At 61.8% G+C, this 56,474-nt stretch carries 57 protein-coding genes and 2 pseudogenes (1 of these 59 only partly in view); 40 read left to right on the plus strand and 19 right to left on the minus strand.

The features are described 5' to 3' along the window. Positions 1-1,437 carry the 3' end of a UvrD-helicase domain-containing protein gene (locus AC0QUY_RS27565; RefSeq protein WP_475389340.1) on the plus strand. Its footprint begins 2,025 nt before the window's first position, so only the last 1,437 of its 3,462 coding nucleotides appear in the window; its start codon lies off the left edge, out of view; it ends in the stop codon at positions 1,435-1,437. Positions 1,438-1,573: 136 nt separating this feature from the next. On the opposite strand, the gene dinB is transcribed toward AC0QUY_RS27565, so the two are convergent. From dinB to AC0QUY_RS27585, 4 genes are read right to left on the minus strand one after another with little or no spacing between them, the layout of a single operon-like run. Continuing rightward, the gene (gene dinB, locus AC0QUY_RS27570; RefSeq protein WP_475389424.1) at positions 1,574-2,677 is read right to left on the minus strand and encodes a DNA polymerase IV; all 1,104 of its coding nucleotides are present in this window, start codon (positions 2,675-2,677) and stop codon (positions 1,574-1,576) included. A gap of 2 nt (positions 2,678-2,679) precedes the next feature. Next, positions 2,680-3,405: an SOS response-associated peptidase gene (locus tag AC0QUY_RS27575; RefSeq protein WP_475389341.1), complete on the minus strand. Its 726-nt coding sequence runs from the start codon at positions 3,403-3,405 to the stop codon at positions 2,680-2,682. A gap of 3 nt (positions 3,406-3,408) precedes the next feature. Continuing rightward, complete coding sequence (locus AC0QUY_RS27580; protein ID WP_061020552.1) at positions 3,409-3,858, minus strand: hypothetical protein; 450 nt, start codon at positions 3,856-3,858, stop codon at positions 3,409-3,411. Between the two features lie 46 nt (positions 3,859-3,904). Next, positions 3,905-4,300 (minus strand): hypothetical protein, encoded by a 396-nt coding sequence (locus AC0QUY_RS27585; protein WP_475389342.1) that lies wholly within the window; start codon positions 4,298-4,300, stop codon positions 3,905-3,907. A 146-nt stretch (positions 4,301-4,446) separates the two neighbouring features. On the opposite strand from AC0QUY_RS27585, the gene ku reads away from it, so the two are divergent. Beyond that, positions 4,447-5,382, plus strand: coding sequence for a non-homologous end joining protein Ku (ku, locus tag AC0QUY_RS27590; RefSeq protein ID WP_475389344.1), 936 nt, complete (start codon positions 4,447-4,449; stop codon positions 5,380-5,382). 165 nt (positions 5,383-5,547) lie between these two features. Further along, on the plus strand, positions 5,548-6,159 hold the full coding sequence (locus AC0QUY_RS27595) for a cell envelope biogenesis protein TolA (RefSeq protein WP_475389345.1): 612 nt from the start codon (positions 5,548-5,550) through the stop codon (positions 6,157-6,159). 36 nt (positions 6,160-6,195) lie between these two features. On the opposite strand, the gene AC0QUY_RS27600 is transcribed toward AC0QUY_RS27595, so the two are convergent. Then, entirely contained in the window at positions 6,196-6,459 is a 264-nt protein-coding gene (locus AC0QUY_RS27600) for a hypothetical protein (protein ID WP_475389425.1), read from the minus strand. Between the two features lie 772 nt (positions 6,460-7,231). On the opposite strand from AC0QUY_RS27600, the gene AC0QUY_RS27605 reads away from it, so the two are divergent. The 7 genes from AC0QUY_RS27605 to AC0QUY_RS27635 all read left to right on the plus strand — a co-directional run bounded on the left by AC0QUY_RS27605 (position 7,232) and on the right by AC0QUY_RS27635 (position 18,842). Further along, positions 7,232-8,182: an ArdC family protein gene (locus tag AC0QUY_RS27605; RefSeq protein ID WP_475389346.1), complete on the plus strand. Its 951-nt coding sequence runs from the start codon at positions 7,232-7,234 to the stop codon at positions 8,180-8,182. Positions 8,183-8,310: 128 nt separating this feature from the next. Beyond that, positions 8,311-10,434 (plus strand): ParB/RepB/Spo0J family partition protein, encoded by a 2,124-nt coding sequence (locus AC0QUY_RS27610; protein WP_475389348.1) that lies wholly within the window; start codon positions 8,311-8,313, stop codon positions 10,432-10,434. A 168-nt stretch (positions 10,435-10,602) separates the two neighbouring features. Further along, the gene (locus AC0QUY_RS27615) at positions 10,603-14,952 is read left to right on the plus strand and encodes a strawberry notch-like NTP hydrolase domain-containing protein (RefSeq protein WP_475389350.1); all 4,350 of its coding nucleotides are present in this window, start codon (positions 10,603-10,605) and stop codon (positions 14,950-14,952) included. Position 14,953: 1 nt separating this feature from the next. Next, entirely contained in the window at positions 14,954-15,994 is a 1,041-nt protein-coding gene (locus AC0QUY_RS27620; protein ID WP_475389351.1) for a DUF7146 domain-containing protein, read from the plus strand. Between the two features lie 333 nt (positions 15,995-16,327). Next, complete coding sequence (locus AC0QUY_RS27625) at positions 16,328-17,266, plus strand: DUF2493 domain-containing protein (protein WP_475389352.1); 939 nt, start codon at positions 16,328-16,330, stop codon at positions 17,264-17,266. Positions 17,267-17,453: 187 nt separating this feature from the next. Beyond that, positions 17,454-17,969, plus strand: a complete 516-nt coding sequence (locus AC0QUY_RS27630) for a hypothetical protein (protein WP_475389353.1) — start codon at positions 17,454-17,456, stop codon at positions 17,967-17,969. Positions 17,970-18,518: 549 nt separating this feature from the next. Continuing rightward, positions 18,519-18,842 (plus strand): DUF736 domain-containing protein, encoded by a 324-nt coding sequence (locus AC0QUY_RS27635; protein ID WP_475389355.1) that lies wholly within the window; start codon positions 18,519-18,521, stop codon positions 18,840-18,842. Positions 18,843-19,085: 243 nt separating this feature from the next. Here the strand turns inward: AC0QUY_RS27635 and AC0QUY_RS27640 are convergent, their stop codons facing one another. Beyond that, complete coding sequence (locus AC0QUY_RS27640) at positions 19,086-19,313, minus strand: helix-turn-helix domain-containing protein (RefSeq protein WP_044592761.1); 228 nt, start codon at positions 19,311-19,313, stop codon at positions 19,086-19,088. A gap of 227 nt (positions 19,314-19,540) precedes the next feature. Here AC0QUY_RS27640 and AC0QUY_RS27645 point away from each other — a divergent pair, with 227 nt between their 5' ends. From AC0QUY_RS27645 to AC0QUY_RS27755, 23 genes are all read left to right on the plus strand, one after another. Beyond that, entirely contained in the window at positions 19,541-19,819 is a 279-nt protein-coding gene (locus AC0QUY_RS27645; protein WP_475389427.1) for a DNA -binding domain-containing protein, read from the plus strand. A 146-nt stretch (positions 19,820-19,965) separates the two neighbouring features. After that, complete coding sequence (locus AC0QUY_RS27650; protein WP_475389356.1) at positions 19,966-20,154, plus strand: transcriptional regulator domain-containing protein; 189 nt, start codon at positions 19,966-19,968, stop codon at positions 20,152-20,154. A gap of 178 nt (positions 20,155-20,332) precedes the next feature. Continuing rightward, complete coding sequence (locus tag AC0QUY_RS27655) at positions 20,333-20,734, plus strand: DUF2285 domain-containing protein (protein WP_475389357.1); 402 nt, start codon at positions 20,333-20,335, stop codon at positions 20,732-20,734. 134 nt (positions 20,735-20,868) lie between these two features. Next, complete coding sequence (locus tag AC0QUY_RS27660) at positions 20,869-21,153, plus strand: helix-turn-helix transcriptional regulator (RefSeq protein WP_475389358.1); 285 nt, start codon at positions 20,869-20,871, stop codon at positions 21,151-21,153. A gap of 22 nt (positions 21,154-21,175) precedes the next feature. Next, positions 21,176-22,057, plus strand: a complete 882-nt coding sequence (locus AC0QUY_RS27665; RefSeq protein WP_475389359.1) for a replication initiator protein A — start codon at positions 21,176-21,178, stop codon at positions 22,055-22,057. A gap of 454 nt (positions 22,058-22,511) precedes the next feature. Then, on the plus strand, positions 22,512-22,976 hold the full coding sequence (locus AC0QUY_RS27670; protein ID WP_475389361.1) for a DUF2840 domain-containing protein: 465 nt from the start codon (positions 22,512-22,514) through the stop codon (positions 22,974-22,976). Continuing rightward, positions 22,973-23,488: a S26 family signal peptidase gene (locus AC0QUY_RS27675; protein WP_475389362.1), complete on the plus strand. Its 516-nt coding sequence runs from the start codon at positions 22,973-22,975 to the stop codon at positions 23,486-23,488. Before AC0QUY_RS27670 ends, AC0QUY_RS27675 begins: the two co-directional genes overlap by 4 nt. A 501-nt stretch (positions 23,489-23,989) precedes the next feature. Next, a complete protein-coding gene (locus AC0QUY_RS27680) occupies positions 23,990-25,741 on the plus strand; it encodes a relaxase/mobilization nuclease domain-containing protein (protein ID WP_475389363.1) in 1,752 nt (583 codons plus the stop codon). Between the two features lie 238 nt (positions 25,742-25,979). After that, positions 25,980-26,561 (plus strand): ribbon-helix-helix protein, CopG family, encoded by a 582-nt coding sequence (locus AC0QUY_RS27685; RefSeq protein ID WP_475389364.1) that lies wholly within the window; start codon positions 25,980-25,982, stop codon positions 26,559-26,561. Between the two features lie 76 nt (positions 26,562-26,637). Further along, entirely contained in the window at positions 26,638-27,993 is a 1,356-nt protein-coding gene (locus AC0QUY_RS27690; RefSeq protein ID WP_475389365.1) for an MFS transporter, read from the plus strand. Positions 27,994-28,003: 10 nt separating this feature from the next. Further along, on the plus strand, positions 28,004-30,007 hold the full coding sequence (locus AC0QUY_RS27695) for a conjugal transfer protein TraG (RefSeq protein WP_475389367.1): 2,004 nt from the start codon (positions 28,004-28,006) through the stop codon (positions 30,005-30,007). A gap of 11 nt (positions 30,008-30,018) precedes the next feature. Beyond that, the gene (locus tag AC0QUY_RS27700; RefSeq protein WP_475389369.1) at positions 30,019-30,453 is read left to right on the plus strand and encodes a CopG family transcriptional regulator; all 435 of its coding nucleotides are present in this window, start codon (positions 30,019-30,021) and stop codon (positions 30,451-30,453) included. A 180-nt stretch (positions 30,454-30,633) separates the two neighbouring features. After that, positions 30,634-31,554: a P-type conjugative transfer ATPase TrbB gene (gene trbB, locus AC0QUY_RS27705; RefSeq protein WP_475389428.1), complete on the plus strand. Its 921-nt coding sequence runs from the start codon at positions 30,634-30,636 to the stop codon at positions 31,552-31,554. 47 nt (positions 31,555-31,601) lie between these two features. Then, positions 31,602-31,874, plus strand: coding sequence for a TrbC/VirB2 family type IV secretion system protein (locus AC0QUY_RS27710; protein WP_475389429.1), 273 nt, complete (start codon positions 31,602-31,604; stop codon positions 31,872-31,874). Beyond that, on the plus strand, positions 31,874-32,137 hold the full coding sequence (locus tag AC0QUY_RS27715; protein WP_475389370.1) for a VirB3 family type IV secretion system protein: 264 nt from the start codon (positions 31,874-31,876) through the stop codon (positions 32,135-32,137). The genes AC0QUY_RS27710 and AC0QUY_RS27715 overlap by 1 nt, the downstream gene beginning before the upstream one ends. 7 nt (positions 32,138-32,144) lie before the next feature. Then, entirely contained in the window at positions 32,145-34,586 is a 2,442-nt protein-coding gene (gene trbE / locus AC0QUY_RS27720; RefSeq protein WP_475389371.1) for a conjugal transfer protein TrbE, read from the plus strand. After that, on the plus strand, positions 34,583-35,320 hold the full coding sequence (trbJ, locus tag AC0QUY_RS27725; protein ID WP_475389430.1) for a P-type conjugative transfer protein TrbJ: 738 nt from the start codon (positions 34,583-34,585) through the stop codon (positions 35,318-35,320). Before trbE ends, trbJ begins: the two co-directional genes overlap by 4 nt. A gap of 26 nt (positions 35,321-35,346) precedes the next feature. Further along, entirely contained in the window at positions 35,347-35,703 is a 357-nt protein-coding gene (trbK-alt, locus tag AC0QUY_RS27730) for a putative entry exclusion protein TrbK-alt (protein WP_475389431.1), read from the plus strand. A 4-nt stretch (positions 35,704-35,707) separates the two neighbouring features. Beyond that, positions 35,708-36,958, plus strand: a complete 1,251-nt coding sequence (gene trbL / locus AC0QUY_RS27735) for a P-type conjugative transfer protein TrbL (RefSeq protein ID WP_475389372.1) — start codon at positions 35,708-35,710, stop codon at positions 36,956-36,958. Continuing rightward, positions 36,958-37,641, plus strand: a complete 684-nt coding sequence (gene trbF, locus AC0QUY_RS27740; protein ID WP_475389373.1) for a conjugal transfer protein TrbF — start codon at positions 36,958-36,960, stop codon at positions 37,639-37,641. Before trbL ends, trbF begins: the two co-directional genes overlap by 1 nt. Before the next feature lie 32 nt (positions 37,642-37,673). After that, positions 37,674-38,621 (plus strand): P-type conjugative transfer protein TrbG, encoded by a 948-nt coding sequence (gene trbG, locus AC0QUY_RS27745; RefSeq protein WP_475389432.1) that lies wholly within the window; start codon positions 37,674-37,676, stop codon positions 38,619-38,621. After that, positions 38,618-39,814 (plus strand): TraB/TrbI/VirB10 family type IV secretion system protein, encoded by a 1,197-nt coding sequence (locus AC0QUY_RS27750; RefSeq protein WP_475389374.1) that lies wholly within the window; start codon positions 38,618-38,620, stop codon positions 39,812-39,814. Before trbG ends, AC0QUY_RS27750 begins: the two co-directional genes overlap by 4 nt. A gap of 8 nt (positions 39,815-39,822) precedes the next feature. Next, positions 39,823-40,062, plus strand: a complete 240-nt coding sequence (locus AC0QUY_RS27755; protein WP_475389375.1) for a DUF2274 domain-containing protein — start codon at positions 39,823-39,825, stop codon at positions 40,060-40,062. Here the strand turns inward: AC0QUY_RS27755 and AC0QUY_RS27760 are convergent. Together AC0QUY_RS27760 and AC0QUY_RS27765 are read right to left on the minus strand one after the other, a co-directional pair. Continuing rightward, positions 40,038-40,994 (minus strand): LysR family transcriptional regulator, encoded by a 957-nt coding sequence (locus AC0QUY_RS27760; protein WP_475389376.1) that lies wholly within the window; start codon positions 40,992-40,994, stop codon positions 40,038-40,040. The genes AC0QUY_RS27755 and AC0QUY_RS27760 overlap by 25 nt on opposite strands. A gap of 922 nt (positions 40,995-41,916) precedes the next feature. Further along, positions 41,917-42,513, minus strand: coding sequence for a TetR/AcrR family transcriptional regulator (locus AC0QUY_RS27765; protein ID WP_475389377.1), 597 nt, complete (start codon positions 42,511-42,513; stop codon positions 41,917-41,919). A gap of 149 nt (positions 42,514-42,662) precedes the next feature. On the opposite strand from AC0QUY_RS27765, the gene trxB reads away from it, so the two are divergent. The 4 genes and pseudogenes from trxB (at position 42,663) to AC0QUY_RS27785 (ending at position 46,242) form a co-directional block, all read left to right on the plus strand. Further along, entirely contained in the window at positions 42,663-43,916 is a 1,254-nt protein-coding gene (gene trxB, locus AC0QUY_RS27770) for a thioredoxin-disulfide reductase (protein WP_475389378.1), read from the plus strand. A 14-nt stretch (positions 43,917-43,930) separates the two neighbouring features. Next, positions 43,931-44,419 (plus strand): peptide-methionine (R)-S-oxide reductase MsrB, encoded by a 489-nt coding sequence (gene msrB / locus AC0QUY_RS27775; protein WP_475389379.1) that lies wholly within the window; start codon positions 43,931-43,933, stop codon positions 44,417-44,419. Further along, positions 44,419-44,937 (plus strand): peptide-methionine (S)-S-oxide reductase MsrA, encoded by a 519-nt coding sequence (msrA, locus tag AC0QUY_RS27780; protein WP_475389380.1) that lies wholly within the window; start codon positions 44,419-44,421, stop codon positions 44,935-44,937. The genes msrB and msrA overlap by 1 nt, the downstream gene beginning before the upstream one ends. A gap of 228 nt (positions 44,938-45,165) precedes the next feature. Then, a pseudogene (locus AC0QUY_RS27785) lies at positions 45,166-46,242 on the plus strand (IS630 family transposase). A 16-nt stretch (positions 46,243-46,258) separates the two neighbouring features. Here the strand turns inward: AC0QUY_RS27785 and AC0QUY_RS27790 are convergent. After that, entirely contained in the window at positions 46,259-47,218 is a 960-nt protein-coding gene (locus tag AC0QUY_RS27790) for an NADP-dependent oxidoreductase (protein WP_475389433.1), read from the minus strand. Positions 47,219-47,411: 193 nt separating this feature from the next. Further along, positions 47,412-47,740 (minus strand): annotated as a pseudogene (locus AC0QUY_RS27795) (four-helix bundle copper-binding protein). Positions 47,741-47,823: 83 nt separating this feature from the next. Here AC0QUY_RS27795 and AC0QUY_RS27800 point away from each other — a divergent pair. The 3 genes from AC0QUY_RS27800 (at position 47,824) to AC0QUY_RS27810 (ending at position 49,042) form a co-directional block, all read left to right on the plus strand. Continuing rightward, on the plus strand, positions 47,824-48,162 hold the full coding sequence (locus AC0QUY_RS27800; protein WP_475389434.1) for a hypothetical protein: 339 nt from the start codon (positions 47,824-47,826) through the stop codon (positions 48,160-48,162). Between the two features lie 27 nt (positions 48,163-48,189). Beyond that, positions 48,190-48,603 carry a PQ-loop domain-containing transporter gene (locus AC0QUY_RS27805; protein ID WP_475389381.1) on the plus strand — a complete coding sequence of 138 codons (414 nt, stop codon included), beginning with the start codon at positions 48,190-48,192 and terminating at the stop codon, positions 48,601-48,603. 133 nt (positions 48,604-48,736) lie between these two features. Continuing rightward, the gene (locus AC0QUY_RS27810; protein WP_475389382.1) at positions 48,737-49,042 is read left to right on the plus strand and encodes a hypothetical protein; all 306 of its coding nucleotides are present in this window, start codon (positions 48,737-48,739) and stop codon (positions 49,040-49,042) included. A gap of 423 nt (positions 49,043-49,465) precedes the next feature. On the opposite strand, the gene AC0QUY_RS27815 is transcribed toward AC0QUY_RS27810, so the two are convergent. The 9 genes from AC0QUY_RS27815 to AC0QUY_RS27855 form a co-directional block, all read right to left on the minus strand. Continuing rightward, on the minus strand, positions 49,466-49,873 hold the full coding sequence (locus AC0QUY_RS27815; RefSeq protein ID WP_475389383.1) for a four-helix bundle copper-binding protein: 408 nt from the start codon (positions 49,871-49,873) through the stop codon (positions 49,466-49,468). Between the two features lie 55 nt (positions 49,874-49,928). Next, the gene (locus AC0QUY_RS27820) at positions 49,929-50,633 is read right to left on the minus strand and encodes an FAD-binding oxidoreductase (RefSeq protein WP_475389385.1); all 705 of its coding nucleotides are present in this window, start codon (positions 50,631-50,633) and stop codon (positions 49,929-49,931) included. A gap of 50 nt (positions 50,634-50,683) precedes the next feature. Further along, entirely contained in the window at positions 50,684-51,289 is a 606-nt protein-coding gene (locus AC0QUY_RS27825; protein WP_475389386.1) for a sulfite oxidase-like oxidoreductase, read from the minus strand. Between the two features lie 139 nt (positions 51,290-51,428). Further along, complete coding sequence (locus tag AC0QUY_RS27830; RefSeq protein ID WP_475389387.1) at positions 51,429-52,547, minus strand: thioredoxin family protein; 1,119 nt, start codon at positions 52,545-52,547, stop codon at positions 51,429-51,431. Then, positions 52,544-53,620 carry a nitrilase-related carbon-nitrogen hydrolase gene (locus AC0QUY_RS27835; RefSeq protein ID WP_475389388.1) on the minus strand — a complete coding sequence of 359 codons (1,077 nt, stop codon included), beginning with the start codon at positions 53,618-53,620 and terminating at the stop codon, positions 52,544-52,546. The genes AC0QUY_RS27830 and AC0QUY_RS27835 overlap by 4 nt, the downstream gene beginning before the upstream one ends. A 118-nt stretch (positions 53,621-53,738) precedes the next feature. Beyond that, positions 53,739-54,158: a cupin domain-containing protein gene (locus AC0QUY_RS27840; RefSeq protein ID WP_475389389.1), complete on the minus strand. Its 420-nt coding sequence runs from the start codon at positions 54,156-54,158 to the stop codon at positions 53,739-53,741. Between the two features lie 45 nt (positions 54,159-54,203). Then, positions 54,204-54,605, minus strand: coding sequence for a cupin domain-containing protein (locus tag AC0QUY_RS27845; protein ID WP_475389391.1), 402 nt, complete (start codon positions 54,603-54,605; stop codon positions 54,204-54,206). 56 nt (positions 54,606-54,661) lie between these two features. Continuing rightward, positions 54,662-55,114, minus strand: a complete 453-nt coding sequence (locus AC0QUY_RS27850; RefSeq protein WP_475389392.1) for a carboxymuconolactone decarboxylase family protein — start codon at positions 55,112-55,114, stop codon at positions 54,662-54,664. Between the two features lie 55 nt (positions 55,115-55,169). Further along, on the minus strand, positions 55,170-56,444 hold the full coding sequence (locus AC0QUY_RS27855) for an epoxide hydrolase family protein (RefSeq protein ID WP_475389393.1): 1,275 nt from the start codon (positions 56,442-56,444) through the stop codon (positions 55,170-55,172). Positions 56,445-56,474: the final 30 nt, after the last annotated feature.

A 56,474-nucleotide genomic window follows, 5' to 3' on the forward strand; every position in this document is an offset into this window, starting at 1 on the left:
GGCCGGCCGATCGCGGAAACGTTGACAATGCTCCTGCAGGCGGTGCGGGCGCAGGCCGGAATCGCTCTTTGGCAGAACGGTGAACAGGCGCTCGCCAACTGCCAACGGTTGGTAGACACGGCTCGAAGATTCGAACGGACTGCGTCCTCTTTCCGTGCGTTCGTTGAGTGCATCGAAGCCGACGCCGAGCGCGGCGAAGTCGACGAAGCACCTATCGTCGAGGAGGGGACCGAAGGCGTTCGGATAATGACCGTGTTCAAGGCTAAGGGACTGGAGTTTCCGATCGTGATTCTTGGAGACCCGACGTGTCCCGCCTCGCGCGACCGCCCGAGCCGGCACATCGATACCGGTCGTTCTCTTTGGTTGGAGCCGATCTGCGGAACATCGCCGATCGAGCTCTTGGAGGCGAGCGAGCTCGAACTCAGGCGCGATCAGGCCGAAGCCGTGCGCTTGGCTTACGTAGCTGCGACGCGGGCTCGAGATCTTCTGGTTATGCCAACCTGCGGCGATCAACCGATCGAGGGTTGGTTCGAAGCCGTCAATCCCGTGTTGTACCCTGCGGAGGCGGCGCGTCGGACCTCGGTGCCTGCGCCCGGTTGCCCGGCCTTCGGCGAACAGAGCATCGTCGACCGCGGTCCGAAGGGGAAACCGCCACTGTCGGGCTCGGTGAGGCCAGGCCTACATACTTGGAAGCCCGGTGGTGTTTCGGTGACATGGTGGGACCCTACTGCTCTGCAACTGCAAACCGAAGAGTTGGCGCCACTTCGACATCAGCGACTTCTGGAACTGGATCCTGGCGAGGTTGCTGCGACTGAAAGCGTCCAAAGACATGATGCTTGGCAGGCTCAACGTCGAACGATTTTAGAAACAGCGTCCGTGCCGACGTTGCGGACTCGAACGGTCACCTCCTTGATCCAGGATGGCGAACAAGAGCCAGGCATCGAGCCCGTAGAGGTGTATGTGGTTGCGCGGGACGGAGCTGATCGCCCCGGCGGGCGGCGTTTTGGAACGCTTGTTCATGCTGTGCTGGCGTTGATTGACCTACCCTCGTCGAGCGATGACGTAGCGGCGACCGCTGCTGTTCAGGGCAGAATAGTTGGAGCGACGAAGGAAGAGATCGACGCAGCCGTTGCGACCGTGCTCCGCGCCAAAGCGCATCCCGTACTGCAACGAGCTGCGAAGGCGGCAAAAGCAGGACGCCTGCGCCGCGAGGTCCCTGTAATGCTGGTGCAGGACCATACCGTAGCCGAGGGGGTAATCGACCTTGCCTTTCGCGATGAGACGCTCGATTTCGTCGGATGGACCGTGGTGGACTTCAAGACGGATCGAGAGCTTTCGGAGGCCCGTGATCGATATGTGCGGCAAGTGCAATTATATTCAAGGGCAGTGAGTGCATCCACCGGCCTGTCGTCTCGCGGAGTGCTCTTGGTAATCTGATTAAGCTGCAAACGGCCGGATCGCCTCTAGAAAGAACTCATCGGCGACCTGACAACGGGAGCGTGCCAAGTAGGAGTGTCTTTCGCGATTTGGTCGACTGGCAATGACCAGCTGATTTGGGCCTTCCGGGTCGCTGCTAGATGGCCATGACGATTTGTTCAGGGCGCTGAAAATCGTCGACAGCAAACCCTGACGTCGAGATGCCCAGCAGCCTGACCGATTTTTGCATAGGAAACAGCATCCTTAACAGTCCGATCGCAACGTCCTCCAGTTCGTTACGGCCTCCGATCGCGCCGGCCAACGTTCGGCTCCGAGTTATCAATGCAAAGTCTGAAAACTTCACCTTGAGAGTGACGGTCCGGCCGCGGATGTTCTTGTCTAAGCAATGCCGCCACACTTTGTCGATTATTGGCTGCAGTTCGGCGACCATCGCTTCAAACTCGGTGAGGTCGCTGGCGAATGTGTTTTCGGCGCCGACCGACTTTCGTATTCGGTCCGCGCGGACTTCGCGATTGTCGACGCCTCTCGAAATCCAATAGTAGTAGCTCCCGGCCTTGCCGAAGTTGGCTTGCATGAATTCGAGTGACTGGTTGCGCATGTCGAGGCCGGTGTAGAGGCCGAGCGCATTCATCTTGGTGCTAGTCGCTGGCCCTATACCGTGAAACTTGCCGACCGGAAGGTCCTCAACGAACGCCGGACCCATCTCCGGCGTGATGACGTACTGGCCGTTCGGCTTACGATGGTCGGAGGCGAGCTTCGCCAGAAACTTGTTGTAGGAGATGCCGGCCGAAGCATTGAGGCCGGTTACCTCCTTGATCTTCGCTCGGATCGCTAACGCGACGTCCCGGGCTAACGGAATGCCCTGCAGATTTTCGGTCACGTCGAGGTAGGCCTCGTCCAGCGACAGCGGCTCGATGATCGGGGTGTGCTCGGCGAAGATCTCGCGTATTTGCTGGGAGACCGCCTTGTACACCTCGAAACGCGGCTTGACGAAGATCAGGTCTGGGCATTGCCGCTTCGCGGTAACCGATGGCAAGGCCGACCTGACGCCGAACTTGCGCGCTTCGTAGCTGGCCGCCGCCACGACGCCGCGCTCTCGGGATCCGCCGACGGCGACCGGCTTGCCGCGAAGATCCGGATTGTCCCGCTGCTCAACGGACGCATAGAAGGCGTCCATGTCGATGTGGATGATCTTACGCTGGCGGCTCGGGGAAGCTGCCTGGTCGTCATCGTCCTCGATGGTCACGTCGCTAGCCCGGCCGTGTCTTCCTTGACGCCGCGGGCGACGATCCGGAGCGTTCCGTCGGCAAGCGGCTGCTGCAACTTCAGGGCCTCGTCCAGAGGAGCCGTCATCCAGGTCTCGACTTCGTCTGGCGTCGTCAGGATCACCGGCATCGCCTTGGGGTGGATGGCGCCGACCTCGCCGTTCGGCTCGGTCGTGAGGAACGCGTAAAGGTCGTTGTTCGTCTCACCTTCCTTGACCTTCCGAACGGACGTCCAGTTGATCCAGATGCCGGCGAAGCAGGCGAGGGGACGGGTCTCGTCGAGCGCGAACCAGATATCACCGCCCTCGGCCTTGTTGAACTCGCTGAAGGAGTTGAACGGTACCACGCAGCGGTTCTCGGCTCCCAGCCATCTCGTCCAGTGCTTGCTCTTCACGTTGCGGATGTTTGTCGTGCCGCCGTCCGGCTCCATCCGCAGTAGTTCCTTGAAATCGACGGTCTTGCCCTTGGCCTGCAGCTTCTCGGCTCGTTTCTTGGTGGCGTCCATCAGCGCTTTTGACGACGACGGCATTCCCCAGCGCGCCGAGGCGAGTTCGCGGCCCTCGGCCCCGTTGCGCACGATCGGTGCCTTGTAATCGGGAAAAACCCCGGGCATCGGCGCCAGATTGCCGACGTATCGGTTCACGACGCGGAACAACGCGCTGATTGCGGCTTGGTTGGTCGTGATCGAGTAGAGGTTGCACATCGGTCAGGCTTCGGTCCGAGGGTGGCGCGGCTGCCAGGCCAGCTGTAGCAGAGTCGCGGAAGGACGCCGGCCCGCCTTGGCGCATTTGCGGCAGCGCAGCCGGCTGGCGAGATCGTGCACGAAGGTGGTCGGCGGATGCTTCATCGCCGCGAGGTCAACGTCGCTCGGCGTCTTGCAGCGCGCGCACTGGATCTCCAGCCAAGGGAAGCCGCCATTCACCGCTTGGTCGATCGTCGGGGACGGATCAATCGGTTCTCCGTCGGACCACATGCGTTCGTTCCAACTCTCGCATAGCAGCTTGTCGGCCTGCTGGATGAGCGCTTCCCCCTTCGCTCGCGTCTCCGCCGATCGGGTAGCCAGGATGTTGGCCATTGCCCGCGCCTTGCCGAGCTCTTTCGCCAGAGCCTTGCGGTCGCCGCCCGACAGCGGCGTAGGGTGATACTTCGGGGCCATCCGGACATCCAGGCGCAAAGAGATCGGATCGGCAATCCAGAGCGGGCTACGGCGTCTCGAACGCCGGCCAGCACCCGTCTTCTTCATGCCTGCCGGTGCGCTGCTGGCAGGTGTTGTCGAGCAGCCGCTGCGCGACGTCCTTCCAGAGCGCATTGCCGCCATATAGTCGGACTGCATCGGCGGTCTGGATTTCCACGGTCCGCTCGCAGCGGCGGCAGCAGACGCGCAGGACGTGACGCTGAATTTCCGAAAGGCGTCGCTGCCGCATCTCGGCCCCGGTCGCGCTGGCGCGAGGGTCTTTGAGGACCGATTCCCAGTATTCGGCCGGGAGCGGCGCGTCCGGAGCCGCAGCGGGGGGATCTGGCCTGCGGGCGGCTTCAGCGGTCAGTTTTTCCATCTGCTTCGGGGTCGGCATGCGCCAGCTCGCGGGTCGGTCGGTCATTCCGAATTAGAACATAAAGTGAACAAAAGTCGAGTCCGGCTGCGGTGGTCGCTGAGAAAAAATCATCCCGTTGGGATGGCCCCCGGTGTCGGAACCAAGCCGCGCCATTCGTCTTGAATCCGGCATCAGTATTGGAGTTCCCCACCATGGCCCCCCGCGCTAACTGGAAAGGCTTCCTGCGTCTTTCCCTCGTCACCTGTCCGGTAGCGCTCTATCCGGCCACATCGGAATCCGAAAAAGTCTCCTTCAACCAGCTCAACCGGAAGACCGGCCACCGCATCAAGTACGCCAAGGTCGATGCCGACACCGGCGAGGAGGTCGCCAACGAGGACATCGTCAAGGGGTACAAGGTCGACACCGACACCTTCATCGAGGTGACCAAGGAAGAACTTGAGAACGTCGCACTGGAATCGACGCGAACCATCGAGATCGACGAGTTCGTCGACCGCAGCGAGATCGACCCGAGGTATCTGATCCGTCCCTACTATCTGGTGCCGGACGGGAAAGTCGGCCACGACGCCTTCGCAGTAATCCGCGAAACCATCCGTGAGATGAACAAGGTCGCCATCGGACGGGTGGTGCTGACCAACCGTGAGCACATCATCGCCCTTGAGCCCATGGACAAGGGCCTGATGGGGACGCTGCTGCGCTATCCTTACGAGGTGCGTTCTGCGGACGAATATTTCGACGACATCCAGGATGTCAAAGTCACCAAGGACATGCTTGATCTGGCCAAGCACATCGTCAACCAGAAGGCGGGCCACTTCGAGCCGGACAAGTTCGAGGACCAGTACGAAACCGCCCTTCTCGATCTCATCAACCAGAAGCGCGCCGGCAAACCCATCGCCGCAAAAGCGCGTCCCCGCGGCGAGAACGTGGTGGACCTGATGGATGCGCTGCGCAAAAGCATCGGAGGAGGCGCGGCGGCAGCGACTACAGAGGCACCGAAGAAGCCAGCCAAGAAGGCGCGCAAGGCGGCGGCCGGGCAGAAGGAAATGCTGATGCCGATTGCCGGCAAGAAACCGGCCAAGGAGGCCGCGGCAAGGAAGCCGGCGGCCAAACCGCAGCGGAAGTCGGCTTAAGGTATCTTTGCGGTGGGTTCGCGGAAAGCTCGCTCCGACACGCCGGATGCGTCGAAATATTTCCCGGGCCGGCCGCTCTGTTCGCCCGCTTTGGAAATTCTCTGCTCGCGAGGTAAACAGCAGAGCTGATCGCATGGCGGCGGTCAGTGGGCAGGGAAGCGTCTCATGGCGAGAAAAATGAAGACCTACCAGACCTCGCTGGGCTTCTTCGATCTGGCGATGGCCGCTCCCTCTATGAAAGCGGCTCTGGAAGCGTGGGGCGCAGACAGCAATCTCTTCCACCAGGGCGCGGCGAAGGAGAGCCACGATCCGGACGTCATCGCCGCGACCATGGCAAAGCCCGGCGTCGTTCTCAGGCGCCCGGTCGGATCCGACGGATCTTTTAGCGAGCATGCCGAACTGCCCACTCATCTTGGCGGTAGTGGACCAACGAAAGCCGCCCGCATGTCGAAAGGCCCAAAGGCGAAGAAGCCTTCCTCTCGCCCCGTCGATAAGGTTGCGGAACGAAAGGCCGCTTTCGACTACGAACGGGAACGGAGGAGCCGCGAGCTTGAACGGACGAAGGAAGAGGCCGCCAGGCAGAAGGAGCGTGAACGCCGTCAGCAGGCGGTCAAGGCGCAGGCTGCGCTGGACAAGGCTGAGCAAGAGCACGCGAAGCGGGCCGCCGCCATCCAGGCCGAGGTCGAGGCTCTCGAAAAGAGATCGCAAACCGAGGAAGCCCGCTGGGATAGGGAGAAGGAGCGGTTGGAGGCTGCGCTGCGGCGCACGCGGGGTTAGAGGACTAGGCTGGCATCGTGCTCGGCGCCGGTCCTTCTAATCAGGAGGACATTCCGGGCAGGTATCACCGATCGAGTTCAGCACGTCGCAAACCTCGGCCGCCGCTGCATCAGGGGAGACCCCTGCTGGCGGGTCTTCACGGGCGATACCGATCGCTCGCTCCCATGCGTGCGGATCGGCGCGGTCCTGCATCCAACCGTGCTCCTCGCACTCGCGGATGGCGCCAGCGTTCTGAAGCACGTCAATCGCCCATCCGCGCATTGTCCGTATCGCCGGCCTTCGTGCACTTGTCATCAGCATGGAAATGGCTCCTGAACGGCGAATCGTTTTGTCCGTCATTCGTTCCGGCCGATAACACATGGCTGGGATTCGCAACGGCGGGAGCTCAAGGTTTGGTTCGAATCTTTGACGCGCAGACACCCAGTCCCTGAACTTAGTCTTCCTGGCTTTTCGTTTGGGCGCGTGCGGCAAGTGCCGCACCGGGCTCTCGTGAACCGAGCCGCAAGGCGTCTCGGCCATCCGGCTTCGATCCCTCGCGCGATCATGAGTCGCTCGCCGGAGGCACTCGCCCTCGGTCCCGCCGTCATTTCATTCCGGCGTCGCTATCACTGCCCTTCGTTCGGGTGCCTTCTTAACCGGTCTCGCGACTGCACTCGGTCCCGGGTCCCGCCGCTATCGCGTCGGCGCTATGCTGACCCTCCTGCGGGTGCCTCTTTTCCTTGTTCATGGAGAGCGCTTCGCGCTCGCATTGACGTTTGTTTCGCTAAGAGGCTCGGCCTCTCGCGCACATAGGCGTGAGAGACGGGGCCTTCATCGGCTCGCATCTCAGATTCCAAATATTCGTTAGCAACAATCCCACCGGGACCGGGCCGTCGGCTGCGCTGACGCCCTGCTTCGCAGGTCTTCACCCTTCAGGCTTCCATTTCTGACGCAAAGACCGTCGCGCGGTCGCGAATCCCGCTTTTAAAAGGGTACGCGGCACGGTCGCTAAGAGTGAGAGTGCGGGCCGGGTCTGCCGCGGCGGGTTGAAGATCGGAGGAGAGGCTTCCGGTGCCCGTCGCGGAGAACCGCGATGTCTGGACATACCACCCGAGTTCGTGCCGGCAACGACCGCGCGAGCCTTTACACCGAAATCACCGACAGGATCATCGCCGAGCTGGAGGCCGGCCGTATCCCGTGGGTGCAGCCATGGGGGACGGCGGCGATCAAGGCGCCGCTCGCGATGCCGCGCAACGCCTCGACGCAGCGCGGATATTCCGGGATTAATGTGCTGATCCTATGGGGTTCCGTTATAGAGCACGGCTTTTCCGGACAGAGCTGGCTCACTTTTCGCCAAGCGCTCGGGCTTGGCGGTTACGTCAGGAAGGGCGAACGGGGAACGACCGTCGTCTATGCCGATCGCTTCACCCCGGATGACGAACGTCGGCGCGCCGCGGAGGCCGGTGAAGAGCCGGGTGCCATCCCGTTTCTCAAGCGTTTTACCGTCTTCAACACGGACCAGTGCGATGGCTTGCCCGAGGGGGTCGCTGCCTCGTGCGTCCCGCCGCCACCAGATCAGATTGAGCCCCGAGCCGAGGCGTTGATCGCCGCCACCGGCGCGGATTTCCGCATCGGCGGTGCGCGCGCCTACTACAACACGACGGGCGATTTCGTGCAGGTGCCGCCGCCGGCAGCCTATTTCGAGCCGATCAATTGGCACCGGACCGCATTCCATGAGCTCGGTCATTGGACCGGCCAAGCGTCCCGCCTCAACCGCGACCACTCGGGTTCGTTCGGCTCGAAGTCTTACGCGCGAGAAGAGCTGGTCGCCGAAATGGCTGGCGCCTTCGTTTGTGCCTCGCTCGGTATCGTGCCGACCGTGCGCCACGCCGACTACATCGGTTCCTGGCTGGAGGTGCTGCGCGAGGATAATCGCGCCGTCGTGCGCGCCGCGAGCGCGGCATCGAAGGCCTCCGATTTCCTGCTCGCCTTTCTGCCTCCCGCGATCGATTCCGTCGTTGAGGGCAACGAGGAGGCCGCGTGATGCATCCGCACGCCGTTTCAGCCTTCAGTCGGTGCCGCGCGTCAGAGAGTGAGAGGCGCGCCGGCTTGTCTGTGACGGGAAGGAGGTCGAGAGAGAGTCTTTCGGCCGCCCGTCGTGGAGAATCCGACATGGCAAGCGTTCAGAAAATCAAACTCAGTCCCTCCCGCGATATTCCCTTCAACAAACTGGTGCTCAGCCAGTCCAACGTCCGCCGCGTGAAGGCCGGCGTCTCGATCGAGCAACTGGCGGAAAGCATCGCTCAGCGCACGCTGTTACAAAGCCTGAGCGTTCGTGCGGTCGTCGATGCCGACGGCCAGGAGACCGGCATGTTCGAGGTGCCCGCCGGTGGACGCCGATACCGCGCGCTCGAACTGCTGGTCAAGCAGAAGCGTATGGCGAAGACGCAACCTGTCCCCTGCGTTATCAGGGATGGCGGCATCGCCGAGGACGATTCCCTCGCCGAGAATGACGAGCGGGTCGGCCTGCATCCGCTTGATCAGTTCCGCGCGTTTAAGCTGCTGCGTGACGGTGGCATGAGCGAAGAGGATATCGCCGCGCGGCACTTCGTGTCGCCGGTGATCGTCAAGCAGCGCCTGCGCCTGGCATCAGTGTCGCCGAAGTTGCACAACGTTTATGCCGACGATGGCATGACCCTCGAACAGTTGATGGCTTTCTCGGTCACGGCCGATCAGGCGCGGCAGGAGCAGGTCTGGGACAATGTCAGCAGATCCGGCTACGACGAGCCATATCAGATCCGGCGGACGCTGACGGAGAACACCGTCCGCGCTTCCGACCGTCGCGCCCAGTTCGTTGGACTGGATGCCTACGAGCAGGCCGGCGGCACCGTCATGCGGGATCTGTTCGTACACGACGATGGCGGCTGGTTGCAGGATGTGCCGCTGCTCGATCGTCTCGCCACCGAAAAGCTGAAGGCCGAGGCCGAGACGATCGCGGCCGAAGGCTGGAAGTGGATCGCAGTGGCGGTCGATTTCCCATACGGCCACACCAGCGCTTTGCGCGAGATTGAGGGCGAACCGGCTGATCTGACGGAGGAGGAGCGGACGACGCTTGACGCCCTCAACGCCGAGTACGTCAAGATCGAGGAAGATTACCAGGACGCCGACGAACTGCCGGACGAGATCGATCGGCGCCTCGGAGAAATCGAGGCGGCGCGCTCCGTCCTGGAATCTCGATCGCTCGTCTACGATCCGGTCGAGATCGCCCGTGCCGGCGTCTTCGTCAGCATCGATGCCGAGGGTCTGCTGTCGATCGCCCGTGGCTACGTGCGGCCGGAGGATGAGGCACCCGTGGTGGTCGCGCCCGAGAGCGAAGCACAAGGCGACGGAGAGACCAATAACGGGCCAACGACCAATGGTGTGGTCCAACGCGCGGTCATCACGGTCGGCGGTGCGCCAACCGAACCCGTCGAGGAGGACGACGACGACACGGTCAAGCCGCTGCCGGATCGGCTCATCACCGAACTGACCGCACATCGCACGCTGGCGTTGCGCGATGCGTTGGCAAACGACCCGGCCGTCGCCTTCCAGGCCGTGCTGCACAATTTTGTGCTGGCGACATTCTATCGCTTCGCCTCGTCGAGCGGTTGTCTGGAAATTGCGATCCGCACACCGGCGTTTCCCGCTTCTGCGCCCGGCTTGAAGGAGAGCGCATCGGCGGAAGCCATCGACACCAGGCACAATGGGTGGAAGGCCCGCCTTCCCAAGAACGAAGGTGACCTCTGGATCGTCCTCACAGCGTTTGACGGGAAAGAGCAGGCTGCGTTGTTCGCGCATTGCGCATCGTCCGCGGTCAATGCGCTTTATGAGCCGGCCAACCACTACAATGACGTCCGGGTCTCCGCCCACAGCGTCCGGCAAAGGCTCGATCACGCCAACGTCCTCGCCCGCACCGTCGGACTCGACATGGCAGCAGTGGGCTGGAAGCCGACCGCCGACAACTATTTCGGCCGGGTCACCAAGCCTCGTATTCTCGAAGCCGTGCGCGAGGCGAAGGGCGAGCCATCGGTACAGCTCATCGACCACCTCAAGAAAGGCGATATGGCTCGCGAAGCCGAGCGGCTGCTCGATGGTACAGGCTGGCTGCCCGAGCCGCTCCGTCTGGTGGAGATCGATGCCGTGGAGCCCGACGCCGGCGGTGAAGCTGGGGCCTTGCCCGAATTCCTCGCCGATCCTGAGGACGAAGCCGTCGCGGATGCCGAAGAGGAGCGGCCGCATATCATCGCTGCGGAATGATCCGCACGTGCGAGGCGGCTTCGGCCGCCCCGCAACTCAAGCGGCCGCTATCCCAATTGCGGGGTGCCGGATCTTGAGAGGAAGAGGGCGGCCGGGACGGATTTGAGCCGGCGTGGTCGAGAGAGCGCCCGGCGGCTCAATCCGTCCCAGCTCTTCGAGGTTCTTCCCATGACATCGACTTCTGTCTCCGTGGCTGCCGTCGCGGCCGCGCCGCTCTCCGCTGCGTCTGGCTCTATGATGAAGGCCGGCGCGATCGCGAGGGCCGCGCACGGTCTTCTTCTGCATATCGAGCGAGGTCAGCGCATCGATGCGCCGATGTTACGCACAGCGATGGAAAACGCCTTTAGTGCCTCCGACGCCGATGGAGGATGGGACTGGAAGTCGGCCTACGACGCCTGTGAAGCAGCCACCGTCCTGTTCCTTCGCAAGTTCGGTCCGGCCATGCGCGCGCGTGCCGATTCGCCTGCCGCGATGCTGCCGATGCTGGCAAAGATCGCCCGGCTTCTTCCCACCCACACCCGCCGTTCGGAAGAGAGCGAGGCGCTTCAGCAGTTTAGCACACCCATCGTGCTTGGTTTCGTGGCGAGCACCGCGGCGGCGATAACCCCGGCGGATGTTGTGCTGGAGCCATCGGCTGGCACGGGCTTGCTCGCCGTTCTGGCCGAGCTGTCTGGTGCTTCACTCGTTCTCAACGAGTTTGCCGAAACCCGCGCTGGACTTCTTTCACTTCTCTTTCCGGGCATCGCCGTCACGCGCTCCGACGCCGCGCATATCGACGATCATCTCGACATCGCCATCAAGCCAAGCGTCGTGCTGATGAACCCGCCATTCTCGGTTGTCGCCAACGTCGACCGCCGCATGACCGATGCTGCCTTGCGGCATATCGCGTCGGCCTTGGCGCGGCTCCCCGAAGGCGGTCGGCTTGTCGCAATCACCGGGGCCAGTTGTTCGCCGGACAATCCGGTCTGGCGCGATGCCTTCATCCGCTTGCAGGAACGCGGACGCGTCGTCTTAACCGCCGCCATTGCTGGTGGGATCTTCGCGAAGCACGGCACTACCATCGAGACGCGGCTGACCGTAATCGACCGGTTGCCCGTGGACGATGCGACGACATTTCCGTCGTCTCTCCCCGTGGCGCCGGACGTTGCCACGCTGCTAGGATGGGTCACGGAGTACGTTCCGGCACGACTGCCGATCGCGATGGCAGTCGTCGCTTCGCCAAGCGCACGTCCGGGCATTCCGCGAACCGTCCGCGCCTATGCCATGCGCCCGTCCGGCATTGCGGCTCCCATAGCGGATCCGGCGGCGGTTGAACTCGCCTATGGGACCGTTGCTTGGACACCGGCTGAGGGCGGCCAGATCACCGAAGCGCTTTACGAAGAATATGCACTTCAATCGATCCGTATTCCCGGCTCTCAGCCACATCCCACCAAGCTGGTCCAATCAGCCGCCATGGCGTCAGTGGCGCCGCCGGTCCCGTCCTATCGGCCGCACCTTCCGGCTCACATCATCGCCAACGGTCTGCTGTCCGATGCGCAGCTTGAATCCGCTATTTATGCGGGCGAGGCGCATTCCCAGCTCCTTGCGGGATCATGGACCGTTGACGAGACCAATGACCTGGTCTGCGCGGCGCGCGAGGATGCGGACAATGCCGTGCAATTCCGGCGGGGCTGGTTTTTGGGAGATGGCACCGGCGCGGGAAAGGGCCGTCAGGTCGCCGGTATCCTGCTCGACAACTGGCTGAAGGGCCGCCGCCGCGCGGTGTGGATCAGCAAGTCCGACAAGCTGATCGAGGACGCCCAGCGCGACTGGTCGGCGCTCGGCATGGAACGGTTGCTGGTCACGCCGCTGTCGCGCTTCCGCCAGGGCACGCCGATCCGTCTGGAGCAGGGCGTCCTTTTTACCACCTACGCCACGCTGCGATCCGACGCGCGCGACGAGAAGGCTTCGCGGGTCAAACAGATCGTGGAATGGTTGGGCGCCGACTTCGACGGTGTCATCATCTTCGACGAGTCTCACGCGATGCAAAATGCCGCAGGCGGCAAGGGCGAGCGCGGCGACCAAGCCGCGTCGCAGCAGGGCCGCGCGGGGCTTCGCCTTCAGCATGCCCTACCGAACGCGCGCATCGTCTATGTCTCGACGACCGGCGCCACCACGGTTCATAACCTCGCCTACGCCCAGCGCCTCGGGCTGTGGGGCGGCGAGGACTTTCCGTTCGCGACGCGCAGCGAGTTCGTCGAGGCAATCGAGGCGGGCGGCGTCGCAACGATGGAGGTGCTGGCGCGTGACCTCAAGGCGCTCGGCCTCTACACGGCGCGGTCGCTGTCCTACGAAGGCATCGAGTATGAGTTGATCGAGCATCAGCTCACTGATGACCAAATCCGCATCTATGACAGCTATGCCGGCGCCTTCGCGATCATTCATAACAATCTCGCCGCGGCCATGCGGGCTGCGAACATTACCGGCGCGACCGGAACGCTGAACGCGCAGGCCAAGTCCGCCGCCAGATCAGCGTTCGAATCGGCGAAACAGCGCTTCTTCAATCATCTCATCACGGCTATGAAGACGCCGTCGCTCATCGCGTCAGTCGAACGCGATCTGAGACACGGCCATGCCGCTGTGATCCAGATCGTCTCGACTGGCGAGGCGTTAATGGAACGCCGGCTCGCCAAAATCCCGCCCGAGGAATGGGGCGACGTCCAGGTCGACATTACACCGCGCGAATATGTGCTGGATTATCTGGCGCACGGCTTCCCGACCCAACTCTACGAGCCGTTTACCGATAGCGAAGGTAACCTGTCGTCGCGCCCCGTCTTCCGAGATGGCCAGCCGGTGCAATGCCGGGACGCCGTCGCGCGTCGTGATTGTTTGATCGAGAAGCTGGCGTCGTTGACGCCGGTTCATGGCGCGCTCGATCAGATCGTGCAGCGTTTTGGCACCGACATCGTGGCCGAGGTGACGGGCCGCACCCGCAGGATTGTCCGCAAGCGAGGGGGCGATGGAGTCGACCGCCTCGTCGTCGAGAACCGCGCCGGCTCCGCCAACCTCGGCGAAACCCAGGCATTCATGGACGACGTCAAGCGCATCCTCGTCTTCTCCGACGCTGGCGGCACGGGCCGCTCTTATCACGCGGAGCTTTCTGCAAAGAACCGGCGCTTGCGCATACATTATCTGCTGGAGGCCGGATGGAAGGCCGATGCCGCCATTCAGGGATTGGGCCGCACCAACCGCACCAACCAGGCGCAGCCGCCGCTGTTCCGGCCAATCGCCACCAATGTGAAGGCTGAGAAGCGCTTCCTCTCGACCATCGCACGGCGTCTCGACACGTTGGGTGCCATTACTAAAGGCCAGCGCCAGACCGGCGGGCAGGGCCTGTTCCGCCCCGAAGACAATCTCGAAAGTCATTATGCGCGCGATGCGTTGCGCCAGCTCTACTTCCTGCTCGTCTCCGGCAAGGTCAGGGATTGTTCGCTTCAAACGTTCGAGGATGCGACCGGGTTGAAGCTTATCGACAGCAATGGCATCAAGGACGAGTTGCCGCCGATCACCACATTCTTAAATCGCCTGCTGGCACTGACCATCGATCTCCAGAGCATCCTTTTTACGGCGTTCGAGCAACTGCTGACGGCACGCATCGAGGGCGCGATCGCGTCCGGCACCTATGATGTCGGACTGGAGACGTTAACGGCCGAGAGCTTCGTCGTCGCCGACCGGCAGACGATTTACACCCATCCCGGCACCTCTGCGGAGACCCGCCTGCTGACCATCACCCAGCGCGAACGTAACCGGCCGGTCGGGCTCGATGAGGCGCTGAAGCGTCTCTCCGACCCCCGCAGGGTTCTCCTGGTCAACAGCCATTCGGGCCGCGCTGCCGTGCAGGTTCCGGCCCGCAGTCTGATGCTCGACGATGGCGAAGTCGAACGCCGGGTCCGCCTCATCCGCCCGATGGAACATCCCACCATACCGTTGGCTATGATGCCACAAACCCATTGGCGGGAGGCCGACCGCGACACCTTCGCCCGCGCCTGGGCGACCGAAGTCGCCGAGGTTCCGGAGTTCGCGGACAGCAAGATTCACATCGTTGCAGGCTTACTGTTGCCGATCTGGAAGCGTCTGCCGAACGAGTCAACAAGGGTGTATCGGCTGCAGACCGACACCGGCGAGCGCATCATCGGCCGCAAGGTCTCTCCCGCGTGGGTCGCCAGTGCGCTGGAAGCCGGAACGTCTAGTCTTTCCCCGGACGCCGCCTTCGCCGCGCTGATGGAAGGCAAGACCATTCTCGATCTTGCCGAAGGTCTTCAGGTCAGGCGCGCCCGCGTGATGGGTGTGAACCGGATCGAGTTGACCGGCTTCACCGACACGATGCGGGATCGGCTGCGCGCTTACGGCCTGTTCGGTGAGATTATTTCGTGGAAGCTGCGTTTCTTTGTCCCAGTCGATGCGACCGGTCCTGCGATCCTGGCCAAGGTTCTGGAGTGCTATCCGATTGCCCGCGTCGCCGATCGCGCGGTGGCGTAACATGCTGCGCAATGCAGCAGAGCTGGCGCATCGCCTCGCGCGCGAGGCCGAGGCGGTGTGCCGTCATTATCTCTCTAACGGGCGTCGCGTCGGCAGTTACTGGCTGGTCGGCGACGCCAGGAACACGTCAGGCCGCTCGATGTTCGTCCGCCTGAAAGGCGGGGACATCGGTGGCCGCCCGGCCGGCAAATGGACCGACGCGGCAACCGGCGAACATGGTGATTTGCTCGACGTGATCCGCGAAAGCTGCGGCCTGGTCGATTTCCACGACGTCACCGAGGAAGCGCGACGCTTCCTGAACCTACCGCGATCCGAACCGGAATCGGACTATCGACCGCGTGGGTCTCCTGCGCCGACCGGCTCACCGGATTCGGCGCGGCGTCTCTTCGCTATGTCGAAACCAATTGTTGGGACGCTCGTGGAAACCTATCTGCGGGGGCGCGGCATCACTCAGCTGCATGGCATTGGCAGTCTGCGGTTCCATCCACGCTGCTATTATCGTCCCGAGGCAGATTCCCCGACCGAAACCTGGCCCGCGATGATCGCCGCTGTGACCGATCTTCAGGGCCACATCACCGGCGCGCACCGCACATGGCTCGATCCGTCAGGGCGCGACAAGGCACCGGTCGATACCCCACGCCGGGCCATGGGTTACCTTCTCGGGCACGCGGTTCGTTTCGGTCCGGCTGGCGACGTGATGGCTGCCGGCGAGGGTATCGAGACCATGCTGTCGCTCCGCTGCGTTATGCCCAGCATGCCGATGGTCGCAGCGCTCTCGGCCGCGCATCTTGCAGCCATCCTGTTTCCGGCAGCGCTGCGCCGACTCTATATCGTCCGTGACGACGATCGGGCGGGCGATGGCGCGGTGGCAGGACTGTTCGACCGGGCGCAGTCGGCCGGGATCGAGGCGATGGTGCTGTCGCCGCAATGTGGAGATTTCAACGAGGATCTGCGGAATCTTGACATCAACGCGCTACGTGCAGCGTTGCGCATCAAGCTCACCCTGGAGGACGTTGGCCGGTTCTTGATCGCGGGGGTTTAGACGGGAAGAGGGGATCAGGCTGGTACTCCGCCCCGACGGTGCGCGGTCAATCCTCAGGCTTCTCTTTGTTCGGAGAGGGCCGCGCTCACGGCCTTCTTGAGAGGGCGACTCTGCGGCAAGCGGTCCGGCCAAGCAATGGCGGGAGCCGGCTATTTTCCGTCGCGCCCCAAAGGGCGCTTTACATCGCGAGGCAAAATAGCCGGCTCCCGCCATCCTTCGCTTCGCTACGGCCGCTGTCGCTCTGCTCGGCGGTGCAGGTCCGGTCCGCCCGCCGCCTTTCGTCGCCATGAAGGCCGCGATGAGCGCGACCAATCCGACCAAGGAAAGCCTGCCATGACGATCGAGCGCACCGAGACCGACTACGAGCAGCAATACGCCACATCCCCGACTGATCACGTCCTTACCGAACTCCAGCTTCACGGCTACCGCCCTTTCCAGGACGAACCCGACCCAAGACCGCTGCCTGAAGCCCGTATCGTCGCCGCCGCCGTTGCCGACATCTTCGACGCACTCATCGCGAGCTTGAGCGAAACCCGCCTCGAACCCGACCTCAAGGACCTACTGTGGTCGACCGTCAATCTCTTCCACCGCGCCAACGAGCGCATCGAGCGCGAACTCGACGACAACGAACAGGCGCAGAAGCGCAGCCAACGAGACCAGGATGGCTCCGAAATCCGCTCGGTTGAACTCGAGCGTCTCACTGCCGAGGGCATGACACTGATCGAGCGGCGTAACAGCATGGAATACTTTCGCGACCAGGCGGCCGACCACTTCGCAAGCCACACCGGATCGCACTGGCATCCCCGTAGCGGCTCGATGGTGAACCACCGCGCCTTGACCTCGGCTGTCATCGATAGTCGCGACTTCCTCGCCGCCAAACGCCGGGCCGAAACCGAAGTGTTTTTGCCTGCCGGGCCGAAGATCGCCTTCACCGGAGGCCTCGACTGCAACGATCATCGCCTGATCTGGGACAAGCTCGATCAGGTCCACGCCAAGCATCCGGACATGGTGCTGCTGCACGGTGGTTCGCCGAAGGGCGCCGAGCGTATCGCCGCCCGCTGGGCTGACCACCGCAAAGTTCCGCAAATCGCCTTCAAGCCCGATTGGACCAAACACGCCAAGGCAGCCCCGTTCAAGCGCAACGATCAGATGCTTGATGTGCTGCCTATTGGCGTCATCGCCTTCCCGGGCACCGGCATTCAGGAGAACTTGGCTGACAAGGCACGGAAGCTCGGCATCCCCGTCTGGAAATTCGGCGACGGCGGCGCGTAAGCGCCACCGCATCTTCAGTTTGAGCTGCTATCCATCGAACCGGCGGAGCGGCAATGTCCGCTCTGCACCGAAACAGCGAACTGGGCCCCCACGTGTTCACTCCGCCCGTCGAACCGAAACTTGGCTCGCCAGTCGACCCCAGGGGATTCCAAACGGGCACGGGATCGGCTATTCCCAGGACGGCGCCGTGGTGGTGGTGGAAGGCGCGACCCTTGCAACCCTTGTCACGGGGACCATCACCATGCTCATCATTGGCGTTCTTCTTAATATCGTCGGGCTCGGCATCTTCTGCTGGGCACTGTTCGGGCTCGCAACCCATGCATTGCCGTTCTTCGTCGGCATGACCGTGGGGATCTATTCATTTCAAGCCGGAGCAGGTCCGTTCGGTGCCATCGTCGTTGGCTTCATTATGGCCGGTTTCGCACTCGTCGTCGGGCAGTCCGCTTTCTCCGTCGCCCGTTCTCCCGTTGTCCGCCTTGTCATCGGGCTGCTATTTGCGCTTCCTGCGGCACGCGGCGGCTACGATGCGACCCTCGCCCTTGCTCATGTTGGGGTTCCCCCGGGTTGGTGGCGGGAGGTGTTCGCCATTTTCGGCGCCATCACCGTCGGGTGCACCGCCTGGGCGCGCGTGTCGGTCCTGACTGAGCCCCCTCCGGGTGGGAGTGTTGCCCGGGCCCAGCCCAGTCACCGATTGGGGCAGTGACCCAAGGGCAGGTGACTTCATGGATCCGTCGTTTCTCGGTCGGGATCAGCGCGAATAGCCAGCCTGTCAATATGACAGCGATGTCGCGGTGCCACACACACTTCGATTGAGCGGGGCAATCTCTTTGAGCGACTACGATCCGGTGCGTCGCGGCGCCTGCGTTGGATTCTGTCTGCGCGGCGACAAGTGGCGACCCTTTCTGCACGCCAGGGTTTCTCTTTGCTCGCCTGGAACGCTGGGCCTCTTGTGTGGGCCGATCGCTAGCTGGCACGTCTCCAAGATGCTGTTCAACGCACGCGAACACCTGGCCTCTCATAGGCTTGATCTGGCCGAAGGCCGGCTGCGCCTCGATCGCCTGAACCGCAATGGCGGCGGGGAGACTTTCTTCCCCTGGGCTTCGCCCATTCCTCGCGAGGCAAGAAAGTCTCCCCGCCGCCATCCTCCGCTGCGCTGCGGCCCAAACGGGTGCGGCGTCGATCGCCTTCGGCTCTCAGATCGCCATCGAGGCCGCGGTGGTCGCGGAGCTCGAAAACAGCAAGGAGAAGTGACATGGCTAACATCGGCTCATTCAAGAAATCCGGCCAGGAATTCCAGGGCGAAATCGTTACCCTGAGCCTTCAGACCAAGGGCGTCCGCATCGTCCCCGAGGGTGATCGAACCAACGACAACGCACCGAGCCACCGGGTCTACGTCGGTCGCGCCGAGATCGGGGCCGCCTGGTCGAAGCGCTCCAGCGAGGGCCGCGATTATCTCTCGGTCAAGCTGGACGACCCGAGCTTCAACGCTCCGATCTACGCCAACCTCTTCGACGACGAAGACGCCGAGACCTACACCCTCATCTGGTCCCGCAGCCGCAAGCCCAACGGGGACTGAGCAAGACCCGGAGTGCAACGCCCCGCTCATCGAGCGGGGCGCTGTACTTCCGCCTTGTGATTGCGCGCCGCCTCGCCGCAGCCGAAACCAAAAATGCCGGCCTAGAAGTTGATGCGGGCGACCGGGGCCGGCCGCAGCGAAAAATTCAAATTTTCGGCGGGCTTGCTACGGCCGCTCGATGAAGATCGCCGCCGGAGGAACTCTGCGGCCTCGCGGTGAGAACCCGTACGCCAGGATTGCGACCTACGATCTGGTGGCCCGCCCAGACCGCTTGAGCAAGTCTCCCGGTTCGGTTCCCAGTGCCTCCGCAATCTGGCCGAGCACGGTGACGCTTGCCGACACATCACCGCGCTCGATCGCGCCGACGTAACGGGCGCTTAAGCCCGCGCGCTCGGCCAGTTCCTCTTGCGTCATTTGCAGATCGTGGCGTTTCCGACGCAGGTTCACTGCCATGATCTCCTTGAGATCCATGGCGGCATGGGAGCCTGAATAGGAATGATCGTTCTAGGAACGATCGTTCCTATTCGTCTCAAGGTGTGATATTCATGAACAGCCAATCCTGTCGAGCGGGAATCGCCGCTGCCGCCGTTCGATAGGATTTTCGAACACCATCATTACAAATTGCTATTAAGGGCTCTGGCCGTCTGGATTGCGGCCAAACTATGCCTAGAGTTCATTGGCATTCCAGAATGGATCTCATGCAGAAACCGCCCCTCGATCCTGACGTCGACGATAGCGCGCCAGATGACACGACGCTGACGATTTACGACGAGGAGCACATGATTACGTACATGCGCCTGCTCGACGCCGACGCGGCTGGTGCCGACTGGCGCAAAGTCGCGAAGATCGTCCTGCACATTAACCCGGATCGTGAGCCCGATCGGGCGCGACATGCGTTCGAAAGCCATTTGGCTCGTGCCAAATGGATGACTGAACATGGCTACCGCCATTTGTTGCGCGGCGGCGCCTCTCGCTAGAAGAATTCGGCTGAGAGGTTGCCGACGGCGAGAATCGTAGCCACGGTGGTTGCATCGCGCGATGCAAAATCAGGGACTAGCTGCAACCCTCAAGCGTGAGGATCATCCCGGCGCAATTCTTGGCGCGCACGCGGAGTAGGACGCAAATGTCCGATTTTGATTGGGAGTCGCCGGAAGCCTATGAACGAGCACAAGATGCCGAGATCACCGGCTTCGCATGGGAGTGCTTGCGCCGCAATCCCGACTATCAGCGCGATCATGATGAGATCGCCGGCCACGATTCCGCCGTAACTGCTGATTTCAGGAGGAGGTGGGGCCTCTGCTTTCGCGGCTGACCCCGACGGGTCCTTCCACGAGCAAATCGTCTTTTGGGCGCCGGAAGCCCTGTCGACGGTAGTCCCCCTGAGCCAGGCGCTGCCGTCTTCGCCCGGCAAGTCCTTAAGCCTTGATCTGAACGCTCTCTCTGGCGCTGAGATTCGGCGCGCGCCGGACGGCTGGCACGCGCTGCTTCGTTTGCGTGGTGTCGAGCATCGGCTTTGGCTGAAAGAGCCGCCGCTGAATTCCTCGACCTACGCCGTCGAGTTGCCGCTGGACGATGATTTCGAGATGCGGGCGCATGCCGCCCGACGACTCTGGCGCACGCTCAGCGGCAAGGCGCCCGGTCCACCATTCCACACCTTGTCGCCGGCACGGCGCCACCGATTGGCGTTGGCCCTTCGCGCACTCGATGCGCGAGTGGACGGCAATACTTACCGCGTGATTGCCGACGTTCTATTCGGCGCCAAGCGTATCCCCGAGCGGGCCTGGAAAACTCACGATCTCCGCAATCGGACCATCCGTCTGGTGCAAGCCGGTTTTGCACTGATGCGCGGCGGCTATCGCGACCTGCTCCGCCAATCGCGCCGCAAGAAGTAGGCGATCATTCCGAGGGGTATCGAAATTCCACCCCCTCATCTTCGGCATCCCCCTTCGCGCGTCTGCTCCGCCATCGTGACCCCAGACGCGCCGCCGAACCCGCCGGCGCTCCACGAGATCACGGAGCCCCGAAGATGCCCGACCCGAACGCCGGATTGCCGCCGCGATACCTGCGCACGCCCGAAGCTGCACGATTCCTCAGTCTCTCAGGCCGCACGCTGGAAAAGCACCGAACCTACGGTACCGGCCCCGCCTATCGAAAGCTCGGCGGACGCGTAGTCTATGCCCTGGAGGATCTGAAGGCGTGGGCGGACCAAGGCGCCAAGACCTCGACGTCCGATCCTGGTGCCGGAACGGTATTACCCGCCAAACGCCATGCGGTGGCCTTGCGCCCCTACGCCGGCCAGACGCGTCGCTGATCGCCACGGGAGCGCAGTGACGATGCCACGCAGACACCGTTCAGAACGCGAGCAACTCGACCTGTTCCGTGCGCTTCCCGGCCATCTCGCAGCCCGCGATGCGCAGGATCTCATGGCCTATCCGTTCTTCTCGCTGGCCAAATCCAGGCGCATCGTTCCCATCGACTTTCGCGCAGGCAAGATCGCCATTCGTGTCGAGGCCGTGCCGGAGCACGGCATGGCGACCATCTGGGATGCGGACGTTCTGATCTGGGCGGCCTCGCAGATTGTCGAAGCCCGCGACGCCGGTTTGAAGACATCGCGGCTGATGGCGGCTACACCGTACGAAATCCTGACCTTCGTCGGCCGCGGCACCAGCGCCCGCGATTATGACCGGCTAAAAGCTGCGCTCGACCGGCTGCAATCGACGACCGTCATGACGTCGATCCGCCAGCCGACGGAACGCTGGCGGCACCGCTTTTCCTGGATCAATGAATGGAAAGAGACGGCAGATGTGCACGGCCGGCCACGCGGATTGGAGCTGATCCTGGCTGACTGGTTTTATGCCGGTGTGCTGGATGAAGCACTCGTACTCACCATTGATCGTGCGTATTTCGACCTGACCGGCGGCCTGGAGCGCTGGCTCTATCGGCTCGTGCGCAAGCACGGCGGACGCCAGACCGGCGGCTGGAGTTTCGATTTCGTTCATCTGCACGCCAAGTCTGGCAGCCTCTCGCCGCTGAAGCATTTTGCATACGATCTCCGGGAGATCGTCCGCCGCCAGACCTTGCCTGGCTATCGCCTCGTTATCGACCGCGGCCTTAGAGGGGCTGAACGCCTCAACTTCACGCCCATCCCTGTCGATCCGCTCACGGCCGCTCCACGCCGTCGCGGGCTCCAAACTGCATCGGTGCACAAGCTGTGAATCATTTCGTGCTATCGGGGACGAGAACTCGCGTGCCATCGGGGACCCGATCCTCGTCCTTTCGGGGACCGAAATCGAACGTAACGTTCTGGCGCTCAAATTCTTTTCGCGCTCGTAACTTTACTAACCTGGAATCCTGCGGATTCTTTCTAACGGAGCGCGCGTTTTCCACAGCGGTGGTCAGCGGACGAAATTTCGGGAACTGGTGCGAGGTTTCGCGGAACGGCTCAAGGATTCGCGAATTGGATTCGCGATCCAGAGGCCGAACCACGAGCAGGCTCAACAGAAATCGCACACCTCTGAGGATTCCATTTCCAGCGTCGTGTCCAGCATCCTCCCCCGGCACGATGATCGCTGCCCAACATTGCAGCGGGGGAGCGGGCAATAACCGTGCTCTTTCGTCGCATCTTGCCGGCTTCCCGGCTCGACACTTCTCCTGCCAGGGAGGAGCAGGATGAGCGACCTCACTCATGTCGAACTCCTTTGGCTGGAGAAGCGCATCGAGAACTGGATTCGCTTCGGCCACGCTGCCGAGGAGCAGATTCTCGATAAGCGACGGCGGATCCTGTCGTTCGCCACGGGTAGCATCTTCGCGTTCGTGCGCTGGGCCTCCAACGACTTCGGCACCGTTATCTCGCGCGTCGATATCCTGCGGGCTGTCGCGCCGGGCCAGCGCTGCGCGACTGTGCCGTATGTACGACCAGGCGGCGAACTCTTGTTGCGCTTGTCAGGCTGGCCCAAGGTCGAACGCGTGTTGCAGATTGTCGACGCCATCGAGGCGCTCGGCATCGACCCCGCTGACGCGGCCCCGGATTACTGGCACCACGTCCACAACCGGGTGTCCGTCAACGAAGTGCCTCGCGCTTACACGCGCTCGCGCCATCAGGCCTGGCTGCATCGTCGGCGGATCGCGCCGTGACGGGCCGCGTGATGACACTCCTGACAGTGCTGTTGGCTGCAACCGCTGTGCTGTCATCGATCGCGGCGAGACCGGTTCCCAGGTTTCTCTGGAACGCTTCCGAAAGCGTTCCCATCGGCCTCTACGGGTTACAGCCAACCGACCGACTGTTCGTCACCGAACTTGTCGCGATCGAACCTCCTGAACCGTTTGCAACCTTCCTCGCCGATGGCCGCTTTCTGCCGCGCGGCATTCCCATGCTGAAGCGTGTGCTGGCGCTTCCTGGGCAGACCGTGTGCAGGGAGGAGCTCAGGATCACCGTCGACAAGACTGAGATGGGGGTGGCGCGCGAGCATGACAGCCGCGGTCGCCCGCTGCCCGTCTGGCAGGGCTGCCACGTCGTCGCCGATGGCGAGGTCTTCCTCATGAATTGGCAGTCGGCGGACTCGCTCGATGGGCGATATTTCGGGGTGTTGCCGGCAAGCGCGATCGTCGGACGGGCGGAGCCTCTTTGGACTGGTGAGAAGGAGTAATCGTGACGCAAAACTGTAAGCCTTCCGCTTCCCTTCCGTTCGACCAAAGCGCGGACCATTCCTCCGTCCCGGCCAGCTTTCGCACGCCGTGCCGCAGATTAGTGGCCGGAGGCGACCGTCAGCGCTTCGCTCTTGACGGATGCGGAGGGCACTATGGCAGCCTTGCGATCCTCAGGTCGATGCTCGACCTATCGGCCCTTATACCGCAGTCGAGCAACCTGTTCGTGGGCCTTGCCCGAGGGATCAGATCGCAATGATCCAAATCGTGCTTCATCGCAGCCTGTCGCAGGATATCGCATCCTCTGATGTGAGGCAGGAGGAGCAGGGAGATATCAACCACGGACGGCGAGATAAAAGCGCCGACTGCCGTCGTGCGTTTTTGGTTGGGAGAGTAGGGGTTACGGAGCATCGCGTGAAATCGCCTGCCGGCGCTTTTGCCAAAATGTCAGAAAAAGCAGTTGCTCCGGAGCCATCGCTTATCCCGAGCTCTTGGGGACGACGGTGAATCCGCGCGACAATGACCTGCATATCCGACCCGGCCGTATTCGCGACGGAGGGCGAGGAGCGGCCAAGCCGAAGAGCTTTGTTGGTCAGGTCATGCGGGCCGCCAGGAAGGCCGGTCACACCGGGAAAGGCTTTGGCAGGCAAGGAGGCAATACCGGCTCTCGGTTCGGTCGAGGTCGTTCCGCAGCACTTGCCCTGTCGCTCCGATCGCCGTCGCGTCGGGTCGTGATCAAGGCGCGGGTGGTGAGGCATCGCGGACATCGATTCCGCTCGGCGACGCTCACCAAGCATGTCACTTACCTTAAGCGGGATGGCGTCTCCCGTGATGGCGCCGACGCCCGTCTGTTCGATGCGAAGTCCGACGTGGCCGACGAGCGCGCGTTTGCCGAGCGATGTGAGGACGATCGCCACCACTTCCGCTTCATCGTTTCGCCCGAGGATGCACCCGACATGCAGGATCTTCGGGCGTTCACTCGCGAATTGATGGCAGATGCCGAGCGGGATCTCAGCACAAAACTCGACTGGGTCGCAGTCGACCACTGGAATACCGACAATCCTCACGTCCATGTTCTGATCCGCGGGCGTGCCGATGACGGTCGGGATCTCGTTATCAGTCGTGATTACATCAGCCGGGGGTTTCGAGCCCGGGCCGAAGAGCGTGCCACGCTGGAGCTCGGTCCGCGTAGCGAGCAGGAAATTCGATCTGCCCTGGAGAATGAAGTAGCAGCTGAACGTTGGACCAACCTCGACAGGGCTTTGCGCAACGCCACCGACGACGGGGCAGGGATCGCCAACCTGCGGCCTCACATCTCCGAAAATGATCCCGAGCTGCGACGGCTCATGGTTGGCCGAGTGGCCAAACTTGAACGACTGGGCCTCGCGGAGCAAATCGAACCGGGGTGCTGGACGCTGAAGCCCGGTCTGGAGGACACACTTCGCGATCTATCAATTCGGGGCGACATCATCAAGACGATGCATCGGGCGATGAGCGGATTCCACTGCGAGCCGGATGTCTCAGGCTTTGCCCTGCACGGCGACGCGCCGGCGGATGCGGTAGTCGGCCGCCTCGTTGAGCGCGGGCTACACGACGAACTAAAGGGCTCAGCCTATGCGATCATCGAGGGCATCGATGGACGAACGCATCACATCAGGTTCACCGATATCGAAATGACCGGCGATGCCGCGCCCGGCGCAATCGTGGAGGCGCGGACATATGACGATGCGCAGGGGCGCAAGCATCTCACGCTTGCGACGCGGTCGGATCTCAGTATTGAGGCGCAGGTGACAGCGCAGGGAGCGACATGGATCGACCGGCAGTTGATTGCCAAAGGTTCGGAGATCAGCAGCACCGGATTTGGTATCGCAGCACGAGATGCGATGGAGCGCCGGATCGATCATCTCGTGGACGAAGGCCTTGCGCGGCGGCAAGGGCAGCGAGTCATCTTCGCTCGCGATCTGCTCAACACCTTGAGAAAAAGGGACCTTGATACCGCAGCCTCGAGGCTTTCAGTCGAGACCGGGCTGCTTCATCGCCCCTGTTCCGAGGGGGAGCATGTGGCTGGTACCTATCGTCAACGCCTGATGCTGGCGTCGGGCCGGTTTGCCATGATTGACGATGGAATTGGCTTCCAGCTCGTGCCCTGGCGACCGGCATTGGAGCGGCATCTCGGTCGAGAGGTATCGGGTGTCGCAACCGGAGGGGGACGAGTGACCTGGAGCCTTGAAAGGAAAATCGGTCTCGGCGTTTGACGGCAAGCCACGCCCGGCCTTATCGCGCGAGCCCATGATACCTCGATCCACCGTCGCTCCAAATCGCACACGGGCTTGATCAGTTTTTGTACGCGGATCTATCCAAACATACGACAACCGCGGTTGAGCGGTTGCCCAAAGACGCGAGTGCCTCCCTTTGTAGGCCACGTTGTTGGCGACCGAACGAAACTTCGGCAGCCAAAGTCATCGGATGCGTAACGCAGGCGCAAGGTCCATCATGAAACCCAGAATAGGCGTTTACCTATCGGAACAAATGGCTGCGCGGTTGGCAGCAGCGGCCAAACGTCCCGGCACAAGTAAGTCGGCGCTCGTTGAGGCTGCCCTCGCTCAGTTCTTCGGCGCCGACGATGACACCAACGATCTCCCGGTAGACCGTCGCCTTTCCCTAATGAGCCGCCAACTCGAAGAACTCGATCGCGGTGTCAGAATCATAAATGAGACCGTCGCCCTTCAGGCGCGCTTCCATCTCGCCGTGACGCCTGTGCTTCCTGCAGCGGACCAACGCGCCGCCTGCGTGCTTGGGTCCGAGCGTTTCGATGAACTTGCTGTACAGGTCAGGCGCCGAGTTCAGTTGGGAACATCGCTGATGCAGGAGACGATGGATCGGCTCGGCGCGACGAAGCGCGACACTGCGACGATTGCTCTCGGTGGAGCGGCGGCGCAGAGATGCTCCCCAGTTCAAAAGCCAGCTCTCCCCGCGTCAAGTCTGGTTGGCAGCAAAGCAGAGTCATCCGCTGCCGTCCGGGAGGGCGGTAGCTTGTTCAACTTTCCAGGGAAGGCAGGAATACCCTTGCAGTAAATCGCTTGCGAGGGGGCAAACTGTCGGCGCACCGAGACCGCATAGCCGTGAGACTGGGCGCCGACGAATCGGAGGCTTGGCGCAAAATTGGCGTCTGATTCTGTGCGTGTTCTTGCCGTTCGTTGCTGCTTACTACCTCTCGTTTCTGTTCCGGACCATCAATGCGACGGTCGCCGGCGCTTTGACGTGGGAGTTTGGCCTTGGCGCTGGCGATCTAGGCCTGCTGACGTCTGTCTACTACCTGACTTTTGCGGCCGCCCAGATTCCGATTGGCATCTTGTTGGACCGATATAGTCCGGGGCGGATCCAAAGTGCTGTGCTGGTCGCCGCAGCTTTGGGCGCGGCGTTATTTGCTGTCTCGGACAATTTTTGGCTGCTGCTCGGCGGCCGAGCGCTGATCGGTCTTGGTGTCGCCGCATCATTGACGGCTGGCTTGAAAGCCCTCGTGCTCTGGTTTCCCAGGGAACGTGTACCACTGCTCAACGGGCTGATGGTGATGTTGGGGGCGTTGGGTGCCCTGACGGCGACGTTGCCTGCGGAATTCCTGCTGCTCTCGATGGGCTGGCGAGGATTGTTTGAACTGCTCGCGATTGCCTCGGCCGGATGTGCTCTTGTCATCTATCTTGTCGTCCCGGATATGCCGGCAGCCATATCGGGGGCGGGGACGCCAACCACCGGCGGTCTAAAGACGGTTTACGCAGACCCGCGCTTCTGGCGCTTAGCCCCACTTTCGGCGACCTGCATCGGAACGGCCTGGGCGCTGCAGGGACTGTGGGCGGCGCCATGGCTCAGCGATGTCGAGGGCTTCGACCGGCCGGAATTGCTCCAGCATTTGCTTGTCATGGCAATCGCCTTGAGTGTGGGCGCGCTCTTGTGGGGCGTCGCGGTCGATCGGTTGCGCCGACGTGGTGTCGGACCGCGGGGGCTGTTGCGCCTTGTCGCCATGATTTTTATCGCGGCCCAGTTGGCATTGATCCTGCGATTGCCGCTCCCGTCGTATGTCCCGTGGATCGTCGTGGCGGCGGTCGGTGCTGGAACTGTCCTCAGTTACGCGATCCTGACCGAGTATTTCCCCACCGAACTGGCGGGTAGGGCCAATGCGGCGCTGAACCTCTTCCACATCGGTGGCGCGTTTGTCGTGCAATATATGACGGGCTTGGTGGTTCAGCTCTGGGCTCCCACAGATGGGCACTATCCTGAGATAGCTTACCAGACCGCGTTTGCTTTCAACGTCGGCCTTCAGATCGCGGCTGCGATCTGGTTTGCTCTAACCTCTGTCCCGTCGCGAAACGTCTCAACGAGGGGGAACGGATTTGACGCATTCGCCCTCAAGCCACCGCAGGCGTTCGAGCTTGGGGTTAGGCAGCCATTTCTGAAGGATCGCAAGAGCAGGCGCCAGGCGAAGTGCGCCGCCAATCCCTACTCATCTTGATTCCTCAGCCATGTCCGCAACCAGAATACTTTGGGGCCAGATCGCCTGCGTCTTGACCATCGTGCTGCTCACGACGTGGGCCGCGACGCAGTGGACGGCATGGCGGCTCGGCTATCAACCCCAGCTCGGCCACCCCTGGTTTGAACTCATACCGGGCGCTCCGATCTATCTTCCGCCGGCGTTCTTCTGGTGGTGGTATGCCTACGATGCCTATGCGCCAGGAGTGTTCGTCGAAGGCGCCTGCGTCGCTGCGTCGGGCGGATTCATCTCCATCGCAGCCGCCTTTGCGATGTCGGTATGGCGAGCTCGAGAGGCGGAGACAGCGGCCACATACGGTTCTGCACGTTGGGCGAACCAGACTGACATTCGACGTGCCAGCCTCGCCGGGGCAGACGGCGTAATCCTCGGGCGTATCGAGGGACAATATCTGCGGCATGATGGACCGGAGCACGTGCTCTGCTTCGCACCGACCAGATCCGGCAAGGGCGTCGGACTTGTTGTTCCCACACTCCTGACTTGGCCGGGAAGTTGCGTCGTCCATGACATCAAGGGTGAAAACTGGACCCTGACGTCAGGCTTTCGTGCCCAACACGGCCGGGTGCTGTTGTTCGACCCAACCAATTCAGGGAGTGCGGCCTACAATCCTCTCCTGGAAGTAAGACGAGGAGAATGGGAGGTTCGCGACGTCCAGAATGTCGCCGACGTGCTCGTCGATCCCGAAGGGTCGCTAGAACGACGGAATCACTGGGAGAAAACCAGCCACGCCTTGCTGGTTGGAGCCATCCTTCACGTCCTCTATGCGGAGCAGGACAAGACGCTTGCCGGGGTCGCGAGCTTTCTGTCCGATCCGAAACGTCCGATCGAAGCCACGCTTCGCGCAATGATGACGACGCAGCATCTTGGTGAAGCCGGCACACATCCGGTGATCGCATCCGCGGCGAGGGAGCTACTGAACAAGAGCGAGAACGAGCGATCAGGCGTGCTATCCACCGCGATGTCGTTCCTTGGGCTCTATCGCGATCCCGTCGTTGCCCAGGTAACACGCCGGTGCGACTGGCGCATTCGGGATCTCATTGAGGACGAACGGCCAACGACGCTCTATCTCGTTGTGCCTCCGTCTGACATCAGTCGCACCAAGCCGCTGGTACGATTGGTCCTCAACCAGATCGGACGCCGCCTGACCGAAGATCTCCAGGCCAAGGGCCGCCGGCATCGACTGCTGTTCATGCTCGATGAGTTTCCGGCGCTGGGACGGCTCGATTTCTTCGAGTCGGCGCTTGCCTTCATGGCCGGCTATGGCCTCAAGAGCTTTCTCATTGCCCAATCTCTCAATCAGATCGAAAAGGCCTATGGGCCGAACAACGCCATCCTCGACAATTGTCATGTGCGCGTTTCCTTTGCGACCAACGACGAGCGCACCGCCAAACGCGTGTCGGACGCGCTCGGGACTGCAACTGAGCTGCGGGCAATGAAGAATTACGCGGGCCACAGGCTAAGTCCCTGGCTCGGCCATCTCATGGTTTCGCGGCAGGAAACGGCACGGCCGTTGCTGACGCCGGGCGAGGTGATGCAGCTTCCATTCGAGGACGAGTTGGTGCTGGTGTCCGGCGTGCCACCGATCCGCGGCAGGAAGGCGAGGTATTTTGAGGATCCACGTCTGACCGAACGTGTGCTGCCACCACCAAAATTAGAGCCTCTCGACCGCGAGGGGAGCGCACCGACGGACGATTGGAGCCGCTTGCCCGCCCCAGCGAATAGGAGTGTGCCCACGCCGGTATCCGTGTCGGGCGCTCGGCCACCCGTCGATGACCCCGCAAATTCCGGCATTCGTCGCGAGCCGGGCCTCCCTGGGCATGAAGATATCGTGGCTGAAGTCTCGAAGCCTCCGACCGAGTTCGACTTTCCGGAAGAAGAGGATGACGGTGTTGCCGTCCGGGCCCGCGTGATGCGCACGAATGGACCCGGCCTCGCGCGCCAGGCCTCGATGGACCCGGGCGACGGTCTGGAACTGTAGGGAGTGAGATATTGCGGACAAAACATACGTTTCGCTTGCCTCCGGACCTTGCGGGAAAGCTCGCCGATCATGCGAGCCGCAAGCGAGTGCCTCAGGCGCTTGTCGTCGAGACCGCGCTGGCTTCATTCCTGTCGCCGGATAATTCCGAGCGGATGGAGGCTGCGCTCGGCCGTCGTCTTGACCGGTTGGCCCGACACGTTGAGCGGCTCGAGCGTCACATCACGATCTCGAATGAGGCGCTGGCCTTGTTCGTACGGTTCTGGCTGACGGCAACGCCGCCGCTGCCCGACACGGCGCAACCCGCAGCGCAGACCAAGGGACGGGAGCGGTATGAAGGTTTTGTCGAGGCACTCGGGCGCCGGCTGGCCAGGGGCCAGACCCTTGCCCAGGAAATCTCGCTCGACATCGAGCCGGCCCAGGCTTCGCCAATCGTTCCGCAAAAGTGACTACGCCACTTGTTTCTTTTGCTACGCTACGACACGTCGCCCGATCTGATCTGGTTGCGCGGACGCATGGTCTGCTTCTTCTACTGATCCCCGTCGTCGAGCCCGTTTGCACTCGGCGTGTTGGGGGCGATCGTGGCAATTCATTCCTTCCAGTCCGAGATGATATCGCGTGGTGCGCGTATGTTGCGCACCGCGCTCGGACCATCGATTGCGGCTTGGCTCGACGATCCCATCATCGTTGAGGTGATGCTCAACCCCGACGGTCGGCTCTGGGTCGATCGGCTATCGGGGGGCCTCGCCGATACCGGCGAGCGCCTTGCTGCAGCCGACGGCGAGCGCATCGTGCGGCTCGTTGCCCATCACGTTGGCGCCGAGGTTCATCCGGCAAACCCGCGAGTTTCAGCCGAATTGCCGGAAACCGGAGAGCGGTTCGAGGGCCTGCTGCCGCCGGTGGTAACCGCACCGGCCTTCGCGATCAGGAAGCCTGCGATCGCCGTCTTTACCCTCGAAGACTATGTCGCCGCCGGGATTATGGCGGAAGTTCAAGCCGAGACGCTCCGCCAAGCGGTTCGAGAGCGTCGCAATATCCTCGTGGCGGGCGGTACCTCGACCGGCAAGACCACGCTAACGAATGCCCTCCTGGCCGAAGTCGCCAAGACGACCGACCGTGTCGTGCTGATCGAAGATACACGCGAACTCCAATGCAGCTCGCCGAACCTCGTGGCGTTGCGTACCAAGGATGGCGTCGCCTCGCTTTCGGACCTCGTGCGCTCCTCGCTGCGGCTTCGTCCCGACCGGATTCCGATCGGTGAGGTGCGCGGCGCCGAGGCGCTCGATCTCCTGAAGGCCTGGGGGACCGGCCATCCCGGCGGCATCGGCACCATTCACGCCGGCACGGCGCTTGGCGCGCTGCGCCGGCTCGAGCAGCTGATCCAGGAAGCGGTCATCACAGTGCCGCGGGCGCTGATCGCGGAAACCATCGATGTGATTGCTGTTCTCTCCGGCCGCGGCGTGGATCGGCGGCTGGCAGAACTTGCGCGCGTCGAGAGCCTAAAGCCCGACGGCGACTACCTCATTCGACTGCAAGGAGGTCGACCATGAAACGCGTCATTTTTCAAGGCGCGGTGCTGAGCGCTGCCGCGGCTGTCATGACTGTATTAGCTGCTTCGAGCGCCCGCGCCGCCGGCTCCAACATGCCTTGGGAGCAGCCACTCAACCAGATCCTGCAATCGGTCGAAGGACCGGTCGCCAAGATCCTGGCCGTGATCATCATCATCGTCACGGGTCTTACGCTCGCCTTTGGCGACACGTCCGGCGGCTTCCGGCGTCTGATCCAGATCGTGTTCGGATTGTCGATCGCGTTTGCGGCGTCGAGCTTCTTCCTGGCGTTCTTCTCGTTCGGCGGCGGAGTCCTGATCTGATGGACGGGCCCGTTGAAGGCTTCGCGGCGCCGGTGCATCGCGCGTTGACTGAACCGATCCTGCTCGGTGGCGCCCCGCGGGCCGTCGCCATCCTCAATGGCACGGTGGCCGCAGCGCTCGGCCTGGGCCTGCGGCTGTGGATCGCCGGCCTTCTGCTCTGGGCGCTTGGCCATGCCGCCGCCGTCTGGGCCGCGAAGCGCGATCCGCTGTTTGTCGAAGTCGCAAGGCGGCATCTGCGTATCCCCACCCATCTGAACATATGAGCAGGTAATGATGAACCTCAGCGAATACCGACGTTCCACCGTGAGCTTGGCAGATTTCCTGCCATGGGCCGCACTCGTCGACGAAGGCATCGTCCTCAACAAGGACGGATCTTTCCAGAGAACCGCGCGTTTTCGAGGGCCCGATCTTGATTCCTCCGTGCCATCAGAGCTCGTTGCCGTTGCCGGCCGTCTCAACAATGCGCTTCGCCGCCTCGGTTCAGGCTGGGCGGTGTTCGTGGAAGCGCAGAGATATCAGTCGAACGCTTATCCGCCGAGCAGTTGTCCAGATGTCGCCTCGGCCCTGGTCGATGCCGAACGCCGAGCCCAATTTGAGGAGGAGGGAGCTCACTACGAATCAGCATACTTTCTCACCTTCTTGTATTTGCCACCGGCAGAAGATACAGCGCGTATTGAGCGCTTCCTTTATGAGGGACGGGAGCGCGGTCAGGCTGCCGACGCTCACGAGGCGTTGCGCGGCTTTGTCGACCGGACCGACCGCGTGTTGCAACTGGTCGAAGGGTTCATGCCGGACTGCCGGTGGCTCGATGACGGCGAGACCCTGACCTATCTGCACGCTTGCGTCTCGACCAAGTGCCACCGCGTCCGTGTCCCCGAGATTCCGATGTATCTCGACGCGTTGCTGGCCGATCAGCCGTTGACCGGCGGCCTCGAGCCGATGCTCGGCGACCAACATCTGCGCGTGCTTACGATTGTCGGGTTCCCAAGCGCGACCACGCCGGGGATCCTGGACGACCTCAATCGGTTGGCGTTTCCCTATCGCTGGTCGACCCGCGCGATCATGCTCGACAAGGCGGACGCAACGAAACTTTTGACCAGGATCAGGCGGCAGTGGTTTGCCAAGCGGAAATCCGTTGCCGCAATCCTCAAAGAGGTGATGACCAACGAAGCGTCGTCACTGATCGACACCGATGCCAGCAACAAAGCCATCGACGCCGATGCCGCGTTGCAGGAACTCGGTTCGGATCTTGTCGGCGAAGCCTTCGTCACCGCAACGATTACGGTCTGGGACGAGAATCCCCGCACCGCGGATGAACGGTTGCGCCTGGTCGAGAAGATCATTCAGGGGCGTGACTTCACCTCCATGGTCGAGACGGTCAACGCGGTCGAAGCCTGGCTGGGCTCGTTGCCAGGCCACGTCTATGCCAACGTCCGCCAGCCTCCGGTCTCGACCCTGAACATCGCCCATATGATCCCGTTGTCCGCGGTCTGGGCAGGGCCGGCAAGGGACGCCCATCTGGGCGCACCGCCACTGTTCTTTGCGCGGACGGAAGGATCCACACCGTTTCGCTTCTCCCTTCACGTCGGGGACGTCGGACATACGCTGGTGGTCGGTCCGACCGGTGCAGGCAAATCCGTGTTGCTTGCGCTAATGGCGCTGCAGTTCCGACGGTATGCCGGCGCCCAGGTCTTTGCCTTCGATTTCGGCGGTTCGATCCGGGCCGCGGCGCTTGCCATGAAGGGAGATTGGCACGATCTCGGCGGCGCACTGTCCGATAGCGCCTCCGAACCGGTCGCGCTGCAGCCGCTTGCCATGATCGACGATGCGGCCGAGCGCGGCTGGGCCGCGGAATGGATCGCAGCCATTCTTACCCGCGAAAAGATCGACATAACGCCAGAAGCCAAGGAGCATCTTTGGTCGGCACTGTCTTCGCTGGCTTCGGCACCCGCGGGCGAACGCACGCTGACCGGCCTGTCTGTGCTGCTGCAGTCCCAGAGTCTGAAAAGGGCCCTTCAACCCTATTGCCTCGGTGGCCCGTTTGGGCGCTTGCTCGATGCCGAGACCGAACGGCTTGGAACAAGTTCGGTCCAGGTGTTCGAAACCGAGGGGTTGATCGGCACCGGCGCCGCGCCGGCGGTCCTGTCCTATCTATTTCATCGGATTGAGGGGCAGCTGGACGGGAAGCCGACGCTGCTCATCATCGACGAAGGTTGGCTCGCGCTCGACGACGAAGGGTTTGCCGGTCAGATCCGCGAATGGCTGAAGACGCTGCGCAAGAAGAATGCCTCCGTCGTCTTCGCCACGCAATCGCTCTCGGATATCGATGGATCCGCAATTGCGCCTGCCATCATCGAGAGTTGCCCGACGCGGCTGTTCCTTCCGAACGAACGGGCAATCGAGCCACAGATTACGGCTATCTATCGGCGCTTCGGTCTCAACGACCGGCAGATCGAGATCCTGGCGCGCGCCACACCCAAACGCGACTACTACTGCCAGTCACGGCGCGGCAATCGCCTGTTCGAACTGGGTCTTGAGGAATTCGCGCTCGCCTTCAGCGCGGCTTCATCAAAGTCCGATCAGGCAATGATCGAGCGTGTGCTGGCCGAACATGGCCCCGACGGCTTTGTCACCGGATGGCTCGCCGCGCGTGGGCTGGGTTGGGCCGCCGATCTCGTTCCCGGTCTCATCAAGCAGGAAGGTTTGTCATGATGCGTCGCCGTCACCTCTCAGCAGTGAGTGCGCTCGCCATTGCGATCGCAGGTGCCGCTTCGCCAACATCCGCGCAATTGATCGTGTTCGATCCCAACAACTATGCGCAGAACGTGCGCACGGCCGCGCGTGAGCTGCAGCAGATCAACAACCAGATCACCTCGCTGCAGAACCAGGCGCAGATGTTGATCAACCAGGCCAAGAATCTCGCCAGCCTACCGTATTCCTCGCTGCAGCAGCTCGAGCAATCGATCCAGCGAACCCAGCAACTTCTCGCCCAGACCCAGCGCATTGCCCACGATATCAAGCAGATCGATCGAGCGTTCTCGACGACCTATGCGCCAGCATCGACGAACGCGTCAGATCAAGCGCTGATCGCGAATGCGCAAACACGCTGGCAGAATTCGGTGGTGGGTTTGCAGGATGCTTTGCGCGTTCAGGCGACCGTGGTCGGCAATCTCGACATCCACCGCAAAGAGATGTCGGCCCTCGTCAGCTCAAGCCAGGGCGCGACCGGCGCCCTGCAAGCCAGCCAGGCCGGGAATCAGCTTCTTGGTTTGCAGGCGCAGCAGCTCGCCGATCTTACGGCAGCAGTTGCCGCGCAGGGACGGGCGCAAAATCTCGAAACTGCCCAGCGTACTGCGGCCCAGGACCAGGGCAGGGAGCAGCTTCGTCGCTTTCTCGCATCCGGTCGAGGCTATCAGCCTTCGACAGTTCGGATGTTTCACCAATGAACAGAGGTGATGGATTCAAGCGCATGATGTTTGTGATCACGGCAGCTGTCGTACCCCTCCTGGTTGTCGCGGCCTGCACAATCCAACTTCGCGGTGATGGTGACAGTCCACCAGCGCGATCGTCAGCATCCCGCGCAACCAGTCCGCTTGGTGCGAAACTCGAACACTGCCGGAAGGTCACCTCCGAGCAGGTGGCAGAACTCCAGGAGTGCCGTCTGATTTGGGCGGAGAACCGCCGGCGCTTCCTGGGATCAAAGAAGACGCCATCCGTTACTTCCGCCGATGCTCAATCAAACAGTCCGGCACCGGCGTTGGCGCAACCCAAGAATCTCGATCGTCTTCCTCAGGGCTGGCCACCCGTTGCAACACCAGAACGGGAGTAATCCCATGGGTGGCACCGGCGTCATTGACCGATTTCTGGAAACGTTTACGCGCTATATCGACTCTGGCTTCGGGCTGCTCGGAAGCGAAGTCGGCTTCCTCGCGACCACGCTGGCCGCAATCGATATCACGCTCGCCGCCCTGTTCTGGTCCTGGGGTACTGACGAGGATATCATCGCTCGCCTTGTGAAGAAGACGCTGTTCGTTGGCGTCTTCGCTTACCTGATTGGCAACTGGAACAATCTCGCCCGCATCGTTTTCGAGAGCTTTGCCGGTCTCGGCCTCAAGGCCTCTGGCACAGGATTGTCCTCGGCTGAATTCCTGCGCCCGGGGCGGATTGCACAGGTCGGTATCGATGCGGGACGGCCGATCCTGGACTCGATCTCGGGATTGATGGGCTATGTCAGCTTCTTCGAGAATTTCATTCAGATCGTCGTTCTGCTGTTTGCCTGGGTGACCGTGCTGCTCGCCTTCTTCATCTTGGCAATCCAACTCTTTGTCACTCTGATTGAATTCAAGCTGACGACGCTCGCTGGCTTCGTCCTGATCCCCTTTGGGCTGTTCGGGAAGACAGCCTTCGCCGCCGAGCGCGTGCTCGGCAACGTCATCTCGTCAGGGGTCAAGGTCATGGTGCTCGCGGTGATCGTCGGCATCGGCTCGACGCTGTTTTCGCAGTTTACCGCGGGCTCGAGCGGCGCACAGATCGGCATTGAAGATGCCATGGCCCTGGTGCTCGCAGCATTAGCGCTGCTGGGCCTGGGGATCTTTGGGCCCGGCATCGCCAACGGCATCGTGTCCGGCGGTCCGCAGCTTGGCGCCGGAGCCGCCGTCGGCACGGGGTTAGCTGCCGGCGGAGTCGTGGTGGCCGGAGCTGGGCTTGCCGCAGGCAGCATCGGTGCATTGGCGGGGGCCGCTCGCGGAACTGCGACGCTGGCGGGTAGTGCGAGCGGCGCTTTTCGGGCGAGTGGTTTGTCCGGCGGCTCGGACGCCAGCGCATCCGCCATGACGAGCCCACTTCGTCGCGCTGCGGCAAGTCCCGGTAGTAGCTCGGCATCAACCGGTGGTGCTGCAACGGATGAAGCCGCCGCCCAGCCTGCTGCGAGTCCTTCATCTCCAGATACTCAATCCAGATGGGCTGGGCGCTTGAAGCGCATGCAGACCATGCGTCATGGGGCGTCCGCCGCCACCAACGCTGTCCGCTCTGCCGATCAGACTGGGGGAGGTGCCTCCGTCGATCTCTCGGAAGGAAAGCGGTGATGTTCAAGCGACCATCTGTTCACTATGGCCGCACGCCCGCGCCCGTGACGCCCTATCAGAAAGCGGCCCAAGTTTGGGACGACCGCATCGGTTCGGCGCGCGTGCAGGCGAGAAACTGGCGGCTGATGGCCTTTGGTTCGCTGATCGTGTCGGCAGGGCTCGCATTCGGTCTTGTCTGGCAATCGACCCGAGGCACAGTTACGCCCTGGATCGTGGAGGTCGATCGCCTCGGCCAGGCGCAGAGCGTCAGCCCAGCTAATCCCTCCTATCAGCCGACCGATCCGCAGATCGCCTTCCATTTAGCACGCTTCATCGAAGACGTGCGCGGACTTCCGGCCGACGCTGTCGTGCTGCGTCATGACTGGCTGCGTGCCTATGACTTTACAACGGACCGCGGCGCCGCAGCCCTGAATGACTACGCTCGCGTCAACGATCCCTTTGCCAAGCTCGGCAAGGTGCAGATTGCGGTTGAAATATCAAGCGTCATCCGTGCCTCGCCGGAGAGCTTTCGCGTCGCTTGGCTCGAGCGCCGCTATGACAACGGTCAGCTTGCCGCTACCGAGCGATGGACTGCCATCCTCACCATCGTGATCGAAACCCCGCGCGATGCCGATCGTCTGCGCAAGAATCCGCTCGGGGTCTATGTCAACGCCATCAACTGGTCGAAGGAGGTTGGGCAGTGAACGAGCCGATCACCAAAATTGCCAGCCCACGTATGAGCAAGATCGCGCGACCCGTGCTGCTTGTTTGGATCGTTGCGCTCAGCGGTTGCACCACTTTCAAACCTCGGCAGATCAGCTACGACACGGATATCCCGCCGCTTCCCAATCCACCATCATTGGCGGAGGATCGTCCGCGGTCACTGCACGTTCCGCCGTTGTGGACGCCAGCCAAGGGAGGCAAGAAAGGAACGAAGGAGGCCGAGGAGCCGGTTGCCCGGATTGAGACCGCGAATGATGCCGCGCGCGTTGAGCCCCGGAAGGAGGGCTACTTCAACGCGGTGCAGGTGTTTCCGTTTAGTCCGGGCGCCCTCTATCAAATTTATGCCGCGCCCGGGCAGATTACCGATATCGCGCTCGAGCCCGGTGAGCAGCTTACGGGTTCAGGTCCGGTATCGGCCGGCGACACCGTGCGCTGGGTTGTCGGCGATACCGAAAGCGGAAGTGGCGACACCCGCCGCGTCCATATCATGGTCAAGCCGACGAGGCCTTCAATCGAGACCAATCTCGTGGTCAACACTGACCGGCGCACCTATCTGATCGAGTTGCGCTCGCGTGAGAAGCCCTACATGCCCTCGGTAGCCTGGTTCTATCCCGAGGATCGGACGGCACGGGCTCGGGCCGTTCCGCCTACGCCAGTTCTCCCCGAGCCTTCGCAGCGGCGCTATCGCTACGCCATCGAGGGCGACAATCCGCCCTGGCGGCCGGTCGGCGCCTATGACGACGGCCGCAAAGTCTATGTCGAATTCTCGCAAGGAATCGTTCAAGGCGAGATGCCGCCCCTGTTCGTCATCGGTCCGGACGGCAAGCCCGAAATCGTCAATTACCGCGCCCATCATAATGTGCTGATCGTCGATCGGCTGTTTGCCGCGGCGGAGCTGCGGCTTGGCGGCGACACCCAGCAAAGGGTCCGGATCATTAGAAGCGACGGGAGGTCCCAATGACCGGCCCCGAAACGATTAATGCCGGCAGCCCTCATTCGACCGCGCCGAAGACATCTGAGGAAATTGCTCGTACTTTGCGGCTGCGCCCGGAACGCCCGCCTGTTACGCGCCTGTCGCGTAAGGTCTTGGCTAGCGGAACGGCATTGGCGCTTCTTTTGGTCTCAGCAGCCGTCCTCTGGGCCCTGCAGAACAATCGTACACGGGTATCTGCATCCGAAGAACTCTACAGCACTGATCACCACAATGTGGCCGATGGCTTGGCCGGACTGCCGCGCGACTATACGGGTATTCCGCGCGACGTGCCTCGCCTCGGGCCGCCACTGCCCGGCGACCTCGGTCGTCCCATCGTTGCGGCTCAAGCTCAGTCAGGACCGCTTGCGGTCGATGCCGAGCAGCAGCGAATGAACCAGGAAAGCGAGGCCGCGCGCACCAGCAAGGTCTTTGCGTCAACGAATGTTCGATCATCCGCGGCAACCACTCCCGCGGAGATCACCCCGAATGCTGTGTCATCGTCTGATGAGGCCTATGTTCAGAACGGACAGGATCGCAAGCTTGCCTTCGTCAACGCCTCGATAGATCGCCGGACCACGAGCCCCGATCGCGTAACGAAGCCGGCCTCGCGTTTCGTCGTACAGGCCGGATCCGTGATTCCCGCCGCACTCATCACGGGTCTCCGCTCTGATCTGCCAGGGCAGATCACGGCGCAAGTAACCGAAAATATCTTTGATTCACCAAGCGGCCGTTTTCTCCTGATCCCGCAGGGAGCGCGCGTAATAGGGGTCTACGACAGCCAAATTGTCTTCGGCCAGTCGCGCGCCCTCGTGGTCTGGACGCGCCTAATTATGCCAAACGGCCGATCGATCATTCTTGAGCGACAGCCGGCTGCCGACACGGGGGGATATGCGGGGCTTCAGGACGAAGTCGATCATCATTGGGGCGCGCTATTTAAGGCGGGGCTGCTGTCGACCTTGCTTAGCGTCGGGGCCGAGTTCGGCTCTGGCGCCGGCAACGGCAACGGTGACAGCGCCGTCCTCCAGGCGCTTCGCCGTGGGGCAGGGGATTCTCTTAATCAGACCGGCCAACAGATCGTTCGGCGTAGCCTCAATATGCAGCCGACCCTGACTATCCGCCCGGGGTTCCCGGTGCGGGTCATCGTCAATCGCGACTTGATCCTTGAACCATACAGAGAGTGAGAGAAGAAATGGCCAAGCTGAAGCTTAGCGCGATTGCCGATGACAAACCTGTCAAGCTTACCGTGGAATTGCCGGCAAATGTTCATCGGGACCTCGCCATTTACGCCGACCTGCTCTCCCGTGAGATCGGACAGTCAATCCCGGATCCAGCAAAGCTGGTCGCGCCGATGCTGGCTCGGTTCATGGCGACCGATCGAGCTTTTGCGAAAGCGCGCAGCAAGAGTCAGCCTGCGCAGGGCAAGGGATAGCGTTCGCTCAACAGTTTGAGAAAATTTGCGAGCGCCGGGTTATCGTTGTCCTTGCGCAAGTGCGCTGAATAGTGAACTTGGCTCGGCCCTGTGCCGTCACGAACCTCTCGATAGGTGAGGCCAGCAAAATTGACGCCGATATCGGATTCGGCCACCAGACTAACACCGAAGCCTATGGTGATGAGGGTCTTGATGATGCCTCTGCTGACGTCATGGCGTTCGATTTTGGGGCGGTCTGCTGTAGAAACGAGCTTCGCTATCAAAAGATCCTCAAGTTCTCGCCCTGGATCGTATTGGCTGAGAAGAACCGTCTCGTTCCGCAGGTCGGTCCAGTAGATCGATTTCTTCGTAGCGAGCGGATGACCCTCTGGCAGGGCAACCAAAATGCGTTCGCTCCACAGCGGCAAGACCTTGCTATCAAAGAGAGGTCCAGCGTCGGTAGCAATGACAAGGTCAATTGCACCTTTGCGTAGAGCGGTCACGAGTCGCATCCGGGATCTCTCAACCATGCGAAGTTCGACTTGCGGGCACCGCTGTCTGAAATCCACCAACGTCGCACGTAAATTGCCGGCTGATAGAGACGTATAAAAACCCACAGCCAGCCTACCGGCCTCTCCGCGGCCGTCGTAGTGCGCGGATGTAACCAGCGCATCCATTTGCTCGAGAATTGAGCGCGCCGTTCGAAGGAAGTTTCGGCCGGCCGTTGTCGCACATACGCCGCCACTCGATCGTTCGAACACGGTCACGCCAATGGATTCTTCGAGCTGGCGAATGCAACGGCTCAGCGTCGACTGCCGCATAAGCAGGGCCTCAGCAGCCCGGCGAAAGCTGCCATATTCCGCGGAAATCACTGCATACCGGAGGTGCTGGAGGGCGACGGTTGATGATTGATTGCGAAGTGAAAGGTACTTGTATTCTGGTTCGTCGATCATTCTCGACCGTCTAATGTTTTGAACAGGCAGGAGCAGCGACAAGATAATCAGAATGGGGTGATTTTCAGCGGCTGGTTGTGTTCTTTCTTGGGCGTGGATCTGCGATAACCAACCGAATAACCCACGGGATTGAAGGCGGCGGCCCGCCGGTCGCGTCTCCGATTGGTGAAGGTGGATATGGAAGCAAGCTGCTCAATCGCGGCATGACGGTCCGGCTTGGCGGCTCGATTTCGTGCGATTGGAGTCCGGACGGCGTCATCGTCACGCTTCACATGATCAAAGATCGTCTAACAAGGTAAAGGCGCTCGACCCTGGCCAGGCATGAAGACCGCTGTCCCGCCGAATGCGGTCGGCTCTGGACGAGCAAACGCGGTTTGATGGCGCCGCCCGAGTCGTGATTTCAGCAGCCACATCGACTTGACTGGTCGCAAGGCGCTCATAACTGTGGCCTACCGGTCTCGGACCACGTTCCGCTAAGGTGCTCGCCGCCGCGGGTGCGGAAGTCGAACTGGCGGCCTGCCGCGCCGATGGTCTGGATAAGTTCGTGCGAATATCACCGGAATTGGAAGCGTCGCTCTCGCTGTGCAGAATGGACGTGACCGATGCTAGTTCGGTCAGGGCGGAGGTAGTCGCCGCTGTCGAGAAGCTAGGCTTATTGGCCGGTGTGCTGAGCCGAAGGGTAACATTTTCGATTGGTTGCTAATCATATTGCTCATTGAGTGACCACTCATGGCAAAGCGGTCGTTCTGCATAAGCCGCTGATCGCGTCTGTGATCTCTGCAGGAGGTCGGGCTTGCGGTTACAAAACTCGTCGACCCTTACTTGTCGCGCCCTCCTACTGCGCTTCACTTACACGTCTTCCCCCTTTGTGCCTTCGGGCGGCTCGCGCTAAATCGGAGGTTCATCCTCACGTTTGCCCGACTCATTCGATCGGCAAAACGCTGCGAAGCGCCGCTTCCCTGGCGGCCTTCAGCATCCTGACAGGTTGACCGGCCTTGGCCAGAACGCGCAGTCCGAAATAGACCGATAAGAGATGCTGGGCGACGGCGCGACGCCGGCTGTTGTCGATCGTGCCCAACTCCCAGAGCACCTTTTCCAGCACACCTCCGAGGCGCTCGAAGCTCCCCGTGACCGAGCGTTGTGTCTCCGGATCGACAGCCGCTTGGTCAATAGATGCGTTGCATAGGAAGCAGCCACGTCGATCATTCGCGACCGCCACAGCATAGATTGGCGCTTGGAGGAACTTGCCAATGCGTTGCTCCGGTGCGTCGATGCCAGTGAGCACGGCAACGGACTCATCGATGGCGGTTCGACCATAGAGTTCCACTGATTTCCGATACATGGCGCGCTTATCACCGAAGGCCGCGTAGAGGCTGCCTTTTCTCAACCCGGTGGCGGTCTCGAGATCGCTCAAGGACGTGCCTTCGAAGCCTTTTTCCCAAAACACATCCATGATCTTCGCCAAGGCCTTATCCTCGTCGAACTCGCGGGGGCGGCCCATCACCTTCGGCTCAAGCATTCGTGATATCTCCTATTCTTGACCGATCGGTCACGAAGGCCTATTTACGCACAGTACACGCGGCCCGGAGGTCGCTTTTCTTTCCACTAAATAATGACCGATCGGTCAAGAATCAAGGCCGATCCGAGGTAACAAAGGAGAAATGAACAATGCCCAAAGTAGTGCTCTACACCAAGGATTACTGCGGCTTCTGCGCCCGGGCCAAGGAGCTGCTGAACTCAAAAGGCGTTGAGTTCACCGAGATCGACGTTACACATGACGCCGTCCTTCAAGCGGAGATGATCGAACGATCAGGGCGGCGGACTGTGCCCCAGATCTTCATCGACGGGCGGCATGTCGGTGGCTTCGATGATCTTGCGGCGCTCGACGCTGCCGGCAGGCTCGATCCGCTGCTCAGCCGTGGCAAGAATGCTGCCGAGAAGGCGCGGCATTACCGTGTCGTCATTCTCGGCAGCGGACCGGCGGGCTACACCGCGGCTCTCTATGCCGCGCGCGCGGGTCTCAAGCCGGCCCTCATCACCGGGGTGGAGATCGGCGGCCAGCTGACCACCACGACCGCGGTCGAGAACTGGCCAGGCGGCGACGTCACGCTGCAGGGTCCGGAACTCATGGAGCGCTTTCGCGAACATGTCGAGCGCTTCGACGTGACGCTGATCCGCGACCACATCCAGGCTGTCGATCTGTCCGGCGGGCTGTTCCGTCTCACCGGGGACGGCGGAGTCTACACCGCCGATAGCCTGATCGTGGCCACCGGGGCCACGGCACGCTACCTCGGTCTGGCGTCGGAGACGGCGTTCAAGGGCCGGGGTGTCTCGTCATGTGCCACCTGTGACGGGTTCTTCTTCCGGGCCAAACCGGTCGCCGTTGTCGGAGGCGGCAACACCGCTGTCGAGGAAGCGCTGTTCCTGACGAACATCGCCAGCCACGTGACGCTCGTGCACCGCCGCGATGCCTTCAGGGCCGAGAGGATTCTCCAGGACCGGCTGTTCGCCAAGGTCGCCGAGGGCAAGGTGTCGATCCTGTGGGACCATGAGGTCGACGAAGTCTTGGGCGAGCAAGCCGGTGTGACGGGCCTACGTGTTCGCCATGTCGGCACCGGAAAAACACGGGACCTCGCCGTGGATGGCGTCTTCATCGCCATCGGTCACGATCCGAACACGGCGCTTTTCGCCGGGCAGTTGGACCGCGACGGTGGTTACCTCCGGACCAAGGGCGGCCTGGGCGGCAACGCCACCGAAACCAGTGTCCCTGGAGTCTTCGCTGCGGGTGATGTTGCCGATCCGGTCTATCGCCAGGCGGTCACCTCGGCCGGGACCGGTGCAATGGCCGCGCTCGACGCCGAGCGCTACCTGGCCGGCCTTGCGATCGGCACCGAGGCGCCAAGTCTGAAACATGCAGCATGAAAAGGAGTAGTGATATGACAACCCTTGTTACCAACGAACGCGCGCGGGGAAAATACGCGAAGACGGACCAAGCGCTTAGTCGGCTGAGTTCGGAGCAGTACCGGGTCACACAGAAGGATGGCACCGAAGCGCCGTTCTCCAGTGAGTATGTCGATAACGAGGCTACCGGGATCTACGTCGACGTGGTCTCAGGAGAACCATTGTTTGCCTCGCTCCACAAGTACGACTCTGGTTCCGGCTGGCCAAGCTTTACCCGCCCGATAGTGGAGGAGAATGTTATCGAGCGTGTCGACGACAGCCACGGCATGCGCCGGGTAGAGGTGCGCTCCACGCACGGCGACAGCCATCTCGGGCATGTCTTCACCGATGGGCCGTCAGACTCAACCGGCATGCGCTATTGCATCAATTCCGCATCGCTACGCTTTATCGCGCTGGAGGATCTGGCAGCCGAAGGCTATGGCGATCTACTGCCGATCTTCAGTGTCAAGACGGAGGATTTATGATGACAGGCAAGCTTGAACGTGCCGTCCTTGCCGGCGGTTGCTTCTGGGGCATGCAGGACCTGATCCGCAAGCTGCCCGGCGTAGTCAACACACGTGTCGGATACACGGGCGGCGATGTGCCGAACGCGACCTATCGCAACCATGGATCTCACGCTGAGGCCATCGAGATCGAGTTCGACCCGAAGCGCACCAGCTATCGCGACCTTCTGGAGTTCTTCTTCCAGATTCATGACCCCACTACGCTTGATCGCCAAGGCAACGATGTTGGAACTTCGTACCGCTCGGAGATTTTCTATGTCTCCGAGGCGCAACGTGACGAGGCACTCCGGACAATCGACGATGTCAACGCCTCGGACCTGTGGCCAGGCCGCGTTGTGACGGAGGTCTCGCCCGTCGGCGAATTCTGGGAGGCCGAGTCCGAACACCAAGACTATCTCGAGCACTATCCGCTCGGCTATACCTGCCACTTCCCGCGCCCGGATTGGAAACTGCCCCGGCGAGCCGGTGCGGCCGTCTGATACCGCACTGCAAAGCCTCATCGTCCCAAAGGGGGGCGATGAGGCCGCTCCGCCCAATGGAGGCGCCCACTACCATGGGCATTGATCACAAACCTGCGCGCGAACGGCTTTGCCCTGTGGGACGGTTATTCGGCGGAATGCGGCCCGTCTGATGCCCTAGTGGATCAAATCTGACATTTAAATCCCCTGAGGGATTCCCGAGGAGCCGATTGCATGCGAATCTGGCGCATGCGAACGGGTATTTCCATCATCGTTACTCCGTCCGACCGTTTCCGTTTGGAGGCGCTCGTGCGGGATCGCAATGTGCCGCAGAAGCAGGTGTGGCGGGCTGAGATCGTCTTGTTGAGCGCAGACGGGCTCGGCACCAATGAGATCATGCACCAGACCGGCAAGTCCAAGACCTGCGTCTGGCGCTGGCAGGAAACGCTTCATGCAAGAGGGCTTCGAGGGTCTGCTGCACGACAAGACACGCCCCTCGCGCATTCCGCCGCTCGGAGCGGACGTTGCAGCACGCGTGGTCGCACTCACGCAGACCGATCCGCCAGGAGAGGCCACGCACTGGACAGCAACCATGATGGCGAATGAGGCCGGCATCAGCGCCAGCTCGGTTCAGCGTATCTGGCGAGCGCACGGCTGCAGCCGCATCGCGTCCGGCAATTCAAGCTCTCGAACGACCCCAACTTCGTCGAGAAGCTGCATGACGTGGTGGGGCTTTACGTCAATCCGCCCGAGCATGCCATCGTGCTCTCGGTCGACGAGAAGAGCCAAATCCAGGCGCTCGATCGCACCCAACCGGGCCTGCCCCTCAAGAAGGGGCGCCGCCACTATGACACACGACTACAAACGCAACGGCACCACCACCCTGTTTGACGCCTTCGACGTGCTCGAAGGCAAGGTCATCGGACGCTGCATGCAAAAGCATCGGCATCAGGAGTTCATCCGCTTTCTCAACCAGATCGAGGCTCAAGTCCCAGCTAAAAAGCGGTCCATGTCATCCTCGACAACTATGCGACCCATAAACACCCGAAGGTACGCAAATGGCTCGATCGCCATCCGCGGTTCACCTTCCGTTTCACGCCCACCTCGTCATCGTGGCTCAATGCCGTCGAAGGCTTCTTTGCCAAACTCTCCAAACGGCGCCTCAAGCGCGGCGTCTTCCGGTCGGTCCGTGAACTCAAGGCTGCCATCAACCGCTTCCTCGACCAAACCAACAATGATCCCAAGCCCTTCACTTGGACCGCAGATCCAGACAAAATCGTCGCCGCCGTCAAACGAGGGCACCAACTGTTAGATTCGATCCACTAGTCACGTTCAGATGCCGTCACGTGCCTTGGTGGGCGAGGTCGCCAACCTGCTCCACGTTGATGATGATCTTTCCCTTCGGTTGTGGTTGTCGGCCCTCCAACATCAGATGGGCGCCTCGCGCAGCGGCAAGAGGAAGGACGACACCTAGTCGTGTCTTAAGCGCACCATGATCAATAAGTTCAGCAATTCTGCCCAGCCGTTCGGTGGTCACTTCCACAAGAAAGAAGGCTGCAGTGACGCCGTGGTGCTTTGCGCGCGCTTGATCAGGCTGGGACACTGCGGAGATCAGTTTGCCGCCCGGGCGAAGAACCTGGAATGAACGTGCTTGCGTATCACCACCAACGAGGTCGAGTATCGCGTCAGCGTCTTTGACTTCATCTTCGAAGCGCTGCGTTCGAAAGTCCACTACTGTATCCGCACCTAGGGCCTGCACGTAGCCGATATCGTCCGTTCCAGCCGTCGCGACGCAGCGTAGGTGAGCGCGACGAGCGAGCTGAAGCGCGATTGCTCCGACGTTTCCTGCGGCTCCATGGATGACCACCGTCTGGCCGGCTTTGAGGCGAGCGTGTTCGAACAAACCTTGCCAGGCGGTGACGGCGATGACGGGAACGGAAGCCGCTTCGATAAAGCTAAGTGAGGTGGGCTTTTTCGCGAGCATCCCAGCGGACGCCACCGCGTACTCAGCGTAAGCGCCAACGAACCGGGGATTGGTCACTCCAAAAACCTGATCCCCGACGGCCATGTTGGATACGTCTGGACCCAGAGTCTCGACCTCTCCAGACAGATCAGAGCCCAACGTGAGCGGAAGAGGTTGCGGTAACGCGCTCTTTCCGGCCCTTATCCACCCATCCCACGGGCCCACCCCCGCTGCGAGAACTTTGACGAGAACCTCGCCTGGGCCGGGGACCGGCCGGGGAATGGCTTCAAGAACCATCACCTCCGGCGGGCCAAACTCGTGCACGCGCCAAGCCTTCATCAAAGAGGGAGCAGAACTCTGTGTCGTTTCCCGGATTACGGTATCTCCCATTGCGGCGTCCTCGCGCCTGCGAAGTTAAGGCACTGCGGAGACACTTATTGTGCCCGCGCAATGTGACTTGCGACGATCGTACTCGATGTTCGTGCGGGAAGCCATCGTGACGGCCCGCGTCTGGCGCGGTCACCGCCGTGCGTTAGGTGCGGCCGAAACCGCGATCCAACACAGCATAGCCCAGGTCGCGGCCAAACTCCTCTTCATTGTGCTTGAGAATTTCATTGACCAGCTTCTGCACCATGCAGCAGAGCGCGACGCGTCTGCTCGCAGGCTGGCAAGCCTCGACGCAGATGCGGCAGTGCTCATTCATGGCGGCATGGTGTTCGCATTCTGCCGCGCAGATGAGGCAGGCCTCGGCGCAGGCCGTCAACTGCACTTCCACCACCATCGGACTTGGCTCTGTAAGGCGTGAGACGATACGCGCGGCGTTACATCCGAGCAATCAAGGCAGGTTCGGATGCAGCACACGAAGTCAGTTACGTGAGCCTCGCCCAAGCATGCATCGGTTCATTGGGGCAAACCAGACGTGGCCCTAAACATGCCGAACTTCCGTGTCTGAAGGCCAGATCACCAAGCTCAAGCTTGTGAAATGCCAGATGTACGGTCGCGCGAAAATCGACCTGCTTCAGGCGCGCCTCATCGGCGCAATCAGAACCTCAGCTGCACCAAATTTGCGTCAGAGCCCCTTTTGGATGCCGATAACGGGTCCCATTCCAACGCCGATTGACAAATTGTTAGAGGACGTCATTATTGCCCATGGCGGGCTCGCGCGGTGGAAGGCGCTGACCACGGTGCATCAACCGCCTTCAGAGCTCGACCAAGGCCTGCGCTGTGTTGCCGGGCCACCACGCGCCCGCCGCCCGACGCGACGCGCGATTGCCACCCGATAGTGAGCCACATTTGGATGGCCTTGGTCAGTGCTGAAGGCGCGATTCCGGGCGATGGTTGTCGTGCGGCCGATCCCGCCCATGCTTCCGGGCGACGCGAGGAACGCTTCATTCGTTAGTCCAGCAACGAGCGCGAAAGATATGGAAAACTGGCTGTCTGTCATCGGCTATGTTGGGACTGGGCTTGTCATCGGCGCCTACGCCCCTCAGATCTGGCACCTCTGGACTGAGCATTGCTCCGCCGGAATCAGCGAGCGCGCCTACGCACTATGGGTGTTGTCGTCAGCGGTCTTTCTCGGTCATTCGATCACCATCGGCGATGCCGTGTTCATGGTTACACAGTTCGTGAACATGATCGCCCTCGCGATCATCCTGGTCCTCGCGCGGCGGTTCCGTAACCAGATCTGCGCCGAGCATGCGCACCAGCTTCACGTACGAGAGTAGTTCCGTTAGAGTGCAGGCCTAAAATGAGCAACCACAGCACTCACACTGAGCGTAAAAATGAGGCGGACGAAGCCTCCTGTATTCTCCGACCTATTTTATCCAACCGCAATTGAATCGCCTACTCGTCCGCGCCATGATCAACGAGGTGGTCGCCGACTTCGACGCCGAGGCCGGCGAGATCATTCTGTTCATCCACTGGATGGGTGGCGTTCTCACGGAGCTGCGCCTCCCGACACGTCGGCCCGGTCAGCGTAACAGCACGTCACAGGACATCATTGCGGCAGTCCGACAGCCTGTCCTCATCGCCAACGACAAACTGATCGCCGGCATCCTCAATCGGAACAAGCTGACCACGGATCATGGCAATCGCTGGACCCGAGAACGGGTGACGGCGCTGCGCTGGCATCACAAGATCCCGGTCTACCGTGGAAAGGCCTGAGCCAAGTTTCTGCAAGCATCTCGCGAAAAAGGCCCCAAACGGGCTTCGGAGCCAGTGACCGCGGATCGGAAGAATGACCGGAACCCTGCGTCGAACCCTGACAAGCGAAGAGCAGCAAAAAGTGCATCGCGTGGTGCAATGCGCGCATCTTGAGGTCGAAATTTGACCACTTGAGCCGGGGGATCGGCGTCCAAAATTTGAAAGCCGATTGACACGCTTCCGGCCCGATCCCAAAAATTCGACAACTGAGATGCCATACGCCCGAAACAGCTTTGAACGCCAAGAATGATCGGCGTCGTACTGCAGCAGCTCGGCCGCCCTTCCGATGGGCGCGGGCATGCGGCTGAGAACTCCCGTAGGAACCCTCGATCCATCCCTCCTTCGGTCTGCTCACTGGCGAGCATCCGTTGGAGGCCTTCTTTCTCACAGCAAGGAAGCACCATGCAGCAGAGCGCGACACGTCTGCTCGCAGGCTCGGCAAGCCTCGGCACAGATGCGGCAGTGCTCATACATGGCGGCATGGTGTTCGCATTCTGCCGCGCAGATGAGGCAGGCCTCGGCGCAGGCCGTCAACTGCACTTCCACCACCATCGGACCCGGCTTTGTAAGGCGTGAGACGATACGCGCGGTGGTGAGGCATATATCCGAGCAATCAAGGCAGGTTCGGATGCAGCAGACGAAGTCAGCCACGTGAGCCTCGCCCAGGCATGCATCGGAACAGGCGGCGCATACTCCACCGCAATCGTAGCAGGCCGCAACGCACGCCTCGAGCAGTGATGGGTCCGGAGGCCGCTGGGGATGATTTGCGAAGATGGCGCCGATGCTTCCCATGATCCCTCTCCAGTCGAAAAATTGGACGTTTATGCTTCAAAGCAGCGTGGTGCTGCTAACCGCCAAATCGCTCGGTGCGGATCGTCTCTGGAATCAGACCTAAATCCAGAAGATTACCAGTGACAGCTTCCACGAAACCATCTGAGCCGCACACAAAGGTCAATCGGGGGGCAGCGCCAAGCCTCGCCAGCGCGGCCTTGAGCAGTGGCAGATCGATCCTGCGGCCAGCGTCCTGCGGACGCCGAGCGGCATCCCTGGATAGGCTTAGCAGAAGAGTGAAATTAGCGTCCGCCGCATCGAGCTCGATCAACTCCTCACGAAAGATCACGTCGTCCCATGTGCGTGTGGCGTTGAGAAGAACGGCGGGGACTTCGGTACCCACCGCGGCGCGATGGCGCAGGATCGACATGAGCGGCGCGACACCGGAGCCGCCGCCGATGAGAAGGAGAGGTCCGCCATCCTCGGGATTCCACGCAAAATGACCGCCGAACGGGCCGCGGATGTCAATCGTATCGCCCACCTCGGCAACATCGTGGAGGAAGGGAGAAACCTCGCCGCCCTCAAGGCGCTCGACGACGAGCTCGTAAAGACCCTCGAGTCCTGGCGCAGATGCGACCGAGTAGCTTCGCTGTGCCACATAACCATCCTGCGCGGTAAGCTGGACGTCGAGGTGCTGGCCAGCCTGAAAGGAACGCCAGTTTTGGGGACGAAGGAAGAAGCTCGTCACACTCGTCGTTTGGCGCCGGATACGTTCGATCACGGCCTCCTGCCATGGAACGTGAGCTGCCTGAATGACCGCGCCCGTCACGGTCAATCGCCTGAGTAGCGCTGCTCGCGCCACGGATCGCCATAGATGTGATAACCACGCAGCTCCCAGAAACCGGCCTCATCGCGTTCGGTGAACTGAAGCCCATTGATCCACTTCGCCGATTTCCAAAAGTAGAGATGCGGGACGAGGAGCCTTGCCGGACCGCCATGATCTGGGGTCAGAGGCTTGCCGTCGTAGTGGGTTGCGATCATGGCTTTGCCACCAACGAGGTCGGCCACCGGCACGTTGGTCGAGTAGCCATCATATGAATGCGCTAGTGCATGGGATGTTGGCGGCTCAAGACCGGTGTCAGCGAGGAGATCATCGATCAGGACGCCGCTCCACGCTGTATTCAGTTTCGACCACTTGGTGACGCAGTGGATGTCGCGGGTTATCTTGGTCTGCAGCAGAGCATTGAACTCCGCCCATGTCCAACGCTTCACCGGGCGTGGACCGACTTTGAGAGTGAACGACCAGTTCTCAACCGAGACTCGCGGAGTCGGGCCGGCCGAGAGAACAGGGAAATCCCCGACAAGGTGTTGCCCGGGAGGAATTCGATCTGATTGGTCCGATGCGGGCGGCTTGCCGGTGAATCCACGTGTCACCATAATAGTGCTCCTTGATTTTAGCCTCTCGCGCTTGCGGGGTTCTGAGCGCGAAACCGGCTGCGCCCGGGCGGCATGCTTTTTCCTTTTGCAGCTCCAGTTAGACCCGGACACATTATATCCGAAGCGTTGCTCGGCAGATTCAGCCGAACGTGAACGCAAACGCTTCAACGCCCGAGTCGAGAAACTCGATTTCGAACTGACGATCGGTGACGGACTTCGTCTGTCTTATCAGTTGGTACAGGCGCTGTTCGGTGACTGTGCCGTAGCCCTGCTTGTCGACGTCTATTCCGTGGGCCTCAGCTGGCGGCTTTCCGTCGATCAGCACGCGAAATCGCACCGGCGTTGCCGTAGCCGTAGGGCCCATGACAAGATGAAGATCGCGCGCATGAAAGCGGTAGGCAATGCGGCCATTGGGCTCGTTCAGCGCTGCCGCATCGCCCCGCACCGTCCAGTCACCGGCAAGCGCCCATTCATTCAGGAGCAACCGCGCGGGCGATTCATAGGTGCGGGGTTTGTTCCGGACCGATCCGCCGGGCGACGCAAAGTTCTCGGTGCGCTCGTACCCGACATAATTTTCCGCAGACTTCAGGGTGGACCAATCAGCCGCCGCCTCGATGCCGCGGGCATCCACCGATACGGGTTTGCGGTCGATGCCCGCTGCTCCCGCTTCGGCCAGCAACTGTTGAATGATCATTTCCGATTGTTCGTATGAACCCTCGCCGAAATGATGATGTCGCACACGCCCCTGCGCATCGATGAAGTACAGCGCCGGCCAGTAGTTGTTTTTGAAAGCCCGCCAGATGGTGTGCTCATTGTCCACGGCGACCGGGTGGTTGATCCGCATCTCTTTCACGGCCCAGCGGACGTTGTCGATGGTCTTCTCGAAAGCGAACTCCGGCGCATGGACGCCGATCACGACCAGTCCTTGGTCCTTGTACTTCTCGGCCCAGGCGCGGACATAGGGAGCCGTGCGCAGCCAGTTGATGCAAGTATAGGTCCAGAAATCGACGAGGACGACTTTGCCGCGCAAGGCCTCTAGCCCCAAGGGGGGTGAATTCAGCCATTCGTTCGCGCGCCCAAGAGAAGCCAACTCGGCTTGACCAGCAATTTGGTCAGAGGGAAGCCCGTGAAGGAACGGAACCCGTATCCCTGTCGATGTCGGCGGTTGCGGCACTTTCATGTCCTTCACAAAGCCGGCAATCGGTGCCCCGATTGCGATGATGAGTACCGCAGCTACCAGCAGCGTGTTTGCTTTCATCGATGAATGCCTTCTGGAATCCGAGCGATGTTGCCGTGCTTGTGCGACGACGCGGGCGGGCGATAGAGCGGCTGCTGGCTCAGAACCTCGACAGGTTCGTCCTCGGTGGCTGTCGCGCGCAGGTCTTGAGCATTTAGGTGCGTGGTGCGCTCATGGACGTGCGGCGCGGGCGTCCGATCGATCAGCAGACTGAGCAGTTCGGGACGGCTGTAGTGGCCGCGCGCGTCCATGAGCCTCTTGCGAGCGTCGATCTGGGCGAAGTCGAGATCCGCGATCACTTCGCCTTCGCCCGCCTTGAGAGGTTCGCCGATGATCCGGCCGTCCGGGTTCGCAACGGCCGTGAAGCAGCCGCCGGATATCGGGCCGATCGGAGAACCCGTGTCCTTCATGATCTGGGCTTGCTGATCGGCGTCGAGCCACGCCGTCGCGCTGACCACGAAGCAGGCGGATTCGAGCGCGTGCTGACGGATGTTGACTTCCGTCTGCTCCGAGAACACCGGACCGAAGATCGAGCCGGGGTACATGGCCGAGTGAATCTGTTCACCGTCGGCAATCAGGGCGTAGCGCGCGAGCGGCACGTAATGCTCCCAGCAAGCGAGCTGCCCAATCCGTCCGACCGCGCTGTCGATGGCGCGCAGGCCCGAGCCGTCACCCTGGCCCCAGATCATTCGCTCATGATAGGTCGGCGTGATCTTGCGGCGGCGCTGGATCAGCGTTCCGTCCGCATCGAACAGCAGCTGCGTGTTGTAGATCGTGCCGCCGTCGCGCTCGTTGACGCCGATCGAGGCGACCATGTTCGCGTCTTTTGCGGCCTCGCCGATGGCGCGGGTCTCCGCCGACGGGACGGTGACCGACTGTTCCAGAAGACGCTGATGCTCCTTCCCCATCGTGAACGCGGGCTGCACGAAGGCGAAGTAGGGGTAGTAGGGAATCACGGTCTCCGGGAACGTCGCGAACTGGACACCCTGTTTGCCGAGCTCGCGGATCTTCTTCACGACCTTCTCGACTGTGCCCTCGCGGCTGTACAACACGGGGCTGATCTGCACGGCGGCGGCTTTAACGATGGTCCTCACTGTACTTTCCTTTCGTTGACCGCGAAGAAAGTAGACCGCGTACCGGCAGCTGGCGTCGACATATAAGCAGGTAGGCAAGCGCGCTTTGCGGGCGCTTACGCTGGGCGCGGCGTCCCAATTACCGGTCCGGTTTGGTTATTGGATGGTCCTGCGAGTCGACGATGAAGATGGCCAGCAGGCGCGCAGATTCGCTGTTGCTCGCGTTCTCACTCACCCTGTGGTGGGAGCCAGGCACTTCGTAAAAGCCTTCGCCGACTCGGTAAACCTTGACGGGCTCGTCGCCGACCTGGCTGCGAATGGCGCCGGACAGCACATGAGCGTAGATGAAGGCCGATGGAGCATGGTGATGGGAAGGCGATTTCCCGCCCGGAGGGTAGCTCACCTCGAGAGCGATCAGGCTCTTGCCCTTTATGTTCGGGATGGCGTGCTCGAAGACGGTTTTCACCTGCTCCAGCTCGTGTGCTTGCGCGGCGGCGTTTGCTGGAGCGATGGCGATGAACAGGGCGCTGATGCAGCTCGTTAGCCTTCCGATCCTCATTCTCTTGTCCTCACGGATATGGGGCGTATTCAAGCTCAGCGGCGCTCACTTGCTAAATGCGAGGAGAGGCTTTCCTTTTTCAACGATATACGTGGCGAGCTCCACTGCATTGCCGCTGCCTACGTTCTTGACCGCGTGAATCGTTCCGGCCGGGATGAACAGAGCCTCGCCGGCCTTGACCGTCACCGGAGGCCTGCCCTCGAGCGCATACTCCAGCAGACCTTCGATGACGTAGGCGATCTCTTCGCCCGGATGGCTGTGCGCGGGGAACGCCACGCCCGGTCCAAATTCGACGAGTACCTGGATCACCTCGCGTCCGGGGACGCTGAGATCGTGCCGCTGGAGATCGGTGCGTTTGATCCCTGGCTGCTGCGTCAGCGCGACGTGCGGCGCCAAACAGCTTGCGACGATCAGGGCCGCCGCTGCCAGGATTTGTGTCGTTTTCATTTAGAGCTCCTTCGTCTTTCACGTGGAAACCTGGTGATCGGTGTTAGCCGAAGTGATCAGCCGACGAGCGCCATGGGCGTCGCACGAAAGCTGATCGCGATCCGGTTGAAGGCGTTCATCAGCCCGATCGCGATCGTAAGGTCGGCGAGCTGCTTCTCGCCAAACACCGCCGCCGCCTCCTCGAACGCGCTGTCCGGAACACCCCGGTCACCGAAACGGGTCACGACCTCCGCCCATGCGAGCGCCGCCCTTTCCTGCTCGTCGAAGATACGGCCCGCCTCGGGCCAAGCGGCGACGAGGACAAGGTGCTCGACAGGCAGTCCGGCCTTGAGGAGGTCGCGCGAATGCATGTCGATGCAGTAGGCGCACCCGTTGATCTGCGACACGCGCAGGTAAACAAGGTCGACCAGCCGCGAGGAAAACCCCGACTGGCGAACATATCCGTACACGGCGCCGAGCGCCTTCATCCCGGCCGGCGAGGCCGCGTTGTAGTTCATCCGTTGCGACATGATATGTGTCCTTCCGCCTTTTCGTTCATTGAGGGTCGGGTATCGTCAGAATGATTCAAATCGATCTGCGCAGCGGCCGAAATGCGGCCCGAAGCTCGGCGGAGAAGAGCTCCGGCTCTTCCCAGGCCGCGAAGTGTCCGCCCTTCTCGACCTCGTTGAAGTAGATCACGTTGCGATAGGCGCGCCGGGCCCATGTCTCCGGTGCGCGATAGACCTCTTCCGGAAACACCGTGATGGCCACCGGGAGCGAGATCTCCGCGGTCTTCTGCGCGGCCGAGAGAAGAACGCTTTGGCCCATGGTCTCCCAATACAACCGCGCTGACGAGGTCGCGCTGTTCGTCAGCCAGTACAGCGTGACATCGTCCAGAAACTCGTCTTTGGTGAGCAGGCGCTCGGGCTCGCCGTTGTTGTAGTCATACATCCAGGCCGCAAGCCCGGCTGGAGAATCCGTCAAGGCGTAGCCAATTGTCTGCGGCCGCGTGCCCATCATTGCCGCGTAGGCCCTGTATTTCTTGTAGAACGTATCGAGCGAGTTGAACGCCGCGCGTTCCTTCTCGGAGAGTCCCGCCGGCGCAGGCCCGCCGCCGGCGAGCACTGCTGCTACGTCTTGCGGTACCGTCGCCGGCAAGTTGATGTGGATGCCGAGCAATCCTGCCGGCGCCTGACGAGCCATCGCGCTGGAGACAGGAGCACCCCAGTCGCCGCCCTGAGCGACATAGTGAGTGTAGCCGAGGCGCTTCATCAACTCCGCCCAGGCGCGGGCGATGCGGTCGGGATTCCAGCCCGTGCCCTTTGGCCTGCTGGAGAAGCCGTAACCGGGCATCGAAGGCATGATCAAATCGAAGGCGTCATGCGAATTCCCCCCATAGGCCGTCGGATCGGTCAGCGGACCGACGGTCTTGAGCAATTCGAACACCGAGCCGGGCCAACCATGCGTCATGATCAGCGGCATGGCGTTCGGATGACGCGAGCGGACGTGGATGAAGTGAATGTCCACGTCATCGATCGTTGTCGTGAATTGAGGCAGGGCGTTGAGCTTGGCTTCGGCCTTTCGCCAGTCGTGGTCCGTGCCCCAATAACGCACCAGCTCCTGGAAATTTGCGAGCTTTACGCCCTGCGACCGATCATTGACCGTCTCTCGGTCGGGCCACCGCGTGGCGGCGATGCGTCGGCGGAGATCGACGAGCTGCTCGTCCGGAACGGAGATTTGGAAGGGCCGTATGATGTTGCTGTCACTCGCCGCGGCAAGTTGGCCGGGTAGGAGACTGACTGCACTCGCGGCTGCTGCGGTGGCCAGAAAGTCTCGCCGCGTTGACGATATCGCAGACATGACATTCTCCTCTTACTCGTGTCCGGTTAA

The sequence above is a fragment of the Bradyrhizobium sp. WYCCWR15520 genome, assembly GCF_056174665.1.

What these genes read in the sequence shown, in the direction of transcription:
- AC0QUY_RS27575 (WP_475389341.1), bottom strand. Translation starts at nt 3,405, where the DNA reads ATGTGCAACCTCTACTCGATCACGACCAACCAAGCCGCAATCAGCGCG.
- AC0QUY_RS27580 (WP_061020552.1), bottom strand. Translation starts at nt 3,858, where the DNA reads ATGGCCCCGAAGTATCACCCTACGCCGCTGTCGGGCGGCGACCGCAAG.
- AC0QUY_RS27585 (WP_475389342.1), bottom strand. Translation starts at nt 4,300, where the DNA reads ATGACCGACCGACCCGCGAGCTGGCGCATGCCGACCCCGAAGCAGATG.
- ku (WP_475389344.1), top strand. Translation starts at nt 4,447, where the DNA reads ATGGCCCCCCGCGCTAACTGGAAAGGCTTCCTGCGTCTTTCCCTCGTC.
- AC0QUY_RS27595 (WP_475389345.1), top strand. Translation starts at nt 5,548, where the DNA reads ATGGCGAGAAAAATGAAGACCTACCAGACCTCGCTGGGCTTCTTCGAT.
- AC0QUY_RS27600 (WP_475389425.1), bottom strand. Translation starts at nt 6,459, where the DNA reads ATGCTGATGACAAGTGCACGAAGGCCGGCGATACGGACAATGCGCGGA.
- AC0QUY_RS27605 (WP_475389346.1), top strand. Translation starts at nt 7,232, where the DNA reads ATGTCTGGACATACCACCCGAGTTCGTGCCGGCAACGACCGCGCGAGC.
- AC0QUY_RS27610 (WP_475389348.1), top strand. Translation starts at nt 8,311, where the DNA reads ATGGCAAGCGTTCAGAAAATCAAACTCAGTCCCTCCCGCGATATTCCC.
- AC0QUY_RS27615 (WP_475389350.1), top strand. Translation starts at nt 10,603, where the DNA reads ATGACATCGACTTCTGTCTCCGTGGCTGCCGTCGCGGCCGCGCCGCTC.
- AC0QUY_RS27620 (WP_475389351.1), top strand. Translation starts at nt 14,954, where the DNA reads ATGCTGCGCAATGCAGCAGAGCTGGCGCATCGCCTCGCGCGCGAGGCC.
- AC0QUY_RS27625 (WP_475389352.1), top strand. Translation starts at nt 16,328, where the DNA reads ATGACGATCGAGCGCACCGAGACCGACTACGAGCAGCAATACGCCACA.
- AC0QUY_RS27635 (WP_475389355.1), top strand. Translation starts at nt 18,519, where the DNA reads ATGGCTAACATCGGCTCATTCAAGAAATCCGGCCAGGAATTCCAGGGC.
- AC0QUY_RS27640 (WP_044592761.1), bottom strand. Translation starts at nt 19,313, where the DNA reads ATGGATCTCAAGGAGATCATGGCAGTGAACCTGCGTCGGAAACGCCAC.
- AC0QUY_RS27645 (WP_475389427.1), top strand. Translation starts at nt 19,541, where the DNA reads ATGCAGAAACCGCCCCTCGATCCTGACGTCGACGATAGCGCGCCAGAT.
- AC0QUY_RS27650 (WP_475389356.1), top strand. Translation starts at nt 19,966, where the DNA reads ATGTCCGATTTTGATTGGGAGTCGCCGGAAGCCTATGAACGAGCACAA.
- AC0QUY_RS27660 (WP_475389358.1), top strand. Translation starts at nt 20,869, where the DNA reads ATGCCCGACCCGAACGCCGGATTGCCGCCGCGATACCTGCGCACGCCC.
- AC0QUY_RS27665 (WP_475389359.1), top strand. Translation starts at nt 21,176, where the DNA reads ATGCCACGCAGACACCGTTCAGAACGCGAGCAACTCGACCTGTTCCGT.
- AC0QUY_RS27670 (WP_475389361.1), top strand. Translation starts at nt 22,512, where the DNA reads ATGAGCGACCTCACTCATGTCGAACTCCTTTGGCTGGAGAAGCGCATC.
- AC0QUY_RS27685 (WP_475389364.1), top strand. Translation starts at nt 25,980, where the DNA reads ATGAAACCCAGAATAGGCGTTTACCTATCGGAACAAATGGCTGCGCGG.
- AC0QUY_RS27695 (WP_475389367.1), top strand. Translation starts at nt 28,004, where the DNA reads ATGTCCGCAACCAGAATACTTTGGGGCCAGATCGCCTGCGTCTTGACC.
- trbB (WP_475389428.1), top strand. Translation starts at nt 30,634, where the DNA reads ATGTTGCGCACCGCGCTCGGACCATCGATTGCGGCTTGGCTCGACGAT.
- AC0QUY_RS27710 (WP_475389429.1), top strand. Translation starts at nt 31,602, where the DNA reads ATGACTGTATTAGCTGCTTCGAGCGCCCGCGCCGCCGGCTCCAACATG.
- AC0QUY_RS27715 (WP_475389370.1), top strand. Translation starts at nt 31,874, where the DNA reads ATGGACGGGCCCGTTGAAGGCTTCGCGGCGCCGGTGCATCGCGCGTTG.
- trbE (WP_475389371.1), top strand. Translation starts at nt 32,145, where the DNA reads ATGATGAACCTCAGCGAATACCGACGTTCCACCGTGAGCTTGGCAGAT.
- trbJ (WP_475389430.1), top strand. Translation starts at nt 34,583, where the DNA reads ATGATGCGTCGCCGTCACCTCTCAGCAGTGAGTGCGCTCGCCATTGCG.
- trbK-alt (WP_475389431.1), top strand. Translation starts at nt 35,347, where the DNA reads ATGTTTGTGATCACGGCAGCTGTCGTACCCCTCCTGGTTGTCGCGGCC.
- trbL (WP_475389372.1), top strand. Translation starts at nt 35,708, where the DNA reads ATGGGTGGCACCGGCGTCATTGACCGATTTCTGGAAACGTTTACGCGC.
- trbF (WP_475389373.1), top strand. Translation starts at nt 36,958, where the DNA reads ATGTTCAAGCGACCATCTGTTCACTATGGCCGCACGCCCGCGCCCGTG.
- trbG (WP_475389432.1), top strand. Translation starts at nt 37,674, where the DNA reads ATGAGCAAGATCGCGCGACCCGTGCTGCTTGTTTGGATCGTTGCGCTC.
- AC0QUY_RS27750 (WP_475389374.1), top strand. Translation starts at nt 38,618, where the DNA reads ATGACCGGCCCCGAAACGATTAATGCCGGCAGCCCTCATTCGACCGCG.
- AC0QUY_RS27755 (WP_475389375.1), top strand. Translation starts at nt 39,823, where the DNA reads ATGGCCAAGCTGAAGCTTAGCGCGATTGCCGATGACAAACCTGTCAAG.
- AC0QUY_RS27760 (WP_475389376.1), bottom strand. Translation starts at nt 40,994, where the DNA reads ATGATCGACGAACCAGAATACAAGTACCTTTCACTTCGCAATCAATCA.
- AC0QUY_RS27765 (WP_475389377.1), bottom strand. Translation starts at nt 42,513, where the DNA reads ATGCTTGAGCCGAAGGTGATGGGCCGCCCCCGCGAGTTCGACGAGGAT.
- trxB (WP_475389378.1), top strand. Translation starts at nt 42,663, where the DNA reads ATGCCCAAAGTAGTGCTCTACACCAAGGATTACTGCGGCTTCTGCGCC.
- msrB (WP_475389379.1), top strand. Translation starts at nt 43,931, where the DNA reads ATGACAACCCTTGTTACCAACGAACGCGCGCGGGGAAAATACGCGAAG.
- msrA (WP_475389380.1), top strand. Translation starts at nt 44,419, where the DNA reads ATGACAGGCAAGCTTGAACGTGCCGTCCTTGCCGGCGGTTGCTTCTGG.
- AC0QUY_RS27790 (WP_475389433.1), bottom strand. Translation starts at nt 47,218, where the DNA reads ATGAAGGCTTGGCGCGTGCACGAGTTTGGCCCGCCGGAGGTGATGGTT.
- AC0QUY_RS27810 (WP_475389382.1), top strand. Translation starts at nt 48,737, where the DNA reads ATGATCAACGAGGTGGTCGCCGACTTCGACGCCGAGGCCGGCGAGATC.
- AC0QUY_RS27815 (WP_475389383.1), bottom strand. Translation starts at nt 49,873, where the DNA reads ATGGGAAGCATCGGCGCCATCTTCGCAAATCATCCCCAGCGGCCTCCG.
- AC0QUY_RS27825 (WP_475389386.1), bottom strand. Translation starts at nt 51,289, where the DNA reads ATGGTGACACGTGGATTCACCGGCAAGCCGCCCGCATCGGACCAATCA.
- AC0QUY_RS27830 (WP_475389387.1), bottom strand. Translation starts at nt 52,547, where the DNA reads ATGAAAGCAAACACGCTGCTGGTAGCTGCGGTACTCATCATCGCAATC.
- AC0QUY_RS27840 (WP_475389389.1), bottom strand. Translation starts at nt 54,158, where the DNA reads ATGAGGATCGGAAGGCTAACGAGCTGCATCAGCGCCCTGTTCATCGCC.
- AC0QUY_RS27845 (WP_475389391.1), bottom strand. Translation starts at nt 54,605, where the DNA reads ATGAAAACGACACAAATCCTGGCAGCGGCGGCCCTGATCGTCGCAAGC.
- AC0QUY_RS27850 (WP_475389392.1), bottom strand. Translation starts at nt 55,114, where the DNA reads ATGTCGCAACGGATGAACTACAACGCGGCCTCGCCGGCCGGGATGAAG.
- AC0QUY_RS27855 (WP_475389393.1), bottom strand. Translation starts at nt 56,444, where the DNA reads ATGTCTGCGATATCGTCAACGCGGCGAGACTTTCTGGCCACCGCAGCA.